General features: G+C 42.5%; 36 protein-coding genes and 1 pseudogene (2 of these 37 running past the window's edge). 19 read left to right on the forward strand and 18 right to left on the reverse strand.

Features of this window, described 5'->3' with window-relative positions:
• From N6B01_RS12170 to N6B01_RS12210, 9 genes are all read left to right on the forward strand, one after another.
• Positions 1 to 178: the 3' portion of a CAP domain-containing protein gene (locus N6B01_RS12170; protein WP_262078987.1), read on the forward strand. Its footprint begins 332 nt before the window's first position; only the last 178 of its 510 coding nucleotides appear in the window; its start codon lies off the left edge, out of view; its stop codon occupies positions 176 to 178.
• 446 nt (positions 179 to 624) lie between these two features.
• Entirely contained in the window at positions 625 to 1041 is a 417-nt protein-coding gene (locus N6B01_RS12175) for a hypothetical protein (protein ID WP_262078989.1), read from the forward strand.
• 212 nt (positions 1042 to 1253) lie between these two features.
• Positions 1254 to 2309, forward strand: coding sequence for a bifunctional transcriptional activator/DNA repair enzyme AdaA (locus N6B01_RS12180; protein ID WP_262078991.1), 1056 nt, complete (start codon positions 1254 to 1256; stop codon positions 2307 to 2309).
• A gap of 143 nt (positions 2310 to 2452) precedes the next feature.
• Positions 2453 to 2656 (forward strand): 50S ribosomal protein L35, encoded by a 204-nt coding sequence (rpmI, locus tag N6B01_RS12185; RefSeq protein WP_182418026.1) that lies wholly within the window; start codon positions 2453 to 2455, stop codon positions 2654 to 2656.
• A gap of 46 nt (positions 2657 to 2702) precedes the next feature.
• The gene (rplT, locus tag N6B01_RS12190) at positions 2703 to 3104 is read left to right on the forward strand and encodes a 50S ribosomal protein L20 (protein ID WP_182418027.1); all 402 of its coding nucleotides are present in this window, start codon (positions 2703 to 2705) and stop codon (positions 3102 to 3104) included.
• Positions 3105 to 3391: 287 nt separating this feature from the next.
• A complete protein-coding gene (locus N6B01_RS12195; RefSeq protein ID WP_262078993.1) occupies positions 3392 to 4213 on the forward strand; it encodes a BUD32 family EKC/KEOPS complex subunit in 822 nt (273 codons plus the stop codon).
• Entirely contained in the window at positions 4210 to 5292 is a 1083-nt protein-coding gene (gene pheS, locus N6B01_RS12200; RefSeq protein WP_262078994.1) for a phenylalanine--tRNA ligase subunit alpha, read from the forward strand. The genes N6B01_RS12195 and pheS overlap by 4 nt, the downstream gene beginning before the upstream one ends.
• A 57-nt stretch (positions 5293 to 5349) precedes the next feature.
• The gene (gene pheT, locus N6B01_RS12205) at positions 5350 to 7764 is read left to right on the forward strand and encodes a phenylalanine--tRNA ligase subunit beta (RefSeq protein WP_262078995.1); all 2415 of its coding nucleotides are present in this window, start codon (positions 5350 to 5352) and stop codon (positions 7762 to 7764) included.
• An 845-nt stretch (positions 7765 to 8609) separates the two neighbouring features.
• Positions 8610 to 8879: a hypothetical protein gene (locus tag N6B01_RS12210; RefSeq protein ID WP_182418031.1), complete on the forward strand. Its 270-nt coding sequence runs from the start codon at positions 8610 to 8612 to the stop codon at positions 8877 to 8879.
• Positions 8880 to 8983: 104 nt separating this feature from the next.
• Here the strand turns inward: N6B01_RS12210 and N6B01_RS12215 are convergent, their stop codons facing one another.
• Entirely contained in the window at positions 8984 to 9145 is a 162-nt protein-coding gene (locus tag N6B01_RS12215; protein ID WP_182418032.1) for a hypothetical protein, read from the reverse strand.
• A gap of 214 nt (positions 9146 to 9359) precedes the next feature.
• On the opposite strand from N6B01_RS12215, the gene N6B01_RS12220 reads away from it, so the two are divergent.
• Positions 9360 to 9623 (forward strand): hypothetical protein, encoded by a 264-nt coding sequence (locus N6B01_RS12220; protein ID WP_182418033.1) that lies wholly within the window; start codon positions 9360 to 9362, stop codon positions 9621 to 9623.
• A 74-nt stretch (positions 9624 to 9697) separates the two neighbouring features.
• On the opposite strand, the gene N6B01_RS12225 is transcribed toward N6B01_RS12220, so the two are convergent.
• Positions 9698 to 10525 (reverse strand): hypothetical protein, encoded by an 828-nt coding sequence (locus N6B01_RS12225; RefSeq protein WP_262078996.1) that lies wholly within the window; start codon positions 10523 to 10525, stop codon positions 9698 to 9700.
• A 362-nt stretch (positions 10526 to 10887) separates the two neighbouring features.
• Positions 10888 to 13584, reverse strand: a complete 2697-nt coding sequence (acnA, locus tag N6B01_RS12230; RefSeq protein WP_262078997.1) for an aconitate hydratase AcnA — start codon at positions 13582 to 13584, stop codon at positions 10888 to 10890.
• 422 nt (positions 13585 to 14006) lie between these two features.
• On the opposite strand from acnA, the gene ccmA reads away from it, so the two are divergent.
• The 5 genes from ccmA to N6B01_RS12255 all read left to right on the forward strand — a co-directional run bounded on the left by ccmA (position 14007) and on the right by N6B01_RS12255 (position 16905).
• Entirely contained in the window at positions 14007 to 14651 is a 645-nt protein-coding gene (ccmA, locus tag N6B01_RS12235; protein WP_262078998.1) for a heme ABC exporter ATP-binding protein CcmA, read from the forward strand.
• A complete protein-coding gene (gene ccmB / locus N6B01_RS12240; protein ID WP_262078999.1) occupies positions 14648 to 15313 on the forward strand; it encodes a heme exporter protein CcmB in 666 nt (221 codons plus the stop codon). Before ccmA ends, ccmB begins: the two co-directional genes overlap by 4 nt.
• Before the next feature lie 70 nt (positions 15314 to 15383).
• Positions 15384 to 16151: a heme ABC transporter permease gene (locus N6B01_RS12245; protein WP_410007213.1), complete on the forward strand. Its 768-nt coding sequence runs from the start codon at positions 15384 to 15386 to the stop codon at positions 16149 to 16151.
• A complete protein-coding gene (ccmD, locus tag N6B01_RS12250; RefSeq protein ID WP_262079000.1) occupies positions 16148 to 16336 on the forward strand; it encodes a heme exporter protein CcmD in 189 nt (62 codons plus the stop codon). Before N6B01_RS12245 ends, ccmD begins: the two co-directional genes overlap by 4 nt.
• Positions 16333 to 16905, forward strand: a complete 573-nt coding sequence (locus tag N6B01_RS12255) for a DsbE family thiol:disulfide interchange protein (RefSeq protein ID WP_262079001.1) — start codon at positions 16333 to 16335, stop codon at positions 16903 to 16905. The genes ccmD and N6B01_RS12255 overlap by 4 nt, the downstream gene beginning before the upstream one ends.
• A 48-nt stretch (positions 16906 to 16953) precedes the next feature.
• Here the strand turns inward: N6B01_RS12255 and N6B01_RS12260 are convergent, their stop codons facing one another.
• The 11 genes and pseudogenes from N6B01_RS12260 to mdcA all read right to left on the reverse strand — a co-directional run bounded on the left by N6B01_RS12260 (position 16954) and on the right by mdcA (position 46301).
• Positions 16954 to 17877, reverse strand: a complete 924-nt coding sequence (locus N6B01_RS12260) for a YihY/virulence factor BrkB family protein (RefSeq protein WP_262079002.1) — start codon at positions 17875 to 17877, stop codon at positions 16954 to 16956.
• A 131-nt stretch (positions 17878 to 18008) separates the two neighbouring features.
• A complete protein-coding gene (locus N6B01_RS12265) occupies positions 18009 to 19511 on the reverse strand; it encodes a tryptophan 7-halogenase (RefSeq protein WP_262079003.1) in 1503 nt (500 codons plus the stop codon).
• A 298-nt stretch (positions 19512 to 19809) separates the two neighbouring features.
• The gene (locus N6B01_RS12270) at positions 19810 to 37497 is read right to left on the reverse strand and encodes an Ig-like domain-containing protein (RefSeq protein ID WP_262079004.1); all 17688 of its coding nucleotides are present in this window, start codon (positions 37495 to 37497) and stop codon (positions 19810 to 19812) included.
• Between the two features lie 492 nt (positions 37498 to 37989).
• Positions 37990 to 39834 (reverse strand): autotransporter outer membrane beta-barrel domain-containing protein, encoded by a 1845-nt coding sequence (locus tag N6B01_RS12275; protein WP_262079005.1) that lies wholly within the window; start codon positions 39832 to 39834, stop codon positions 37990 to 37992.
• A gap of 341 nt (positions 39835 to 40175) precedes the next feature.
• Entirely contained in the window at positions 40176 to 41099 is a 924-nt protein-coding gene (locus N6B01_RS12280) for an ACP S-malonyltransferase (protein WP_262079006.1), read from the reverse strand.
• A 3-nt stretch (positions 41100 to 41102) separates the two neighbouring features.
• Positions 41103 to 41999, reverse strand: coding sequence for a triphosphoribosyl-dephospho-CoA synthase MdcB (mdcB, locus tag N6B01_RS12285; protein WP_262079008.1), 897 nt, complete (start codon positions 41997 to 41999; stop codon positions 41103 to 41105).
• Positions 41962 to 42633, reverse strand: a complete 672-nt coding sequence (gene mdcG, locus N6B01_RS12290) for a malonate decarboxylase holo-[acyl-carrier-protein] synthase (protein ID WP_262079009.1) — start codon at positions 42631 to 42633, stop codon at positions 41962 to 41964. Before mdcG ends, mdcB begins: the two co-directional genes overlap by 38 nt.
• The gene (locus N6B01_RS12295; RefSeq protein ID WP_410007267.1) at positions 42623 to 43306 is read right to left on the reverse strand and encodes a biotin-independent malonate decarboxylase subunit gamma; all 684 of its coding nucleotides are present in this window, start codon (positions 43304 to 43306) and stop codon (positions 42623 to 42625) included. The genes mdcG and N6B01_RS12295 overlap by 11 nt, the downstream gene beginning before the upstream one ends.
• Positions 43307 to 43444: 138 nt before the next feature.
• Positions 43445 to 44332 (reverse strand): annotated as a pseudogene (locus N6B01_RS12300) (biotin-independent malonate decarboxylase subunit beta); the annotation flags it as partial.
• Entirely contained in the window at positions 44329 to 44643 is a 315-nt protein-coding gene (gene mdcC / locus N6B01_RS12305; protein ID WP_262079010.1) for a malonate decarboxylase acyl carrier protein, read from the reverse strand. The gene mdcC and the pseudogene N6B01_RS12300, both read right to left, overlap by 4 nt.
• Before the next feature lie 11 nt (positions 44644 to 44654).
• Positions 44655 to 46301 (reverse strand): malonate decarboxylase subunit alpha, encoded by a 1647-nt coding sequence (gene mdcA / locus N6B01_RS12310; RefSeq protein WP_262079011.1) that lies wholly within the window; start codon positions 46299 to 46301, stop codon positions 44655 to 44657.
• A 206-nt stretch (positions 46302 to 46507) separates the two neighbouring features.
• Between mdcA and madL the strand changes: the two genes are divergently transcribed.
• Genes madL through N6B01_RS12325 form a run of 3 tightly spaced genes read left to right on the forward strand, consistent with a single transcriptional unit; the run spans position 46508 to position 48370 of the window.
• A complete protein-coding gene (madL, locus tag N6B01_RS12315) occupies positions 46508 to 46918 on the forward strand; it encodes a malonate transporter subunit MadL (RefSeq protein ID WP_182418057.1) in 411 nt (136 codons plus the stop codon).
• Positions 46911 to 47672 carry a malonate transporter subunit MadM gene (gene madM / locus N6B01_RS12320; RefSeq protein ID WP_262079012.1) on the forward strand — a complete coding sequence of 254 codons (762 nt, stop codon included), beginning with the start codon at positions 46911 to 46913 and terminating at the stop codon, positions 47670 to 47672. Before madL ends, madM begins: the two co-directional genes overlap by 8 nt.
• Positions 47673 to 47683: 11 nt before the next feature.
• Complete coding sequence (locus N6B01_RS12325; protein ID WP_262079013.1) at positions 47684 to 48370, forward strand: GntR family transcriptional regulator; 687 nt, start codon at positions 47684 to 47686, stop codon at positions 48368 to 48370.
• 39 nt (positions 48371 to 48409) lie between these two features.
• Here the strand turns inward: N6B01_RS12325 and N6B01_RS12330 are convergent, their stop codons facing one another.
• The 4 genes from N6B01_RS12330 to N6B01_RS12345 are packed head-to-tail and all read right to left on the reverse strand — an operon-like array spanning position 48410 to position 55105.
• On the reverse strand, positions 48410 to 50443 hold the full coding sequence (locus tag N6B01_RS12330) for a hypothetical protein (RefSeq protein ID WP_262079014.1): 2034 nt from the start codon (positions 50441 to 50443) through the stop codon (positions 48410 to 48412).
• On the reverse strand, positions 50440 to 51585 hold the full coding sequence (locus tag N6B01_RS12335; RefSeq protein ID WP_262079015.1) for a VWA domain-containing protein: 1146 nt from the start codon (positions 51583 to 51585) through the stop codon (positions 50440 to 50442). The genes N6B01_RS12330 and N6B01_RS12335 overlap by 4 nt, the downstream gene beginning before the upstream one ends.
• The gene (locus tag N6B01_RS12340) at positions 51582 to 54014 is read right to left on the reverse strand and encodes a DUF5682 family protein (RefSeq protein ID WP_262079017.1); all 2433 of its coding nucleotides are present in this window, start codon (positions 54012 to 54014) and stop codon (positions 51582 to 51584) included. The genes N6B01_RS12335 and N6B01_RS12340 overlap by 4 nt, the downstream gene beginning before the upstream one ends.
• Positions 54011 to 55105 carry an ATP-binding protein gene (locus N6B01_RS12345; RefSeq protein WP_262079019.1) on the reverse strand — a complete coding sequence of 365 codons (1095 nt, stop codon included), beginning with the start codon at positions 55103 to 55105 and terminating at the stop codon, positions 54011 to 54013. Before N6B01_RS12345 ends, N6B01_RS12340 begins: the two co-directional genes overlap by 4 nt.
• 181 nt (positions 55106 to 55286) lie before the next feature.
• Here N6B01_RS12345 and N6B01_RS12350 point away from each other — a divergent pair, with 181 nt between their 5' ends.
• Positions 55287 to 57671: the 5' portion of a DUF4132 domain-containing protein gene (locus N6B01_RS12350; RefSeq protein ID WP_262079021.1), read on the forward strand. The gene runs 1368 nt beyond the window's last position; only the first 2385 of its 3753 coding nucleotides appear in the window; the start codon lies at positions 55287 to 55289; its stop codon lies off the right edge, out of view.

Raw genomic sequence — 57671 nt, forward strand, 5'->3', positions numbered from 1 at the left:
GGCTGAAAATGTTGCGGCTGGCCAACCTGACCTTGCAACAGTTTTTAAAGCATGGATGAATTCCAAAGGCCACCGCAAAAATATGCTTGATCCAGAATTTAGCCATTATGGCCTTGCCTACGCCGTATCACCGCAAAAACCAAACTATCGCTATTGGGCTTTAGTGCTTGGTAGATAGGCAAGATTTATCGTAAATTGTGTTGATAGCTATTTTGGAAAAGAAAAAATGCGCTTTTAGCTTTTACAGCTTTCTTCAGAGTAGCACGTGATAGACCATATTGAACTTGCAAACCGCCCAAAGCTATCACCACAATATATCGGAATTGATTTACTTAGCGCAAGTTAACTTATTTAATGACCCAAATGAATTTAAAGATTTCGACATTTTGAAAAGCAATATTAAAATGTCGCTACCTTGCATTGAGAATGAAAATTAATATCGTATTATTTGGGCAATCAAATACCTAAAATACAGATTATATTTATTTCTTGAAAAATAGGTTTCTTTCGCATATATTTTCACTTAATGGAAATTATCCTTGGTGTTTGCTTGTTTTTTAACAAGCCTGATTTTTAACACATGCCTTCCAAAACAATTCAATCCATTTAAAGTGCGGATGTGTCATGTTTATAATCAAATATTTACAATATCACCAGGTTGACGAAGAATATGGCAAGGATAATGCTAAAATTGCAATAAATCTTCTTAAATGCCGATCGACCTCCGAAGTCATTAATGCATTTATCGCTTTGCTAAATGGTGAAAAATTTACCTATTTTGCAGAAGGTGGACAATCAAAATTCGGCACATATGGCTTGAAGGATGTATTTTCAGATTGGATAAGCGAACACGCGGAAAAAGGTAAAACATTAAAAATTCTTATTAATTCCTTTAAGTTAAGTGATAAAGCAAAACTTGATGGTGTGTTAGATTTTCTTGATGATGGCTTTTTTTCCGGCTTTTTATATTCTGATGTGGCTAAGGAAGATTTAAAGCTAAAAATGGAAAAAATGCGAGTTACCGTCTATATTATCCATTAATTCAACGCCTCAATTTTAATTTTTCTTTTGGGCATCGATATTCCAAACGGTGAAATTGTTTTACCACCCGTATATTACGGATAAACTTCGCTCCCCATAGGTTCAGGGTTTTTAAATATTTTATTGCAAAATTATGCCTATAAATGCAGTTGTAAAAATTGCTTGCCCGATAATCGGCGGACAAGGTTGAAAAAATACTTTATATTGATTTTATGAGCACAATTTTTTTAAATAATGATGATGAATTATATCAAGCCCTTTGCGCATCAAGCCATGCCTATGATGGGCATATATTTGTTTGCGTTAAAACAACCGGTATTTTTTGTCGCCTTTCTTGCAAGGCACGCAAGCCCTTACAAAAAAATGTATTTTTTGCCGACAATGCGGCAAGTTGTTTGGAGCAGGGTTTTCGCCCCTGCACGAAATGCAAACCTTTACAAAGCCTTTCTGAGAAAGACCCATGCTATTTAGACCTGATGCAAAGGCTTGAAAGCAACCCCGACCATATTTGGAGTGAAGAAGATATCAGCGCACTTGGCTATGAATTATCAACGGTGCGGCGGATTTTTAAGCGCACCATTGGCATGACATTTCTTGACCTTGCAAGGTTAAAGCGCGCAAGCAAAGCGGCCGCTCAATTAAGCGCTGGCGATTCAGTCATTAATACCCAACTAGAAACTGGCTACGAATCATCAAGCGGCTTTCGTGATGCGATTATTCGACTGATTGGTGAGCCGCCACAGGCACTTAAAAACCGTACCCTCCTTAAAGCAAAATGGATTGATACGCCGATTGGTCAAATGCTAGCAGTAGCGGATAATCAGTTTTTACATTTGCTTGAGTTTTTTGACCGCAAGGGGCTACCCAATGAACTTAAAAAACTACAATTATCGACGAAGTCAGCAATTGAGTTTGCCAATAACGAAATTTTAGATCGGTTGAGTGCGGAACTTGATGCTTATTTTAGCGGCCAATCCTGTATGTTTAAAACGCCACTAGCCCTTCATGGGTCGCCATTTACCGCCAATGTTTGGCGGGCGTTGCAAGAAATACCCAATGGCACTACTTGCTCTTACGCGGCTCTTGCCAAAGATATTGAGCGACCAACGGCAATGCGGGCAGTGGCAAGAGCCAATGGCCAGAATCAAATTGCCATCATTATTCCCTGCCACCGCGTTATTGGCTCAGATGGGTCTTTAACTGGCTATGCAGGTGGTTTATGGCGTAAAGATTGGCTATTAAACCATGAAAAGCGCTTCTTTTCGTGAACACTTACTTGCTATTTTACCCTCAATAGGCTATGGAGCAAGCGTTCAAGTTGTCCGGCAGGGCATGCCGTGGTAACTTTTGAGTAGCTTGGAATTGGCTCTGGTCAGCCTTTTCCTTTAATTTTTAACATATGGAGAGCAAAATGCCCAAGATGAAGACCAAATCTTCTGCCAAAAAGCGGTTTAAAATTACTGCAACTGGCAAGGTCAAGGCTGCTGCCGCTGGCAAGCGTCATGGCATGATCAAACGGTCCAATAAATTCATTCGTGACGCACGCGGCACTATGGTGCTTGCTGAGCCGGATGGCAAAAAGGTTGTAAATTTTTATCTTCCTAACGGACTGTAAGAAATTATCGCACTCTTATTGAGTGTTTTTTCAAGGATATCATGACATGGCACGTGTAAAACGCGGCGTAACGTCTCACGCCAAGCACAAAAAAGTTTTAAAGCAAGCTTCCGGTTTTTATGGCCGTCGCAAAAGCACCATTCGTACTGCGAAGGCTGCTGTTGACCGTTCAAAGCAATATGCTTATCGCGACCGTAAAAATCGTAAGCGTACATTCCGCGCATTGTGGATTCAGCGTATTAACGCTGCCGTTCGCGCTGAAGGTTTAAGCTATGGCCGCTTCATTGACGGTCTTAACAAGGCTGGTATTGAAGTTGACCGTAAGGTTCTTTCTGATCTTGCAATTCATGAACCTGCAGCATTTTCTGCTCTTGTTCAGTCTGCAAAGAAGGCTTTGGAATATCTTAAAGACACAACTCCAAATGCTTTTGAAGCTGCTGTGCAATAAGCCAGTGGTTCTAAAAGGATCTTGAGTGAAGATCAAGCCCGCACTGGCAAAACCGGTTGCGGGCTTTTCTTTTAACTTTTTAATCAAAAAAAGCTAAACACAAAAATATAAATTTTATCAAAAGGCTAGACTTATCGCATTGATAATGCAACAAAAGGGCCGATTTATTTTTTTGCTTTCAATGGAATTTAAGCATAGTGGAAACAAACATAGTTTTTGTTAAGCATTGCTATCCATTATTTACACCCGATACCTCGACATAAATAAAGGCACGAATAAGCGCTATCATGTTAGAATTTTCTTTTTCCGATCCCTATGCATGTAGTGAGGCTGACAAAGTTCTCATAGCGGCAAGTGTTGGAAAAAGAACAAGCTATGCCATGCGTGGTGATGAGCGGGTTTTTATCAAACGCCATGATGTTGGCGGACCCCGTCTTGGGCGCAAATTACACGGGTTTCTATCACCGATTTTACCAGCGCATTTTTTACGCGCCTCGCCGATTTTAAGCCCCGCCGATATGGCAAAACGCGAATTGCGCAAGATAGCTCTGTTTCAGAAACACCATATTGATGTACCAGAAGTTATTTGCAGCGATGGTAGTGCAATCATGATGGGTGACGTTGGCGAAAATATTCAAACTCGTTTAAAGCAATTACGTGAATTAAACACCCATCTTCACGATAGCCTATTGATCCAATGCTCAGCTGCATTAGGCGATGTTCATGCGGCAGGTCTTTGTCACGGCAGACCTCATCCGGTCGATATGTTTTTAGGCCAAGCTAAAATTGGCTTTTTTGATTTTGATGAAGAACCAGAAACAGTGATGAGCCTTGCGCAAGCACAAGCGCGCGATGCATGGTTATTGTTTTTCCAAATCGCCACGCAAGCGGTTGATCAGGAACGAACGCCCCATGCGGCATTTGGTGCATGGCGGCGTAAAATCTCGTTAGAAACTTTGGAAAGCTTGAAAGAGCTAGTTTTATTTTTTAAATTTTGCATCCTACCTTTAAAATTGGCCAAAAATATACGGCTTGGTGTTGATGGACAAAATATGTTAAATGCAATGGAATTTTTTATGCTGCACTTGGGACTTAAGGCAAAATCATGAGTGATATTGAACAAATTGAAAAAGAATTAACCGCTGCGATTGAAAATGCCAATGACGAACAGGCATTAGAAACAATCCGCATTGATGCTTTGGGTAAAAAAGGTGCTATTTCTGAAAAGATGAAAAGCCTTGGTACCATGTCTGCTGAAGAGCGCAAAGAGGTTGGGCCAATATTAAACGGGCTTAAAAACCGTATTACGGATCTTTTAAGCAATAAACGTGATGTGCTTAAAAAAGCGGCTATTGCAGAGCGTTTACGCAGTGAAACTGTTGACGTTACCTTGCCGGTGCGTCCATCACCTGCAGAACAAGGCCGCATCCACCCTATTTCGCAAGTCATTGATGAAATTACCGCAATTTTTGCAAATTTAGGTTTTGCTATTGCTGAAGGTCCAGATATCGAAACCGATTATTATAATTTTACCGCGCTAAACTTTCCTGAAGGTCACCCTGCGCGTGAAATGCATGATACGTTTTTCTTCAATCGTGATGAACAAGGCAACCGCAAATTATTGCGCACCCATACAAGCCCTGTGCAAATTCACACCATGGAAGTGCAACAACCGCCTATTCGCATTGTTATCCCTGGTAAAACCTATCGCATGGATTCAGATGCCACCCATTCACCAATGTTCCATCAGATTGAAGGCTTGGTGATTGATAAAACCTCCACCATTGCCAATATGGTTTGGGTTTTTGAAGAATTTATTAAAGCGTTTTTTGAAGTACCATCGGTTAAAATGCGTCTTCGCCCATCCTTCTTCCCATTCACCGAACCATCTATGGAAGTTGATATCCAATGTGACCGCTCTGGCGGCGAGATTAAATTTGGTGAAGGCAATGATTGGTTGGAGGTTTTGGGTTGCGGCATGGTTAACCCCAATGTCTTACGCAATTGCAATTTAGATCCTGATGAATATCAAGGCTTTGCTTGGGGTATCGGCATTGATCGCCTTGCCATGCTTAAATATGGCATGCCGGATCTACGTGCTTTCTTTGAAGCGGATGTTCGCTGGCTTAACCATTATGGTTTCCGCCCGCTTGACATTCCAAACTTGCTAAGCGGTCTTAGTCAATAAGCCTTGTTAAATATTGCGTGATTGCGGCGCCAAGCGCCATACCGAAAGGTTAAAAAAATGAAATTTACTCTATCTTGGCTTAAAGAACACCTTGATACGACAGCCAGCCTTAATGAAATTACTGAGCGTCTCACCTCTATCGGTCTTGAGGTTGAAGATGTTGATACGCGTGAAGCCTTTAATGCCTTTGTTATTGCCAAGGTTGTTAGCGCACAAAGACATCCTGATGCCGATAAATTGCAGGTTTTATCAGTCGATACTGGTGATGGTAAACCATTGCAAGTTGTTTGCGGTGCACCTAATGCGCGCGCCGGCCTCATTGGTGTTTTTGGTCGCCCCGGTGCTTATGTACCCGGCCTTGACGTAACACTTGCTGTTGGCAAAATTCGCGGCGTTGAAAGCTTTGGCATGATGTGCTCTGAGCGCGAATTATTGCTTTCCAACGAGCATAATGGCATTATTGATCTGCCAGAAGATGCACCAATTGGTAGCTCTTTTGCGAGCTATGCAGGTCTTGATGATCCAATCATTGATGTATCAATCACCCCCAACCGTCCTGATTGCACGGGCGTTCGCGGTATTGCCCGTGATTTGGCGGCAAGTGGGCTTGGCACTTTAAAGCCGCTCAATGTTCCAGACATTCAAGGCAGTTTTGAGCCATCGATTGATGTTAGCCTTGATTTTGCAGATCAAACACCACTTTGCCTAGGCTTTTCATGGGTTATGGTAAAGAATGTTAAAAACACCCAAAGCCCACAATGGATGCAAAAGCGCCTTACTGCCATTGGTTTACGGTCAATCAATGCCGCAGTCGATATGACCAATTATATCACTTTTGATCTTGGTCGCCCATTACATGTTTTTGATGCCGATAAGGTTAAGGGTAATTTGACGGTTCGCCGCGCAAAAGATGGCGAAACCATTATTGCCCTTGATGGCAAGACCTATAATCTTAACAATAAGATTTGTGTCATTGCTGATAGCGCCCAAGTTGAATCAATTGCCGGTGTCATGGGCGGCGAAGATAGCGGTGTTGATGAAAATACCACCAATATCATCATTGAATCAGCGCTTTGGGATCCGCGCAATATTGCAATGACTGGCCGTGAGCTTGGCATTGTTACCGATGCGCGTTATCGTTTTGAGCGCGGTGTTGACCCTGAATTTATGGTTGATGGCTTAAAAATTGCCACCAAATTGCTAACTGATATGGTTGGCGGTACACCAAGCACGCTCAAAACTACTGGCTATGAAGCAGCAGACCTAAAAGTTGTCACTATGCCATTTAGCGAAATCAAGCGTCTTACTAGCCTTGATGTGAGCAAAGAACAAGCTGCACAAATTTTAGAAAGTCTTGGCTTTAAGGTTGCCATCAACGGTGAGAGCGCTAATGTAACGGTACCAAGCTGGCGCCCTGATATTGATGGTAAGGCTGACTTGGTTGAAGAAGTGATGCGTATTTATGGCATTGATAAAATCGTGCCAACACCACTCGCAATGCCAGCAGGCGTTGGTGAAGCAATTTTGACAACGCTACAAATTCGCACCCGCCTTGCCCGCCGCTCGCTTGCTGCTCGCGGTATGATGGAAGCCGTCACTTATTCCTTTATTTCAGAAAAGGCAGCGACAGCTTTTGGCGGCGGCGATAAAGCGTTAAAGCTCGCAAACCCAATTGCTAGCGATATGTCGGATATGCGCCCATCGCTTTTGCCAGGTCTATTATTGGCAGCGCAGCGTAATGCTGATCGTGGCTTTAATGATCTTGCACTTTTTGAAGTCTCTGGCACTTATCAAGGTGATACAGCCGACAAGCAGCGCCGTGTTTCAGGTGGCATTCGCCGTGGTAGCGCGAAACTTGACGGCTCTGGCCGCTTTTGGTCGGGCAATGCTAAAAATGTTGATGTTTTTGATGCAAAAGCCGATGCTTTAGCTGTGCTTGATGCCTGCGGTCTTACGGCTGATAAGGTGCAAATTGAAAATGGCGGCCCAGCTTGGTATCACCCTGGCCGTTCCGGTACAATTAAATTGGGACCAAAAGTTATTCTTGGCTATTTTGGCGAATTTCATCCAGAAACACTAGAAACCCTTGATGTATCTGGTAGCCTATGTGGTTTTGAAGTATTTATTGATGCGGTGCCAGAACCACGTAAAAAACCAACAAAGACCAAGCCTGCCTTGCAATTATCACCTTTCCAAGCGGTGAGTCGTGACTTTGCTTTTGTAGTGGATAAGAATGTCACCGCCGCGGTTATTATCCGCGCTGCCCTTGGCGCCGATAAAAAGCTAATTAGTGGTGCCAAGGTCTTTGATATTTTTGAAGGCGCAAGCCTTGGCGAAGATAAAAAATCAGTAGCGATTGAAGTGGCAATCCAACCAGTGGAGCGCACATTAACCGACGCTGATTTTGAAAGTTTAGCGAAAAAGATCATCGATAATGTGGTGAAATCCACAGGCGGTAGTCTACGCGCTTAAGGCTTAAAATGGCTTGGAACATTGAACCCTGCTTTCAATATTCCAAGCCAAACATTTAAGAAGCAAGAATCATTTATTTAAATGAAATGGCGGCATAAATAAAAGCCACAATATTTTCATAAAACCAACCAATTATACGTTTAATAAAACTAATGCCGTTTTATTGAGGGGGTAGATTTATGACAATAGATAGTAAAAAATCCTTGAAAATAGATGTTAATCCGGCCAAAGACAAGAAACCTATTCAAGAAAAATATAATAGTTTCAAAAAAACAAAAATAGGTAAAACCATAACATTTACATTTTCTGGCATTTTACTGATAATTAGTTATATCCTCTTCATTGGTTTAACTATTCAATATATTGCATTTTTTTACGACATATTTAAGTGGTTATATAATTTAGTATTTTAATTACAATCACTTTTATTATTTATGTAACCATCATAATTACGGCGATAGCTAGCACGTTGAAGATAGAAGATGTTAGCTATTACAAACACGGATAATCAATCACCAATAATGGCGTGGCTCCAATAGATTGAGAACGATGAGCAAGCGTAGTTTTTGATAGCTTAGCGAAAGAATCTATAATAGAATATAATCAACCAGTTGTAGGCTTTTCATGTCGCATGCGCCAATTGCGTAGTTCAAAAAAGATAATAACAAAGCGAAAAATCAATAATTTTTGCGTATTACAACCATAAATTACCCCAATATACTGTTAATAAAGCAAGAAAAATCAATTTTAGATTTTTCTTTTAATATTGAATAAATATAGTCAACTTGCTTAAATACTAGGCATTAATTTTATATTACAAAACACTAAAATACAGAGGTTTTATTATGAAAAAAATTATTCTTGGTTTGGTTTTTGCTTTAACAAGCACAGCTGCATTTGCTGCTTGCACTCAAGAAGAATATACTGCCAAAGCAACTGAATTATCAACCAAATTTCAGCAAGTCATGATGAAAGATCCTTCCAGTGCACAAAAATGGCAAACACGTATGAGCGAAGTTGCGCAAGCTGAAGCAGCTAAAGGCAATGGCAATGACATTAATGCAGCATGCGATATGATGGATAATCTTATTAAAGAACTCGAATCTGCACTTTAATTTTAAATACTGACGCATTATGAAAAGCATATATTGTTTTCAATATATGCTTTTTGTGTTTTGAACCCTTAAACAAAATTGCATTTTAGTTATAGGGTCGCCAATTAGGATAACAACACTGCTATTGTAAGGAAATTGGTTTCCCTATCATCTGTGATGATTATTTGTTGCGCATCCTTTAACACCAACAACTTATCCATCATATCACTTTCAAGACCACAACCAAGACGAACAAAATAGCTTTTTGTTTCATCGCTATTACCCATCTCATCATTACTGTGAGCTTTACCTGATTTTCCTCTATTATCGCGTGATAGTGATAGTCACCGTTAAAACTATCAAATATCCTGCCCTAATCAATTATTGCCATTATTAACTCATCGCCTAATAGCCAGTTTTGCTTGTTACTTTAATATACACCATTTTCATGATGGGCATTTTAATATATATGACTGAAAATCAATCCATGAGGGGATTATAATGAAAAGAACTATTCTTTCTATCATCTTTGCAATGTCGACAACACTCGCTTTTGCAAATTGCACTGAAGATGAATTACGAGCAAAGAATATGGAGCTTAACCAAAAGGTAAATAAAGCTATCACGGACAATCCTGAAAATTCGCAAAAATGGTATGCCCGTATGGCAGAACTTAGCGAAAATTGGACGTCTGAAAATGATGATATTAATAAATTTTGCGATATGCTTGATAAGCTTATCAAAGAAGTTGACGCTGGATTATAAGAATTAGCTTGTCCATTACAGTGTTAAGAAGAGTATATTGGAAATATTATACTCTTTTCTTATTTGTTTTTTGGTTATACAAAATTACCTTTCCAATCAACCGGACGCCAATTAGGATTATCATACCAATCCTGTAAGGAAATGGGTTTCATCCTATCACCTGTTATGGCAATTCGCCTCGCATCTTTTAACGCCAACAACTCATCCATAATATCGTTCTCAAGACTACAACCAAGGCGAATAAGATAATTGCCCGCCTTATCGGCATTGCTCACCTCGATATTACTTTGAGCTTGGTCTTGCCTTGCCCTATTATCTTGCTCGATAGTGATGGTTACCTTTAAAAAGCTATCAAATATTTTACCCTTAATCGGATAGCGCCAAATCGACTTATAAAATTCAGAATCAATAATATTTTGGTGTGTTGCAGCTTGGCTTGCCAAAAAGGTGTTAGCGTAGCCTTGTTTTTGAAATTTTAGAGCGATATCGTCAGCCATAAGATTAGCATTGGCTAGGCTTACTGACTTTATCGGAATATCAATGGTATAGCCAGTAATATATCCTGCCTCTATGTTAACGATGAATGTTGCACTTAGCGGCAATTGAATAGGGGAACTATTATAAAGCCAAATATCATAGACACCCAAAAAATCGCTGCTAACGTCATTTTTTCCAAACAAAAAACCCGGCCATGAATCATCATGCAGCTCATTATTATGATTATGCAATGCATCAAAGGGATCGATATTATTATTTTTAAAAAAATCTTGAAAGGGTTGCAATAGTTGTAAACGGATTGTCTTTATGACCGTTGGCTTCTTAGAAAAAAATTTAACGACACCAAATCCAGCAAATGCAAGAAGCGGTAGCCCCAAGATTATTCGCCGTTTTACAAAAGCCATCTTAATCATAAAACCTTCGACAACTCGTTAAAATGTGATTGAAGATTATTTTTCATAAACTTACAAATATTAGGCATTATTGAAGGTAATTTGATATTGAACCTAGCCCAAAACAATTGGATGATTTTACCGTCAGCAATTAGAGCAATATTGTAAAAACCTCACTATAATTTTTATATACTAACCTTATAGCAGATTAAAAAACTCTGGGAAGAGTATTTTATTAAAATAAATAAATTCAATAATTTAGCTTAAACTAACAATATAATGTAAGAAAATAAAAAGGCATGTAATGTTTCCAATACATGCCTTCATTCAGTGCAACAGCATCAGACATTTAGTCCGCCTGACTATTTTCACCGTTATTTATTTTGCTTGGCCAAATTGCGCAGAACATATTGCAAGATACCGCCATTATGGAGGTAATCAAGCTCTTCTAGCGTATCAACACGGCAAAGAAGTCGTACTTCCTTAATGCTGCCATCACCGCAAGTAATGGTTGCCTTGGTCATCTGGCGTGGCTTGATTTCATTCAACCCCTCAATAGTGACAGTTTCCTCACCATTTAGCCCAAGAGTTTTCCAACTCGTACCTTCTTCAAAAACAAAAGGCACAATACCCATACCAACTAGGTTGGAACGGTGGATACGCTCAAATGATTGGGCAATAACCGCACGCACACCTAGAAGATTGGTGCCCTTAGCTGCCCAGTCGCGCGATGAACCATTACCATATTCAATACCGGCAAATACCACCAATGGAACGCCATCATGCTTATATTGCATGGCTGCATCATAGATGGATTCTTCTTCCTTAGATGGGTAATGAATAGTGTAACCACCTTCACGCCCGTTTTCACCAAGCATGAAATTGCGAATACGAATATTGGCAAAAGTACCGCGCATCATAACTTCATGGTTACCACGACGGGTACCATATTGGTTAAAATCTGCAGGCTTTACACCATGTTCCATAAGATAACGGCCAGCTGGCGAATCTGCCTTAATCGAGCCTGCAGGTGAAATATGGTCGGTGGTAATTTTGTCGCCAAAAAGACCAAGAATATGTGCCTTTTCAATGTCTTTTACTGCGGTTGGTACGCGTGGCATATTTTCAAAATAAGGCGGATTACGCACATAGGTTGAATTATCATCCCAAGCATAGGTTTTACCTTCTGGCACTTTTACTTGCTGCCAGTTAATATCACCCTTGAAAACATCGGCATATTTTTCCGAAAATAGCTTACGTGTAATATTTTCTTCAATAAATTCTTGGATCTCTTTCGATGATGGCCAAATGTCTTTAAGATAAACAGGTTGCCCATCAGAACCGGTACCAATTGGATCCTTGGTTAAATCTTTGCGCACGGTACCTGCAAGCGCGTGAGCGACAACAAGTGGTGGGCTTGCAAGATAGTTTGCCTGAACATCAGGTGATACGCGGCCTTCAAAGTTACGGTTACCGGAAAGAACGGCCGCCGCAATAAGCCCCTTATCATTGATGGTTTTTGAAATTGGCGCAGGCAATGGGCCTGAATTACCAATACAAGTGGTGCAACCAAAGCCAACAAGATTGAAACCAAGCGCATCAAGATCTTTTTGCAAGCCTGAACTCTTTAAATAGGCTTCAACCACTTGGCTACCTGGAGCAAGCGAGGTTTTTACCCAAGGCTTAGCTTTCAGCCCCTTGGCAACTGCATTACGAGCCAAAAGACCTGCAGCAATCAAAACGCTTGGATTTGATGTATTGGTGCAAGAAGTGATTGCGGCAATTACCACATCACCATGGCCAAGATCGAAATCTTCACCTTCAACTGGATAGCGATCCTGTTGACCTGTTGTTTTCTTATATTCATTTTCAAGCGCGATATCGTAATTAGCACCAACATCTTCAATTGGCATACGCCCTTCAGGACGCTTAGGGCCAGCCATTGATGAAACAACGGTGCTGATATCCAATTCAACCACATCGGTAAAGATTGGATCAGCCATGCCAGCTTCACGCCATAGCCCTTGCGCACGCGAATAGGCTTCAACAAGCTTGATGCGATGTTCGTCACGACCTGTCATGGTAAGATAACGTACGGTCTCGCTATCAATTGGGAAGAAGCCACAGGTTGCGCCATATTCAGGGCCCATATTAGCAATAGTCGCACGGTCAGCAAGGGTCAAATGATCAAGGCCGGGGCCAAAGAATTCAACAAATTTGCCTACAACGCCTTTTTTACGCAACATCTGGGTCACGGTCAAAACCAGATCGGTTGCGGTAATGCCTTCGCGAATTTTACCAGTAAGGCGGAAGCCAATAACTTCTGGCAACAGCATGGATACAGGCTGACCAAGCATACTTGCTTCAGCTTCAATACCGCCAACACCCCATCCAAGAACACCAAGACCATTGACCATGGTGGTGTGGGAATCGGTACCAACGCAAGTATCAGGATAAGCAACGGTTTCGCCGCTATCTTCACGGATCCAAACTGATTGAGCAAGATATTCCACATTCACCTGATGGCAAATACCCGTACCTGGGGGCACAACGCGGAAATTTTTAAAGGCTTGCTGGCCCCATTTCAAAAAGCGATAGCGTTCGCCATTGCGCTCATATTCAAGGTCCACATTGTGTTTAAATGCGAGCGGATTGCCGAAATCATCAACAATAACCGAATGGTCGATCACAAGATCAACCGGTACTAAAGGATTAATAGATTCAGGATCATCGCCAAGCTTAACCATCGCATCACGCATGGCAGCAAGATCAACCACTGCAGGGACACCAGTAAAATCCTGCATCAATACACGAGCTGGGCGATAGGCAATTTCCGCCCCTGCACTGCCCTTATCATTAAGCCATTTGGCAACGCTTTCGATGTCCTCTTTCTTGACCGAGCGACCATCTTCAAAACGCAAAAGATTTTCAAGAAGCACTTTCATGGAAAAAGGCAGTTTTGAAACCCCTTCAAGACCATTTTTTTCAGCTTCAATTAAACTATAGTAAACATATTCTTTGCCATCAACATCAAGTGTTTTGCGGCATTTAAAACTATCAACTTGCGACACGACTGTTCGTCCTTATGCTTGCGGGCCAGAGAACGAACCAACTCACTGCAGGTCAAGGCTACAAGCGAGGTGCGGGTGCAGTCATTTCCGCTGTCCGCCCCTTTCAACCAAGATTTTTAAAATATTGTTTTTAAAAATTAGATTGGGAGATCGGCCCAAAATCGTCAACCACGCCGACCGCTGGCATGACTGTTCTTCTTATAGAGGTTTTTTTGGAACTGTTCCAGAGTTAAATATTCAAAAACGAATGACTCAATAAAAATTCCTCCACCTCTATTGTTTGTAATAAGTATTTTAAAGTGATTTTAAAAGAGCAAAACTAGCCTTTTTCGGAAAATACCGTTAAACCAAGTCTTTAATTGTTTAAATTGGGCAAATTTTTTAAAACTCCAACCAAAAAACGCCCGGTGACAGAGGATAGAATGCAGCTTATTGGTGAAAATCTTAGTATTGAGCGGGGCGGCGAAATCTTGTTTTCTTCAGTCAATTTTTTGTTAGAAGAGAATCAACTACTGGTTATAACCGGTGCGAATGGCGCAGGAAAATCCACCCTATTGCGAATCATTGCCGGACTTTTATCACCTCTATGCGGGACAATAAAATTTTTTGATGGTGTTTCTCATTTTGAAGTGGCGCCTTTTGCCCATTACCTTGGGGAAAAAAATGCTATGAAGCCTCATTTAAGCGTTGCTGCCAACCTTAAATTTTGGGCGCGTTTTTACCAACCTTCACTCACAGCATCAGCCATACAGAGTTTGATCGAAAATGCCCTTGATAGGCTTAATCTTCGCCATGTGATCGACCTTCCCTTTGGAGTACTTTCTACCGGCCAACGCCGACGTATTGCCATTTGTCGGTTATTGCTTGATGATCGAGTTTTATGGATTATTGATGAGCCGACCAGCGGCCTTGATAGTGCGGCGAGTGATATATTTTCAGCTTTGATGCAAGAGCATCTCGATAATAAGGGTATGATTATCGCGGCAACCCATTTACCCCTTGGTATAGATACCGGCCATAATCTTGTTCTTGAACCGTTTACTGGTAATGATGAGGCCATGAAATGACCGCTCTATTTTGGCGAGATATCAAACTAAGCTTTGGTGCAGGTAATAGCATTATCATTTCACTGCTGTTTTTTTTGGCCGTAACAACCATTGTGCCTTTTGCCGTTGGTCCTGATCCAGAGGTATTGCGAAAAATTGGTGCTGGCATGGTATGGGTTGGTGCGCTTTTATCAATTTTATTAAGCCTTGAGCGAATGTTTCAAGCAGACGCCCAAGATGGTAGTCTTGACCTTATCATTATGGGGCAAGATTTTACCACCCTAGCGCTCATCGTCTTTAGCAAAGCCATTGCCCATTGGATTGGCACGGTATTACCGCTGATTATTGTTGCACCGCTTTTTGCCCTATTCCTTAATCTTGAACCTTATTCAATCTTGATTGTTGTTTTAACCCTTATTCTTGGCACACCAGCCATTACCTTCATTGGTGCAGTCGGGGCTGCCCTCGGCGTTAGCTTGCCGCGAGGAGGCATGCTTATTTCGGTGATTGTGTTACCACTAACCATGCCAATTATGATTTTTGGTGTTGGTGCAGCTAATAGCATTTTTTCGCCAACCGATAGTTTAATGGCACCCTTGATGTTTCTTAGCGCTTTTAGCCTGATATTTTGTCTCATTGGGTCAATTGCTGCAACATTTACCCTTAAATATTTGTCGGAATAGGCAAGTTATCATTGCAGTTATATTATTAAACACTTAAAATGATTCTATAAAACAGAATTGAAGTAAGCATATGGACATGACAAAGCAAAGCTGGTGGCAAAAACTTGGCACCCCTACCTATTTTATGGAGCTTTCAAAAAAGCTTTTACCTTGGTTTGCTATACTAAGCATCATTGGCTTAGTGATTGGGTTATACCTTGTTTTCACCGCTCCTGATGACTATCAGCAAGGCTCAACAGTTAAAATCATGTTTATCCATGTGCCTTTTGCTTGGCTTTCCATGCTTTGCTATACTGTCATGACCATCTCTGCCTTGGGCGCTCTTATCTGGCGACATCCTTTAGCCGATGTTAGCATCATTGCAGCCGCGCCGATTGGCGCGGTATTTACCGCCCTTTGTCTGCTAACCGGTTCGATTTGGGGGCGTCCAACTTGGGGCGCATGGTGGGTATGGGATGCAAGGTTAACCTCTGTGTTGGTGTTGTTTTTGATTTACCTTGGCATCATTGCTTTATCTCATGCTTTTGATGATTTTAGCAAATCTGCCCGCGCCAGTGCCATTTTAACCTTGGTTGGCTTTATCAATATTCCCTTGATTAAATTTTCAGTTGATTGGTGGAATACCCTTCATCAACCGGCGTCGCTTTTACGCAGTGGTGGCTCGGCAATTGAATCATCGCTGCTTTGGCCGCTTTTAGTGATGGCCTTTGCTTTATCATTTCTATTTGCTACCTTACATCTTATGGCGATGCGCAATGAGGTCTTAAATCGCCGCCTGATTAATTTACAAAAAAAAGCAGCCCGCCAAAATCGCTCAAGCAAAGGGGAAGCTGCATGAACCATTTAGCCTTTATACTTGCCGCCTATGGCGCTGCAACTTTTGGCATTATTGCCCTTACAATCGCAATTATTTGGCGCGGTCGTATTTTAAGTCGCAAAATAGCTCTCTTAGAAGCTGTTGACCCAAGGCGGCAAAAAAACAAAAAGCCTCTTTCAGCAAGCCTACAAGATGATCAACCATGAGTGATAATCAACGCCCTAAGCGCCGCCTTGCTCTGTTTATTCCGCTTGCTGCTTTTATGCTTTTTGCGACCATCGCCCTTATCCGCATTACTTCAAACAATCCTGATACCGCCAATTCATTGCCCAATGCTTTGGCAGGACAAGAAGCACCACAAACGCAATTGCCAATATTGGCTTTACGCGAACCAACTAGCGAGATATTTGACCCGGCACAATTTAAGGGCCGTGTTACCTTAGTAAATTTTTGGGGTTCATGGTGCCCCCCCTGCCGCGAAGAGCACCCACAACTTTTAACCCTTGCCCAGGATTCTCGCTTTGACCTTGTTGGGATTAATTTTAAAGACAATCAAGAAAATGCCACTCGGTTTCTTGGCGCCTTTGGCAATCCGTTTAAAATAATTGGCTTTGACTCACGCGGCCGCGTCGCTATTGAATGGGGGGTTTATGGCCCGCCTGAAACTTTTATTTTAAACCGTGATGGTAAAATAGTTTTTAAGCATATTGGCCCAATCATGCCAGATAATTTAGCCAAAACCTTGATGCCTGAAATTGAAAAGGCGTTACAATAACAGCGCCTATCAATCCATCACCGATTGCTATTTAACGAATATTAAAGATCAAGTTTCCTCGGCATTATTGGCATTTGCCATATGGGTTGCCTTTATCACCTGTCCTGGTTGCTGAGGGCGGTTGCGATAAAACATGATGGCAGCATTAATCTCGGCGCCAAGAATAGAAATTGAGGCGATGATATAGAGGAAAATAATTGCCACCATGATCGAGGCAAGACCTGCATAGGTTGAAACATAATTAGCAAAGGTTGCAAGATATTGCGCAAAAAGCATCGATGCCACCAACCATGTAATAATGGTAAAGGCAATACCCGGCAAAATATCCACCAATTTGCGTTTTCCAGCAGGTAGCCATTTATGGGCGGTAACTAAGGTCACCAATAGAATAATAATAGCAATGAAATATCGCCAAAAGCGGATTGTACCGACATAAGGCGCAAGTGCTGGTACTTCGCGTTGTGCAATGGCGATTACGAGAGGTGCAAGAACTAGCAAAAAGCTGATAGCCATAAGCCCTATCGTGCCAATAATCACAAAGACAAGACTTTGTAAGCGGCAAAATATAATGGTACGATTATCTTTTACACGGTAAGCACGATCAAGCGCTGTGCGTAAAGCTTCGACGCCATTAGAGGCAAAATAGGCCGCACCGATCGCCGAAAGGGTCAATAATCCGCCGCGCTGAACCGTTAAAACATTGGTAATTTCCTTGCCAATTGGCTGTTTCAACGCATCAGGCATCATTTCCAAAATATAGGTAACGCTCGTCGCTGCATAGGCTTGCGCACCCAAAAAGCTCGCTAAGGCGGTGGCAAAAATCAAAAAGGGAAAAAACGCCATGAGGCTTGAAAGTGCGACATAACTAGCGAAAGCAGAACCCTGTTCAGTAAAATAATGCCCAATGGCATTAAAAAGTATTTGCCAGCAATATTTAAACCAACCAACGCGTTCTTCGTCTTTTTCTGCCATATTGCAACCTCAAAAGATATTTACCTTGATGCATTACACCAATTTTGTCCGGCAACCTTAAACTATTTTTAGCAAAATGGCTAAAAACTCGTAAAAAATTTTTGTTAATTTTGAAATCACTTCGCTGAATGTCAATTATTTTTACCATTTTGCAAACGGCTAAGATAAGGTTGGATATGTTGCTTGATAAAATCTTCAGGCAAAGTTTCCAATTCTGCACGGGCAGCATGGGGATTGATAATCCCAAGAGGCGCCGCTACCAGCAACCAATTGATAATATGGAAAATCGGCAACCAGCTATTGCTTGTATAAGCTTCAATATCAATCACCCGTGGGACACGCTGCGCACAACAAGCCGAAAATTCTTGGTATTGCGGTGAGCGTGGCAAATATTGGACATCACGCCAATAGGCTGTATCATCACGCGGTGTATCATAATGTAAGCGTAAAAAATCGCAAATTTCATTCCAACTTTGATTATTAGCAATATTAAATCCATCGATAATATTTTGGCCAATAACGCCGCGACAATTATTAATGATGCGCTCAATATTGCGCAAAGTTTCTAAGCTTTGACCAATGGAAGCTGCCTCTAAAGGCTCAACGAAGCCGGCAGCAGCCCCAAGAGCAGTAAGATTATTGCACCATATGCGTTCAAAATTACCTTGATTAAAATTTAAAACACCTTCGAATGTAACGGAATTGCCAAATAAAGCTTCTATTTCATCGGCTGCATGGTCCGCACTGCTATGGCGGCTTGAAAAAACATAGCCGGCACCAACGTGCTGTCTTAACGGCGATTGCCAAATCCAACCCGATTTCATTGCGCGTGCTGTTGTAAAGAATTGCGGATTTTTACTTTTTTGCCGAAGGGAAAAGGTCACAGCTTTATCATTGATCAACTGGTCGCTAAAGGAGCGCCAATTTTGGCCATAGGTGGTACCAATACCTAACCTTTTCATGCCCGATGCATCAACGACGAAATCAGTTGGCAAAACAGCTTCATCGGTTTTAATCGCTACAACATTGCCGTTTTCTGACAATAATAATTGTCGAACGTCAATCGCGCTTTGTTTAATATTTCTGTTGAGCGCTTTGCTTTTTAAAAAATTTTTAAATTTATAACGATCAAAATGAAAGGAAAGCGCCAATCCAGTATTGGCAGTTTGCAACTCAGCAGCGGCATCATATTGTGAAGCATTTTGTTGGATTAATTTAAATCCAGGGAAAAAATCGTGCAGATTCTGCAAGCTTGCAATGCGCGAAATCAATAAAGGATTGGTTCCAAAAGCTTCTAGCGTCAATTCCGGTACATTGGCATCTTTTTTAGGGAATAAATGATAATATGCTTCATTTTCACCATTTGAACGCCAATTTTCAAATTTTGTCCCAATTTTAAAGGTAGCATCAACTGTGCTGTAAAACTCGTCCATCTGAATTTGGTTTCGCTGCAATGTGGATAAAAGGTTGACCAAACCTCCCTCGCACATATCTGCAATTGGTTGTGTGTCGTCGTCAAAAACAGTGATCTCAACCAAAGGCCCAAATAGCCGGCGAAATGTTAAAGCGGCAAGCCATGCAGCAATATCACCACCAATAACTGCTACTTTTTTGATAGAACGCAAGTCCAACACAATATTGGCCTTTCTTCAAAATTTATCGAAAATTTGAATAATTAAAAACAATCGCCTGCCTTTAGGTGCCGCATCGCGAGTTCTTGAACAGTACACCTTTAAACAACCAATAAATGATAGATCAAATAGAATGCGAATAATGATTAGGCACGCAACCATTATAGCTAGGGCAAGATCATTTTTTGCAAATGGTCTTTAATAAAAAATAATCGCAAACATAAAAAAGGCAGAACCCTTAATATATTTGCGATTAAAAAATAAAAAGGTCGGAGCACATACCCCGACCCTATTGGTTTGGTTAGACAACGATCTGGCCATTGGCAAGCAAGGTTGCAAGATCAGTAGTTGTATTGTTAAGTGTCAACAATGCTGTTGATTGGAACGCGCCACCCGTGCCGTCACGATCAACGTATAGGACAGCATTACCACCATCTTGTACGACACGAAGATAATCACCAATATTGTCACCAACATCGATTTTAGCAGTGCCATTTGCGTCAAAATGAGCTGGGCCATCAGCATCGCGAACATAACCAATCAAGATATTTGCAAGGTCAATACGATCAGCATTGGCATTAGTTTCATAATTGCCAAGGGTGAACTGATTGACAGTATCCTGCCCGTTACCAGCAGTTGCATCAGCATTATCAATATTTTCATAAAGCAAGGTGGTATGACCCGTACCAGTCAATGTAAAGGTATCATTACCACCACGGCCATTGAGAACATTGTTACCATTACCATCGGTAATTGTATCATTGCCGCTAGAGCCATAGATTGCTTCAATGTTGACGAGACGAGTGGCAAAGCCAGTTGCAACGGTTTGATAGTCTGTTGTATTCGCAAGGCTTACATTTATACCTTGAGAACCAACCGCGGCAAAGTCTGCAATATCCAAACCACTATTTTCATTCCAAGTGCGTTCGCCATCACCGACGTTCCAACCGCCACCGCCATTATAGAAACGGGTACCCGCACCAATAAAGAAGGTATCATTGTAACCAGTACCAACAATACCAACATTGGAGCTATAATCAGTTGTATTGTTAACTGCTCCATCAGCTTCAGCTGTTAGAACATAACCATTATAAGGCTCTGTTGCTTTAAGGTTAGTCCAGCTCGAATTTACATTTTCAACTGGATTGGTACTGCTAGCAAAAGCTTGACCACCAAAGTCTTGTGAAATACCATTTTTATTGAAGCGCATCACTGCGGTATAGGTTTCATTAGGCTCGAGACCGTAGAAGTGAACAATTGCTGAGCTATCATTCCAACCCGTACCATATTGCGGATTAATAATTTGACTTGATACACGCACACCAGCGGAGTTGTATAGCTCAACTGTGTTACCGTAGAAAGTATTCGAACCATCTGGACGCACAATACGCAAATGCATGGCCGTCCCGTAAGCGGGCGTATTCGGATTAGTGATAACAATCGATGCTTCAGTGGTATTAGCACGTGATATGATCAAATCTTGATCACCATCCCAATCATAATCCATTGCAGCCGCACTTGCACCATTAACCGCAGCATCAAGTGCTGTTGACGTCATGATGGAACCACCAGCCGTTGCAACACCCATATCCTTGATATTTTTAATATCCCAGACAACTTGGCCACTATCATCAAGCGTACCAGTATTATGGTAATAAAGCGATGTACCGATAGAATATTTGGCTTCAGGAACCTCAACAAGGTCCATTTTACCATCACCATCCCAGTCAATTGCAAGGGTTGATTTACCCATAATACCATCAGCAATGCGTTGCGGATCCTTAAGATTACCGGTACCATCATTATAGAAGATCATACTATCGGTACCAGTTGTATTAGCTACATTGGCAACACCAGCATTTTTAGATTGGCCAATGAATAGATCCATATAACCATCGCCGTTAAAGTCACCCCAAGTCATGGAAATAGTACGTTCAAATGAATCTCCAGCTGGGTTTTCACCACTCGTATTAAAAATCGACTGCCAACTTTGGCTAATTGTCCAATTGGTTCCATTTGATGATGAAGTGCCATTGTTGCGCAGAACCGACATGGTATAAGAATTTTGACTAGTTTTATTACCATGAACGACTACATCAACAGAGCCACTATTGTCTAAATCTACTGCCGACATTTCATGATCAACAATAAAGTAACGCAATTCAGTCGCTAATGTAGATCCCCAGCCCGTTACACCATAACCGTAAACATCCCATTGGCCACTGGTCATATTACCATTGCCTTGGTCCGCTTTATTTTTAAAGAACGTAGCACTATCGGTACCTGAGTCACCAATGACGACATCAAGCCAGCCATCACCATCAAAATCAAGCGAAATTGTACTACCAAAGTGGGTAGCAGTCCCAGTGTTTACCAAAGTTGCCAAAAAGCTGCCATCAGCTTGGCCGACAAACATAGTAGCATTATTACCACCAATATAACTTTGATCAGTTAGGAACATATCCATATAACCATCACGGTTATAATCACCATAAGTGTAAGAACTAAATAACTTTTGAGTACGATAAGCTCCCTGATTAATAGCGTTATCAACTGTATTACCACCAGCAGCAGCAATAATATTATCCCAATTCAATGCCGTAGGATCTTTAAAATTACGGAAATCCTTACCATCGGAAGAATATTCGGCCATATCGGTCATCATCATCCAGCCGCCATTATTGCCAAGCCGCAAGGACATGGAATAAGTAGCGTATTTGCCATCTGCACCAACATTTGGTGCCATATTGCTATCGGTTGTATCAATAGCAATTTCAAAAGCATCTGATAGTGAGCCGTTCACACCGGATCGGCTTTGCACTGCAGCATAATAGGTGTAAAATGTTCCATCCGACAGTGCTGTTGGCTGCGTAAAGCTCCAAGTCAAGCCTGTCACCGTGGCATAGCCAACAAAAACGCTACCGCGGTAAATTGCAATCGCCGCACCTTCATCAAGTGCTTTGGTCAAAGTACCATGTAAGGTTGGTGTCGTATCATCGGTATAACTACCTGATGGTAAACTATCATAAACTTGTGGTGCCTGATCATCGCTAAAATGAGTAATTTTAGTGGTAGCTTCAGGAACCTTATTATCAATAACAACCTGTTGGCTGCTTTCAGTCCCCAAATTACCGGCTGCGTCGATAACACGGGTTTTAAATGTGTAAGTACCATCAGCAAGTAAGGTATCTGTATTATCCAACGTCCAACTATCAGTAGATGCTGCATAGGTAGCATCGCGCCAAGTTGTGCCATTATCTAACGAAATTTGTACGCGTTCATTATCGGATAATGTACCAGTAACCTTGGCAGTAATTATCAAGGTACCATCGCGTGTGACATAATCATTGGTACCATTACCAGTATCTTCAGTGATAGAAGTAATATTCGACAATGCCGTTGGAGCAGCTGTATCGAAAATAATACCAAATTGATTAGAGGTCGCACCTTCATTGCCAGCAGTATCAGTTACAACCGCTTGGAAAGTATATTGGCCATCTTTGAACGCTTGTGCCGCAGTTACCTGATATTCCCAAGTTCCAGCTGATACGACAGCCACACCTAAAACAGTTGTTACACCATTTGCATCAGTTACTTTAATGACAACACGTTCACCATCGGCAACACCAGCAATCGTTCCTTTAAGCAACGGTTCGGTATCATCGGTATAGCTATTATTGGCCGTAACTTCGCCTTGAATCAAACCAACATCATCAGTAAAGCCAGTAATTGAAACAGAAACACCGTCAATTGGTGCAGTCTTATCAATAGTTACAGTTTGTGAGCCACCAGTAGTGATGTTACCAGCTGCGTCAACAACACGGCTTTCAATTGTATGGTCACCTTCTGACAAGGCATTGGCCTGATTGTCATAGCTCCAAGTTTTATCTGTTGCATTATAAACAGCATCAACCCAAGTACCGCCATCAATACGGATTTGAACCTTTTCACCCGCATTTAATGTTTCAGATACGCTACCGTGAATGATGAGTGTATCATCACTGGTGATATAATCGCTATCGCTAAAGCCTGTATCATCGGTAATACCGGTGATTGAAGATGTAGCGGTTGGCGCGGTTAAATCAAGATTAAGATCAAAGCCAGTTGACGTTTTACCCTCATTGCCTGCCTTATCAGTGACAACAGCTTCAAAAGTGTACTTGCCTTCGGTCACAAATTTCTGTGCTTCTGTAACTTGGTATTCCCAAGTTCCATTGGTCACAGTTGCATTGCCAAGAATGATCTTTGTGCCATCAGGACCGGTCACCTTGATAACAACTTCATCACCTGTCTTAATACCTGTTACAGTACCTTTCAACAATGGTGTTGTATCATCAGTTGATGTGCCAGATGTGGTCATATCACCTTGGATCAAGCCAACATCATCAAAGAAACCAGAAATGGCAACTTCATAGCCTTCAACTGGGCCAGTCTTATCAATAGTTACAGTTTGTGAGCCACCTGTGGTGATGTTACCAGCTGCATCAACAACGCGGCTTTCAATCTTATGGTCACCTTCTGACAAGGCATTGGCCTGATTGTCATAGCTCCAAGTTTTATCTGTTGCATTATAAACAGCATCAACCCAAGTACCGCCATCAATACGGATTTGAACCTTTTCACCCGCATTTAATGTTTCAGATACGCTACCGTGAATGATGAGTGTATCATCACTGGTGATATAATCGCTATCGCTAAAGCCTGTATCATCGGTAATACCGGTGATTGAAGATGTAGCGGTTGGCGCGGTTAAATCAAGATTAAGATCAAAGCCAGTTGACGTTTTACCCTCATTGCCTGCCTTATCAGTGACAACAGCTTCAAAAGTGTACTTGCCTTCGGTCACAAATTTCTGTGCTTCTGTAACTTGGTATTCCCAAGTTCCATTGGTCACAGTTGCATTGCCAAGAATGATCTTTGTGCCATCAGGACCGGTCACCTTGATAACAACTTCATCACCTGTCTTAATACCTGTTACAGTACCTTTCAACAATGGTGTTGTATCATCAGTTGATGTGCCAGATGTGGTCATATCACCTTGGATCAAGCCAACATCATCAAAGAAACCAGAAATGGCAACTTCATAGCCTTCAACTGGGCCAGTCTTATCAATAGTTACAGTTTGTGAGCCACCTGTGGTGATGTTACCAGCTGCATCAACAACGCGGCTTTCAATCTTATGGTCACCTTCTGACAAGGCATTGGCCTGATTGTCATAGCTCCAAGTTTTATCTGTTGCATTATAAACAGCATCAACCCAAGTACCGCCATCAATACGGATTTGAACCTTTTCACCCGCATTTAATGTTTCAGATACGCTACCGTGAATGATGAGTGTATCATCACTGGTGATATAATCGCTATCGCTAAAGCCTGTATCATCGGTAATACCGGTGATTGAAGATGTAGCGGTTGGCGCGGTTAAATCAAGATTAAGATCAAAGCCAGTTGACGTTTTACCCTCATTGCCTGCCTTATCAGTGACAACAGCTTCAAAAGTGTACTTGCCTTCGGTCACAAATTTCTGTGCTTCTGTAACTTGGTATTCCCAAGTTCCATTGGTCACAGTTGCATTGCCAAGAATGATCTTTGTGCCATCAGGACCGGTCACCTTGATAACAACTTCATCACCTGTCTTAATACCTGTTACAGTACCTTTCAACAATGGTGTTGTATCATCAGTTGATGTGCCAGATGTGGTCATATCACCTTGGATCAAGCCAACATCATCAAAGAAACCAGAAATGGCAACTTCATAGCCTTCAACTGGGCCAGTCTTATCAATAGTTACAGTTTGTGAGCCACCTGTAGTGATGTTACCAGCAGCATCAACAACGCGGCTTTCAATCTTATGGTCACCTTCTGACAAGGCATTGGCCTGATTGTCATAGCTCCAAGTTTTATCTGTTGCATTATAAACAGCATCAACCCAAGTACCGCCATCAATACGGATTTGAACCTTTTCACCCGCATTTAAGGTTTCAGACACGCTACCATGAATGATGAGTGTATCATCACTGGTGATATAATCGCTATCGCTAAAGCCTGTATCATCGGTAATACCGGTGATTGAAGATGTAGCGGTTGGCGCGGTTAAATCAAGATTAAGATCAAAGCCAGTTGAGGTTTTACCCTCATTGCCTGCAATATTGGTAACGACGGCTTCAAAACTATATTGACCCTCAGATGTAAATGCTTGCGCATCAGTTACCTGATATTCCCAAGTTCCCTCAGTAACGGTCGCAACACCGAGAATAATTTTTGAACCATCCGGTAATGTTACCTTGATGACGACCCGATCACCATCTTGAAGACCGGTAACGGTACCTTTCAACAATGGGGTAGTATCGTCGGTTGATGTGCCAGATGTGGTCATATCACCTTGGATCAAGCCAACATCGTCGAAGAAACCCGTAATGGCAACTTCATAGCCCGTAATTGGTAAAGACGTATCAATAGTTATCACTTGAGTTGATGGAGTTGATGGGTTACCTGCTGCATCACGGACAACGGTCTCAATTGTATAACGACCATCAGTTAAGGCGTGGTCTGCATCATTATGATTAACACTATAAGTGCCATCAGCATTTTTGGTAGCTTGGATCCATTGGCCAGCTGTGCCGCCCTCTGGTTTGATGCGCATCCAAACAGTGTCACCCGTTTCCAATGTACCAGTTACCTTAATTGTATAGATCAAGGTTGTATCATTGGTAATAAAGTCGGCTGTATCAAAACCTGTATCATCACTGATCGATTGAAGGGCAGCGGTTGCTGATGGACCTGTTGTATCAACAATAACATCAAACTGCGCACCATCACTAACATTACCAGCCGCATCGGTTGATGTAACGGTAAGATTATGTGTGCCTTCAGCAAGCTCATCAGTTGTAACCGACCATTTGCCATCACTATCAACGGTGGTTGTACCAACAACTGTACCATCCTTATCCTTGATAGTGATGGTTGAACCAACTTCACCTGTACCACTAAAGGTTGGTGTTGTATCATCGGTTGATGAACCAGACGTAATTGGCCCTTGAATAAAGCCAACATCATCGAGAACTTCATTGATAACTGGAGCTGATGGCGCGGTTGCATCAATCTCAAGTGTGAAGCTTACTGTGCCTTTAACACCAGCAGCATTTACGGCTTCAGCACTAAAGCTATATTTACCATCGCTAAGATCAACTGATGGCGTCAAGCTCCATGCACCCGTGCTATCGGCAGTTGTTGTACCAACAACAACTGTTGTACCTGCTGCATTAACATAGCTAACCGTAACGGTTGCATTGGCGCTTGCGCTACCAACCATAACAGGTGTGCGGTCATCTGAGATACCACCACTCTTAACATTGCCTTGGATTGTGCCAACATTATCTTCAAAGTGGCTAAAGCTCACAACAACATTGCTGGTATCAACGGTAATATTAAAGGCAGGACTTGCAGCACTTTCATTACCAGCCTTATCGGTAACTGTTACTGTAATCGAATGGCTACCATCGCTAAGACCTGGTGCTGGCGGTGTAAAGCTCCATGAGCCATCGGCGCCAACGCTGGTTGTACCAAGAACGGTATCACCATCCTTAATGGTTACTGTGCCACCAGCTTCTGAACTACCAGCATTACCAGAAAGAACAGGCTGTTTGTCATCAGTAGTATCATTGGCAGATAACGCACCAGTAACATCACCAACATTATCAGTAATGGTTGGTTGGCTAGGTGTTGCAGGCGCAGTCGTATCAAGAACAACTGGGAAGCCACCGGTCATATTACTTAATTGACCGGCAGAGTCATTAGCCTGTGCCTTGATCGTATAAGTACCATCACCCTTACTAAAGGCAGGAGTAATCTCAATAGTCCAGCTACCATTGGCATTTACAGTAGTTGTACCACCAACAAAGCTTACGCCATCTGGACCTTCAACATGAATGGTAATGGTTGAGCCAGCTTCACCGGTACCTTTAACAACAGGTGTTGTATCATCGGTAACGCCGTTCTTTTGAAGGGCTCCTTGGACCGAACCTTCATTATCGCTAACGCTGGTAATGGCAGGATCAGCTGGTGCATCACCAACAAGCGTGAAGTTCCAATCCGTTGTCGCTGGACCTTCATTGCCAGCCTTATCAACAGGACGGGCGGAGAAGATATAATCACCAGGCGTTAATGGTGGATTTGGATCAAAGCTCCAAGAACCATCAGCATTAACACTGGTTGAGCCAATAAGCTTAACAACGCCACTTGCATCCTTATTATAGATATTAATGCTTGAGGCATCATTAGCATCAACAGAACCTGCAGCACCACTATAGGTTGGCGTGCGATCATCCGTTGGATCACCACGATTGATCGTTCCTTGAACAGGACCAAAATCATCAACCAAATCCATCTTAGATGTATCAATCGCTGCTGGTGCAGTCGTATCAACATTAAGATCAAAGAGACCAGATTTGGAACCTTCATTGCCAGCCTTATCGGTGACAATAGCTTCAAACTTGTAATCACCTTCACTAAGAGCTTGTGCATCAGTTACCTGATAGCTCCAAGTGCCACCAGTAACAGTGGCTGTACCAAGAACCTTGGTAACACCATCAGAGCCAGTTACTTTGATGACGACCCGATCACCATCTTGAAGACCGGTTACAGTACCCTTCAATAGTGGTGTAGTATCATCGGTTGATGTGCCAGATGTGGTTATATCACCAGTAATTGCACCAACATCATCAAAATAGCCGCTAATCGTAACCGTGCCGCCAGTTGGGCCTTGAGTATCGATTTCGATATTTTGAGTTGATGGAGTTGATGGGTTACCTGCTGCATCACGGACAACGGTTTCAATTGTATAGCGACCATCAGTTAAGGCGTGGGCTGCATCATTATGATTAACACTATAAGTGCCATCATCATTTTTGGTAGCTTGGATCCATTGGCCAGCTGTGCCGCCCTCTGGTTTGATGCGCATCCAAACAGTGTCACCCGTTTCCAATGTACCAGTTACCTTAATTGTATAGATCAAGGTTGTATCATTGGTAATAAAGTCGGCTGTATCAAAACCTGTATCATCACTAATTGATTGAAGGGCAGCGGTTGCTGATGGACCTGTTGTATCAACAATAACATCAAACTGCGCACCAGCACTAACATTACCAGCCGCATCGGTTGATGTAACGGTAAGATTATGTGTGCCTTCAGCAAGCTCATCAGTTGTAACCGACCAATTGCCATTACTGTCAACGGTGGTTGTACCAACAACTGTACCATCCTTATCCTTGATAGTGATGGTTGAACCAACTTCACCTGTACCACTAAAGGTTGGTGTTGTATCATCGGTTGATGAACCAGACGTAATTGGCCCTTGAATAAAGCCAACATCATCGAGAACTTCATTGATAACTGGAGCTGATGGTGCGGTTGCATCAATCTCAAGTGTGAAGCTAACACTGCCTTTAACACCAGCAGCATTTACGGCTTCAGCACTAAAGCTATATTTACCATCCGCCAAATCAACTGATGGCGTCAAGCTCCATGCACCCGTGCTATCGGCAGTTGTTGTACCAACAACAACCTTTGTACCTGCTGCATTAACATAGCTAACCGTAACTGTTGCATTGGCGCTTGCGCTACCAACCATAACAGGTGTGCGGTCATCTGAGATACCACCACTCTTAACATTGCCTTGGATTGTGCCAACATTATCTTCAAAGTGGCTAAAGCTCACAACAACATTGCTGGTATCAACGGTAATATTAAAGGCAGGACTTGCAGCACTTTCATTACCAGCCTTATCGGTAACTGTTACTGTAATCGAATGGCTACCATCGCTAAGACCTGGTGCTGGCGGTGTAAAGCTCCATGAGCCATCGGCGCCAACGCTGGTTGTACCAAGAACGGTATCACCATCCTTAATGGTTACTGTGCCACCAGCTTCTGAACTACCAGCATTACCAGAAAGAACAGGCTGTTTGTCATCAGTAGTATCATTGGCAGATAACGCACCAGTAACATCACCAACATTATCAGTAATGGTTGGTTGGCTAGGTGTTGCAGGCGCAGTCGTATCAAGAACAACTGGGAAGCCACCGGTCATATTACTTAATTGACCGGCAGAGTCATTAGCCTGTGCCTTGATCGTATAAGTACCATCACCCTTACTAAAGGCAGGAGTAATCTCAATAGTCCAGCTACCATTGGCATTTACAGTAGTTGTACCACCAACAAAGCTTACGCCATCTGGACCTTCAACATGAATGGTAATGGTTGAGCCAGCTTCACCGGTACCTTTAACAACAGGTGTTGTATCATCGGTAACGCCGTTCTTTTGAAGGGCTCCTTGGACCGAACCTTCATTATCGCTAACGCTGGTAATGGCAGGATCAGCTGGTGCATCACCAACAAGCGTGAAGTTCCAATCCGTTGTCGCTGGACCTTCATTGCCAGCCTTATCAACAGGACGGGCGGAGAAGATATAATCACCAGGCGTTAATGGCGGATTTGGATCAAAGCTCCAAGAACCATCCGCATTAACACTGGTTGAACCAATAAGCTTAACAACGCCACTTGCATCCTTATTATAGATATTAATGCTTGAGGCATCATTGGCATCAACAGAACCTGCAGCACCACTATAGGTTGGCGTGCGATCATCCGTTGGATCACCACGATTGATCGTTCCTTGAACAGGACCAAAATCATCAACCAAATCCATCTTAGATGTATCAATCGCTGCTGGTGCAGTCGTATCAACATTAAGATCAAAGAGACCAGATTTGGAACCTTCATTGCCAGCCTTATCGGTGACAATAGCTTCAAACTTGTAATCACCTTCACTAAGAGCTTGTGCATCAGTTACCTGATAGCTCCAAGTGCCACCAGTAACAGTGGCTGTACCAAGAACCTTGGTAACACCATCAGAGCCAGTTACTTTGATGACGACCCGATCACCATCTTGAAGACCGGTTACAGTACCCTTCAATAGTGGTGTAGTATCATCGGTTGATGTGCCAGATGTGGTTATATCACCAGTAATTGCACCAACATCATCAAAATAGCCGCTAATCGTAACCGTGCCGCCAGTTGGGCCTTGAGTATCGATTTCGATATTTTGAGTTGATGGAGTTGATGGGTTACCTGCTGCATCACGGACAACGGTTTCAATTGTATAGCGACCATCAGTTAAGGCGTGGGCTGCATCATTATGATTAACACTATAAGTGCCATCATCATTTTTGGTAGCTTGGATCCATTGGCCAGCTGTGCCGCCCTCTGGTTTGATGCGCATCCAAACAGTGTCACCCGTTTCCAATGTACCAGTTACCTTAATTGTATAGATCAAGGTTGTATCATTGGTAATAAAGTCGGCTGTATCAAAACCTGTATCATCACTAATTGATTGAAGGGCAGCGGTTGCTGATGGACCTGTTGTATCAACAATAACATCAAACTGCGCACCAGCACTAACATTACCAGCCGCATCGGTTGATGTAACGGTAAGATTATGTGTGCCTTCAGCAAGCTCATCAGTTGTAACCGACCAATTGCCATTACTGTCAACGGTGGTTGTACCAACAACTGTACCATCCTTATCCTTGATAGTGATGGTTGAACCAACTTCACCTGTACCACTAAAGGTTGGTGTTGTATCATCGGTTGATGAACCAGACGTAATTGGCCCTTGAATAAAGCCAACATCATCGAGAACTTCATTGATAACTGGAGCTGATGGTGCGGTTGCATCAATCTCAAGTGTGAAGCTAACACTGCCTTTAACACCAGCAGCATTTACGGCTTCAGCACTAAAGCTATATTTACCATCCGCCAAATCAACTGATGGCGTCAAGCTCCATGCACCCGTGCTATCGGCAGTTGTTGTACCAACAACAACCTTTGTACCTGCTGCATTAACATAGCTAACCGTAACTGTTGCATTGGCGCTTGCGCTACCAACCATAACAGGTGTGCGGTCATCTGAGATACCACCACTCTTAACATTGCCTTGGATTGTGCCAACATTATCTTCAAAGTGGCTAAAGCTCACAACAACATTGCTGGTATCAACGGTAATATTAAAGGCAGGACTTGCAGCACTTTCATTACCAGCCTTATCGGTAACTGTTACTGTAATCGAATGGCTACCATCGCTAAGACCTGGTGCTGGCGGTGTAAAGCTCCATGAGCCATCGGCGCCAACGCTGGTTGTACCAAGAACGGTATCACCATCCTTAATGGTTACTGTGCCACCAGCTTCTGAACTACCAGCATTACCAGAAAGAACAGGCTGTTTGTCATCAGTAGTATCATTGGCAGATAACGCACCAGTAACATCACCAACATTATCAGTAATGGTTGGTTGGCTAGGTGTTGCAGGCGCAGTCGTATCAAGAACAACTGGGAAGCCACCGGTCATATTACTTAATTGACCGGCAGAGTCATTAGCCTGTGCCTTGATCGTATAAGTACCATCACCCTTACTAAAGGCAGGAGTAATCTCAATAGTCCAGCTACCATTGGCATTTACAGTAGTTGTACCACCAACAAAGCTTACGCCATCTGGACCTTCAACATGAATGGTAATGGTTGAGCCAGCTTCACCGGTACCTTTAACAACAGGTGTTGTATCATCGGTAACGCCGTTCTTTTGAAGGGCTCCTTGGACCGAACCTTCATTATCGCTAACGCTGGTAATGGCAGGATCAGCTGGTGCATCACCAACAAGCGTGAAGTTCCAATCCGTCGTCGCTGGACCTTCATTGCCAGCCTTATCAACAGGACGGGCGGAGAAGATATAATCACCAGGCGTTAATGGTGGATTTGGATCAAAGCTCCAAGAACCATCAGCATTAACACTGGTTGAACCAATAAGCTTAACAACGCCACTTGCATCCTTATTATAGATATTAATGCTTGAGGCATCATTGGCATCAACAGAACCTGCAGCACCACTATAGGTTGGCGTGCGATCATCCGTTGGATCACCACGATTGATCGTTCCTTGAACAGGACCAAAATCATCAACCAAATCCATCTTAGATGTATCAATCGCTGCCGGTGCAGTCGTATCAACATTAAGATCAAAGAGACCAGATTTGGAACCTTCATTACCAGCCTTATCGGTGACAATAGCTTCAAACTTATAATCACCCTCACTAAGAGCTTGCGCATCAGTTACCTGATAGCTCCAAGTGCCACCGGTAACTGTGGCTGTACCAAGAACCTTGGCAACACCATCAGAGCCAGTTACTTTGATGACGACCCGATCACCATCTTGAAGACCGGTTACAGTACCCTTCAATAGTGGGGTTGTATCGTCGGTTGATGTGCCAGATGTGGTTATATCACCAGTAATTGCACCAACATCATCAAAATAGCCGCTAATCGTAACCGTGCCGCCAGTTGGGCCTTGAGTATCGATTTCGATATTTTGAGTTGATGGAGTTGATGGGTTACCTGCCGCATCACGGACAACGGTCTCAATTGTATAACGACCATCAGTTAAGGCGTGGTCTGCATCATTATGATTAACACTATAAGTGCCATCAGCATTTTTGGTAGCTTGGATCCATTGGCCAGCTGTGCCGCCCTCTGGTTTGATGCGCATCCAAACAGTGTCACCCGTTTCCAATGTACCAGTTACCTTAATTGTATAGATCAAGGTTGTATCATTGGTAATAAAGTCGGCTGTATCAAAACCTGTATCATCACTGATCGATTGAAGGGCAGCGGTTGCTGATGGACCTGTTGTATCAACAATAACATCAAACTGCGCACCATCACTAACATTACCAGCCGCATCGGTTGATGTAACGGTAAGATTATGTGTGCCTTCAGCAAGCTCATCAGTTGTAACCGACCATTTGCCATCACTATCAACGGTGGTTGTACCAACAACTGTACCATCCTTATCCTTGATAGTGATGGTTGAACCAACTTCACCTGTACCACTAAAGGTTGGTGTTGTATCATCGGTCGATGAACCAGACGTAATTGGCCCTTGAATAAAGCCAACATCATCGAGAACTTCATTGATAACTGGAGCTGATGGTGCGGTTGCATCAATCTCAAGTGTGAAGCTTACTGTGCCTTTAACACCAGCAGCATTTACGGCTTCCGCACTAAAGCTATATTTACCATCCGCCAAATCAACTGATGGCGTCAAGCTCCATGCACCCGTGCTATCGGCAGTTGTTGTACCAACAACAACCTTCGTACCTGCTGCATTAACATAGCTAACCGTAACTGTTGCATTGGCGCTTGCGCTACCAACCATAACAGGTGTGCGATCATCTGAGATACCACCACTCTTAACATTACCTTGGATTGTACCAACATTATCTTCAAAGTGGCTAAAGCTCACAACAACATTGCTGGTATCAACGGTAATATTAAAGGCAGGACTTGCAGCACTTTCATTACCAGCCTTATCGGTAACTGTTACTGTAATTGAATGGCTACCATCGCTAAGACCTGGTGCTGGCGGTGTAAAGCTCCATGAGCCATCGGCGCCAACGCTGGTTGTACCAAGAACGGTATCACCATCCTTAATGGTTACTGTGCCACCAGCTTCTGAACTACCAGCATTACCAGAAAGAACAGGCTGTTTGTCGTCAGTAGTATCATTGGCAGATAACGCACCAGTAACATCACCAACATTATCAGTAATGGTTGGTTGGCTAGGTGTTGCAGGCGCAGTCGTATCAAGAACAACTGGGAAGCCACCGGTCATATTACTTAATTGACCGGCAGAGTCATTAGCCTGTGCCTTGATCGTATAAGTACCATCACCCTTACTAAAGGCAGGAGTAATCTCAATAGTCCAGCTACCATTGGCATTTACAGTGGTTGTACCACCAACAAAGCTTACGCCATCTGGACCTTCAACATGAATGGTAATGGTTGAGCCAGCTTCGCCGGTACCTTTAACAACAGGTGTTGTATCATCGGTAACGCCGTTCTTTTGAAGGGCTCCTTGGACCGAACCTTCATTATCGCTAACGCTGGTAATGGCAGGATCAGCTGGTGCATCACCAACAAGCGTGAAGTTCCAATCCGTCGTCGCTGGACCTTCATTGCCAGCCTTATCAACAGGACGGGCGGAGAAGATATAATCACCAGGCGTTAATGGTGGATTTGGATCAAAGCTCCAAGAACCATCAGCATTAACACTGGTTGAACCAATAAGCTTAACAACGCCACTTGCATCCTTATTATAGATATTAATGCTTGAGGCATCATTGGCATCAACAGAACCTGCAGCACCACTATAGGTTGGCGTGCGATCATCCGTTGGATCACCACGATTGATCGTTCCTTGAACAGGACCAAAATCATCAACCAAATCCATCTTAGATGTATCAATCGGATTTGGAATGACTGTATCGACATTAAAATCAAGTGAGCCGCTTGGGGTACTTGTATTACCGGCAGAGTCAGTTGCAGTTACTGTAATTGAATGATTGCCATCGCTTAGGGGATTTTCAGGTTTTAACGTCCACTTACCATCGCTATCAGCAGTAGTTGTGCCAATTACCGTATCACCATCTTTAATTGTGATGGTTGAACCTGGCTCGCCTGTCCCTTTAAACTCAGGTTTCGTTTCATTGGTGCTACTACCAGCAGTAATAGCACCAATGACTGGCTCCGTATTATCGGTCGCAGTTGGCGTTGATGGTGTTGCTGGTGGCGTTGTATCAACGGTAAAATCAATGGGCGCGCTTGGGCTGCTAACATTACCAGCTGTATCGGTTTCAGTAACTGTAACAGAATGACTACCTTCAGTTAAAGGCGCATCAGGCTTAACCGACCAATTACCATCGGTTCCAACCGTTGTCGTTCCAATAACCGTATCACCATCTTTAATGGTAATGGTAGAACCTGGCTCGCCAGTACCTGAGAATTCTGGCTGAGTATCATTTGTGCTGCTACCAGCGGTAACAGGGCCGGTCACAGGCTCTTGATTATCAGTAACACTTGGAGCAGATGGTGTTGCTGGTGGCGTTGTATCAACAGTAAAATCAATCGGCGCACTTGGGCTGCTAGCATTACCAGCCGTATCAGTTTCAGTAACTGTAACAGAATGACTACCTTCAGTTAAAGGTGCATCAGGCTTAACTGACCAATTGCCATCGGTTCCAACCGTTGTCGTTCCAATAACCGTATCACCATCTTTAATGGTAATGGTAGAACCTGGCTCACCAGTACCTGAGAATTCTGGCTGAGTTTCATTGGTGCTGCTGCCAGGCGCGATAGGCCCAACAACAGGCTCGGTATTATCGGTTGCAGTTGGAGCAGATGGCGTTGCTGGTGGCGTTGTATCAACAGTAAAATCAATCGGCGCGCTTGGGCTGCTAGCATTACCAGCTGTATCAGTTTCAGTAACTGTAACAGAATGACTACCTTCAGTTAACGGTGCATCAGGCTTAACTGACCAATTGCCATCAGTACCGACCGTTGTCGTCCCGATAACTGTATCACCATCTTTAATGGTAATAGTTGAGCCAGGCTCACCTGTACCTGAGAATTCTGGCTGAGTTTCATTGGTGCTGCTGCCAGGCAAAATTGGACCAACATATGGCTCGGTATTATCGGTTGCCGTTGGAACAGATGGTGTTGCGGGTGCAGTCGTATCGACAGTAAAATCAATCGGCGCGCTTGGGCTGCTAGCATTACCAGCCGTATCAGTTTCAGTAACTGTAACAGAATGACTACCTTCAGTTAAAGGTGCATCAGGCTTAACTGACCAATTGCCATCAGTACCGACCGTTGTCGTCCCGATAATAGTATCACCATCTTTAATGGTAATAGTTGAGCCAGGCTCACCTGTACCTGAGAATTCTGGCTGAGTTTCATTGGTGCTGCTGCCAGGCAAAATTGGACCAACATATGGCTCGGTATTATCGGTTGCAGTTGGAACAGATGGCGTTGTTGGCGCAGTCGTATCAACAGTAAAATCAATCGGGGCGCTTGGGCTGCTAGCATTACCAGCCGTATCGGTTTCAGTAACCGTAATCGAATGATTACCTTCAGGAAGCGCAGCATCAGGCTTAACTGACCAATTGCCATCAGTACCGACCGTTGTCGTCCCGATAACAGTATCGCCATCTTTAATGGTAATAGTTGAACCAGGCTCACCAGTACCTGAGAATTCTGGCTGAGTTTCATTGGTACTACTTCCAGGTAGAATAGGCCCAACATGCGGTTCGGTATTATCCATAACCAAAGGTGTAGTTGGCGTTGACGGCGCTAAAGTATCCACTGAAAAAACGAAGGGATCGCTATGTGCACTTTCATTACCAGCACCGTCAGAGGCCGTATAAGTAATTGAATGAGCACCATCGGCAAGATCCACCTCAGGCTCCCAACTCCAATGACCATCACTTGCAGCCACTGTCGAACCAATAAGCTGCCCATTATCATAAAATTTGATAACAGTTCCAGGCATTGCAGTACCGGAAAAAGTCGGACGAGGATCATTCGTACTGGTTCCGGCAACTATTGGACCAACAATAGACTCAACCTTATCATAAACATTATCAAGAGATGGGATACTAGGCGGCGCCGTATCAACAACAGGCGGTGTATAGTTATAATCAGAACTACTTGAAAAAGCTATCGCAGCAGCAATACCGCCCGCACCAAGCAAACCAATCAATATGCTTGTAGCATCAACATCATTTAAATTATGATAGATAACATCTGGATCATTAATACCATCTTGACCAGACAAAGCCTTACTAAAATCAACTAGCAGAAGCGTTCCACCGTCACTCAATAGTAAATTATTAAAGTCTAACCCATTTACAAAAAAATTCTTAATAACAAGCTTTTGACCATCTTTAAACTCGATAACCAAATCACCGCCTTCGCGCGCATAATTTGCTATATCACCCTTTGGCGCATCAATATAAAAATTACTAGCACTTTCTGGCGCATCTACAACACCCGATTTGCTTGTGACTTTTAAATTGGCATGACCATTCAAATTAGACTTACTAACCACTATTCGATCCCCGCATACTTAATGTAATACTAATATAAAAATATGCTGTTATAGTACAGGCAGATACAAATATATGTCAATAAACTAAATCAATTAATTGATAATATTTTATATAATACAGATAAGAAAATACCAATATAGATGATAAATATCAAGGATATCTGGCTTAAAAAGCGCCAATTATATTATAAATTAGAAAATTATAATATAACAAAACCAACTGATTTTAATGATTTCTATTTTCTCCAAAAATTGTATTGAAAAATAGAGAAGTATAAGGATTACAAAGACTATTGCATTGCCTATTACTCCCCCCTTTAAGCCACCTTAACCACAAAAGATGAAAGCCATCTTGCGCCAAACTTGTCAAAGATCCTCACAATAAAGTCAAACAATCATTGACTGATAGAACTTTTGTAAAGATAAAAGACATAAAAAAACTGGCTCCTTTCAATCACATGAAAAGAGCCAGTCCTTAAATATTTGTAAATATTAAACGATTGTTACATTAACACCTGCTTGGATGTGAAGGCTTTCATCACCATGAGCATAGACACTATAAACAACACCAGCACCATCCGTATAGCTGCCGTCAGTAAGCGACCAGCTATTATCAAGCTTAACAACATCGCTACCGTCACCCTTAATATTAAGACTTTTATCATCAAAGCCATTATCAAAAAGCGAACCATTAAAACTTAATGTATTTTTACCATTACCAGTAAGGTCAAGCGCTGTAACTGCAGAGCTAAAATCATCACTAAACAGATTTCCAGCATTAATATTGCGACCATAACCGCTAATATCAACTTCAAGACCAAGCTGATTATTGTGATTTTCGTTAAATTCATTAATCAAAGCGCCAAGCCAATCAAGACTTGCAAAGCCAAATGATTTTACAGAGTCAACGCGCAATACATCAAGATTGCTATTTGCCATACCATCTGTATGGAACATGTCGGTTAGCCATGTTTGATAATAAGTATTAAAGCCAGCAACAGTAAGCGAGTTAAGCTCTAATGTGTCATAACCCTCGCCAGCATTAATTTGCAATGCACCTTGCTGAATAAAGCCATTAAGCGAAATTCGGTCATTGCCATCGCCCGTATCAATAAGGTTATAGCCTGTTCCAGATGCTAACACCTTGCCATAAATCTCAACAACATCATTGCCTTCACCAGCGAAAACTTCGTTTTTGCCGCCATTTTGCGCTTCAAGACCGCGACTAAACACAATCTTATCGTCACCCTCGCCGGCATCAATGTGATTGGTTCCAGCAGCAATCACTTTATTTGTAAATAGCAGTGTATCGTTACCTGCGCCTGAACTAATACTATTAATACCGTTTTCATGGCTAACCATACCGCGAGCAAAGGTCAAGAAATCATCACCAGCGCTCGTTGTAATTTCATTAAGATGATAGCTTTCAACAAGACCTGAAATGGTTAGAACAGTTTTGCCGCCATTTACTGTAAAGATATTTGAGCCAGTATTGCTAGCAGTAAAGTTACCAACTATGGTTACTACATGATCGCCAGCACCGATAACAAACTGATTAAAGCCACTTGCATAAACGCCATTAGTTACCGTTAAAACCGTATTACCATCACCAAAAGTTAATGAATTTTCACCGCCAACGCGCGATTCAATGCCGCGGGCAATAGTAACTACGTGGTCACCTGCAGCTGCGGTAATTCTGTTCGTTCCACTGGCAAGAAGACGGCCACCGATAGATAAAACCGTTTTTCCAGCACCAAAAGAGAAAGAATTTACGCCATTTGAAGCGGCATCAATACTGCCCCAAACACTTGCGATATGGGTACCCTCACCCATTGAAAACAGATTTGCAGCTTCACTCGCTGCTGTAACACTACCCGTAATTTTAAGCGTTTTTGTTCCATCACCAAGCGCAACCCGATTTTGGTTACTTGATTGTACATTGCCTAAAATAGAAATAACATCCGTGCCATCACCCAAACTAATGGTGTTGCTACCAAGATTATTGGTTTTCATACCCCAAAAAAAGGTTAAACCATGATTGCCATCGCCAAATACAATGCTATTTTCAGCCCCTGCTGTAGCATCCAAACCACCCCATACATTAAGGAGCTTATTGCCATCGCCACCGGTAATCGAATTTGAGCCACTCCCCTTTAACCGACCACCAACAAAAATGCTATCATTGCCATTGCCAACATCAATACTGGTTGATGCGCCTGCAGAACTTTCAACATTTGACCAAACCTTGATAATATCATTATTATCACTGCCGCTAATCTCCTTTACACCTGCAGTAGATGTAAAATTCCAACTAGACCAGAAATTTCCTAAAGCCATTTAAATGCCCCACATGGTTAAAAATATTAAGAAAGAGAATGCTATGCTAGCTAAGTTAAATATATAACTATACATGGTAAAATATTGCGTATAGTCACAAATATAAATTAAAGCATTGCTATATTTATTACAGCATCAAATATTATTCAACAATAATCTAACTGTACATATATTTTTATTGATATTTTTAATTACATATTATATTAGTTATATATTATATATTTTTTTCTTTTAAAAAAAGAATTAAACAATAATTTATCTATATTAAAGCTTATAAAAATACTAAAAATCTTATATTAATTTTACTTAAAAGCTAAAATAACGCATTCCCCACCTTAAACTTATTCCTGCCTTTTTAACCACATTTCGATTCCATCAATCGTTTGAAAATCACCAACTGCATAAGCAGACATTGCAGGATAATAACTTTTAATCATATTTGCCAATGCGTTACCCGGACCAAGATCAAGGATAGACGTTACCCCTTGCTCACTCAATGCCTGTAAAACTGCTTGCCAATCAAGCCGTTGAGCAATTTCCTCGGCAAGTTTTTTTAAACCATCTTGCACTTTAAAAATACGGCCACCATCAAGACCACTAAAAAGCAAACGATTATCATCCATTGCATTAAATGGCTTTGCTGCTATAAAATCATAAAAGGGTTGAACCGCATTTGCAAGAAATGGCGTATGCGAGGGAATAAACACATCTAGAACATCACAGCGCGTTGCCCCTATATTGCGCAATTCTTCGCATAGTGTTTCAATATCATTTTCATTGCCAGCAAGTATAAAAAAATTATCTGGATTATGAATAGCAATGACACAATTAGCTTGATGCAAAGGCGTTTGTAATTGTGCTTCACTTAGCCCCATAACAAAAGCTAGCCGCGCCTTTATTGAATGAGCGCTATCCATCAAGGTTGCCCGTTTTAATGTGATAGCCAATGCTTCTGTTGGCTGCCAAATATTGGCAATAGCAAAAGCTGCAACCTCGCCAACACTATAACCAGCCACGCATATGCGTTCTGGTAAATGATCCTTAATTAAATTATAATGGCATAGGGCAGTAAGTACAGAAAAGAATTGGTTATAGTAATTACTTGACCGTGTTTGCGGATCACTTTCACGTAAAAACTTTAACGGATCATGGCCTAATAAAACGCCGGCAGCATGAAGCAAATCACTATTTTTCGAACTATTTGCACCCAAATCTAAGGATTGCGGCGTTAAACGTCCTTGCCCGCCGCATAATAAAGCAAACATTTTCTATCCATCCCCCAAGCATTCTAAAAACACGGTAGCAGCCAGCATATCGGCAACGCCACCCGGCGACAAATTGCGTTTAATGAAGTTATCATGTATTTCCGCGGCCTTTTTTTGCCAATCAATCTGTGTAATAGAACCATCTTCGATAAATTTTTGCGCAGTGTGCTGCGCAAAAGTCATACCTTCGATACCTCCGCGATGCAGTAAATTGGTGTCGCAGATTTTGGCTAACAATCGCATCGTGACATGAATCCGTTGTGCTTCTTCCACCTTTGTCCACTTGCGCGCCTCATGTAATGCCGGCAAACCAATTTCATATAGGGATGGATAGCCCCTTGCTGCCTCTTCACGCGCACCACCTGCGCCATATAAGCGCAATACTTTGGTGCCATGACTTGTCAAACTAATTGGCCCATGTGAAATATCATGCCCCCACTGATTGGCGATAATAGTACCTAGCTTTATAGGCAGCGGAAAATTTTGCGTTTTAAACCCATAGGCTGCGCATAGTAAACCAAGAGCAAAAATTGCGCCACGATGGGCATTTATACCATTGGTTACCTGTATCATTGCCTGTTCGGCAGCTATACCGATGCAACGTAGCTCATTCATTTGTGCGCTTTTTGTACCAGCAATAAATAAATCTTTAAAAAATGGTCGAATAGCACCAGCGCTCTTTGCCAATATTGCATAATCCATATCCGCATGCGCGCCATTATCTATATGACTTACAAGGCCGGGCTTTGGATAAGTCTGCAATTCCTTGATGAGGGCGTCATATGCTTTATTGGCAATGGCATCACCTTGTTGCCCAATATCATTAAAAACCAGACTGTTTTTTAACTGACCAAATTGTTTGTTAAACTGACCAGACTGTTTGTTTAACTGATAAGTCATCTTCATTCTCCCCCACCCATGTTGCAAAAGGCATCAGCACCACACCAGTATTGGTTTTTACGATTATATCATCCTTATATTGACGTAATATTTCTTGATAATGAACACCGCCCTTTGGTCTAATCAGCTCCACATCAATACGCATCAATGCAGTTTTATTGATGCTTTCAATGCTATTACATAGATTTAAAACATAATCTTGCCTTGGTAAGACAGCTAAGCACAAATCAAGATCGGAAGTTTTACTGATATAATGCATATTTGTTAACGCTTGCCAGCATAGACTACCAAACACTCTAAAATTTGCGTCAATTTGTATCATCGCCTTAATCAGGTTTTGCCAATCATAAGGTGCATAACGCGCTAACTCACTTAGCAAAGGTGGCGGAGTTGTTTTGCTTATGTAATGTTTATGACTTATGAGCGATATTCTTGCCTTGCCCATAGTTGGAGGTAAAGGCAAACCAAGCAACAGATCATCATTATTTTTCAGCATTGGTTGTTGCGTAACAATGAGGGGGAAGTTTTTTGCCTCCCACTCTTTCAACACATCAAAGTGATATTGCTCATATAAAGCTTGCCAACCTGTCGCATCAAGCCAAACAAGGTCATGACGATGAAGATCACCCATCATAATTTGCAAGTTTTATAACAGCATTTGACAAAGGCAATGTCTTTAATCGCCCCCCTCTTTCCAAGCCCAACTGCGCCCTTTTATCATGAGGGCGCTGCCCCTCAAGACTTTGATAAAGGCTAAGGAGTTTTTGCGCCTTTATATCGACATTGCCGTCATTTGGCCAAATCTCATCTATTCCGCCAGTCTTATAAAGGTTTAGAAGCCCTGGAGCAAAAACCGGCGTTGCCTTGGCCATTTCGGTCAGTTGATCAATCGATAATTTAGTAACCCGCGCCATTGACGGCAAATCCATCACGGCTGGATAAGCATCAGGCAAGGCAATAAGTGATTGGGTGGCAAGAGCGCTGGCAATAAAAGCACCTGCCGCACTATGGCCGTATAAAACACCAATCGTTACATGCCCATTAAGCGAAGCAAAAATCAATGCTTTGGCCAATTGCGATAAATATTGATTAAGACCCAATAATTCATCACGTTTGCTCATATTTTGGCTAGCAGAATCCACCAACACCAAAATTGCCTGCTTGGGATGATTTTCAACGATATTGATAATATGCCGCGATAAAATATTGGCATCATCAATGGCAATTGGTGCACTATTAGCAATGCCAATAATATGACAAGGCGTGCCATTTAAACTTGCTTGCCCGATAATATGATTATTACTCACCGTTACCGTAAATTGGTCTACAAACAAAGATGATAATAATTGATTTAACCCATCAGGCAATGGCTGGGTTGGCGTTGCAGTAGTTGTTGCGACATTTTTTGATGCATCACTGCAATAAGCTTGTTTTACGCCGCTTAAGAGTTGTAAAAATTGATCATCAGAAAGCGATGGAACTTCTTGCGCGTTGCTAATACCCAATTTTGTCCAAATATCGATTGCATCTTTAGCATCACCAAAATTATTAAGCCGGCTTTCAAGCTTTTCTTGCTGTTGCTTTAAAGCGGCAAATCCAAATTGCTCATCTTGATCTAAAGCAGTTATTGCAGCGTGCCTAAAGGCTAATATGTCATCGGCAACAAAATAGTCCGCATCTTGCATTAGGCTGCGATGTTTACCGCCCATTGTGCGCCACACAAGCGCACGATCGCGCGAGTCAAACTCCTCTACCCCCTTATTGGTTTCAATAACTTCTGGGCCGCTTACACTCATGCGCCCATATTCGGACATAACAATTTTACTGGCGCAAGCACTGATAAGACCAGCGCCCCCATAGCAACCAAAACGCCCGCCAATTAAAACCACAACCTTGATGCCACTAAGCCGCGCCTCAACAACTGCCCGCATAATTTCAGCAATCGCAATTTCGCCAGCATTGGCTTCTTGCAATCGCACGCCGCCGCTATCAAGCAAAAGCACAAGATCATGGTTTTCATGCTGTGCCGCCTTTATCAGCCCTAGCAATTTTGCACCATGAACCTCGCCAATTGCACCACCCATAAAACGCCCCTCTTGCGCGGCAATGAATATCGGCTTTTGCTCAAGCATGGCACGGCCAATAACAATACCATCATCAAATTGTTCTGGTAGATTGAACAATTTAAGATGTGGGCTAACAACGCGTTGTTCTGGGCCGATAAATTCTTGAAAACTATGCTTATCAACCAGATAATCTATTCTTTGTCGCGCACTTGCTTCATAATAGCTTATAGATTCATTTTTATTGGAAAGTTGAGCTGAATTCGTCATTCGACTTCCTCCATTAAACGCAAGGCTTGTGCAAGACGCAGCGACACCGTATCAGGTCGCGCCCCACCATCATTAATCGAGATGCGCAAACCACCAACCGCATACTGCTCGACAAAATCCCCCATCACCGCTTGCCATATTGGCTCAAAGCCATGCGAAGCTGTTTCCACATCAATAATGCAACGGGTTTTATCATCAATGCGCTCCACCAAAGCCTCAAGATTACCCGAGGCAACAACGCCGATAATAACTTGCTTTCTTTGGGGTTGCGCTGCTCTATTGGTTAAAAACTCAAATTTCATGTTTTCCATGATTGCTCCCCTCACCAATTACGAAAACGGCTAGGAGGATTGTAAAGCCCCCCTGATTGCACCATAATATCCTTGATGGAACGCGCGGCCAAATAACGCCGATCAGCATCAAGCGGATCAATGCCCAAATCAATGGGGCGCTGAATAACACCGCGCGCCCTTAAAGTTTCCACCATTTTTTTATCACGCTGACGACCAATATCCGTATAGCCGGCAACACCGCGAATGGCTTGCTCGCGCTCAGTTGCATTGCGGCAAAGCAATAGATTGGCAATGCCTTCTTCGGTTACAATATGGCTAACATCGTCATTATAAACCATAATTGGCGCAAGATCGAGGCCAAGCTTTTCGGCCAAAACTTCGGCATCCAACTTCTCGACAAAAAGCGGCACATTATTAGCACCAAAGGTTTCACCAAGTTGCACGACAAGCTTTCGACCACGGCGTAAATTCGCAGGAATGTCTGGTTGTGCTTCTTCCCCTGCCTTTAACCAAGCAGGGCTACTATGACGGCGACCATGGGGATCTGACCCCATATTGGGCGCACCACCAAACCCCGCCACACGATCAGTAGTAATGGTGGAGCTATGGCCATTAAGATCAATTTGCAAGGTTGAGCCAATAAACATATCACAAGCATAAAGGCCTGCGGTTTGGCAAAAAGCTCGGTTAGAGCGCAGTGAGCCATCAGGCCCCGTAAAGAAAACATCCGAACGCGCCCGAATATAGTCCTCCATACCAACTTCAGATCCAAAACAGTGGATCTGCTCCACCCATCCCGCTTCAATGGCTGGAATTAGGGTTGGATGCGGATTTAAGGCAAAATGCGTGCAGGATTTGCCTTTTAGCCCCAGCTTTTCGCCATAAGTGGGCAATAATAACTCAATAGCTGCCGTACTAAAACCAATACCGTGATTAAGTCGCTTGACCTCATAGGGAAGATAGATGCCTTTTAGCGCCATCATCGCAATCAAGATTTGCGTTTCAGTTATTGCACCGGGGTCACGAGTAAATAATGGCTCAACATAAAACGGCTTTTGCGTATCAACCACAAAATGCACAAGATCACCTGGAATATCAACACGGGGAACCTTATCAACAATTTCGCCCACTTGCGCAATAACCAAACCGCTTTTATAGGCGGTTGCCTCGACAACTGTTGGGGTATCTTCTGTATTGGGGCCAGTGTAAAGATTACCATATTTATCCGCGCTTACGGCGGCAATTAATGCAACATTAGGTGTTAAATCAATGAAGTAACGGGCGAATAATTCAAGATATGTATGCACTGCGCCAAGTTCAATTTTGCCGCCAAACAGCATGCGGGCGATACGCGCCGATTGCGGCCCCGAATAAGAATAATCAAGCCGTTTGGCAATGCCTTTTTCAAAAACATCCAAATGCTCTGGTAAAACAATGCCCGATTGCACCATATGCAAATTGTTAAGCTGGTCAGCATCTTGCGCAGCTAGCGCTTTAGCTAATATATCCGCTTGTTTTTGATTATCCCCCTCAAGGCAAACACGGTCGCCAGAGCGGATCACCGCCGCCAATAATTTTTCAATATTTGTCCGCTCGACAATTTTACCTTTAGCAAAGGCGCTCCCCGACGCAATTCTTTGCTCCAATGCTTGTTTTTGGCAGTTCCAGTTTCTCATCGAGTCCTCCCGCATACAAATATAAAGATAATCTATCTCAATGTATTTATATTGTCCATAATATTTTTTTGTGTATACTATAAACCATATTTATCCAGTGGGAGGATACATAAATGAGGAAAAAATCTAAAACGCAATACATTTTTCATTCATATGGGGAAGCTGTCCTTTGGGGGAAACTGCAATTGGCAGCATGGGAGGGGTAAATGACTATATCAGGTGTCGCACTTCTGGCGATTTGCACCCTATTGGGTGGTTTTTTAGGAGATTTATTGGGTAAAATTCTTGGCGTGCATGCCAATGTTGGCGGTGTTGGTATAGCGATGATGCTATTAATCGCTATGCGTTTATGGCTCAAAAATAAAAATATTTTAAGTCGCGGCGTTATTTTTGGCGTTGAGTTTTGGGGTAGTCTTTATATCCCGATCGTGGTCGCCATGGCAGCCAGCCAAAATGTTGTTGCAGCGGTTGAAGGTGGGCCACTCGTTGTTATTGCTGCAGTGAGCGCTGTTGCTGTTTGTTTTGCTTCAGTTGCAATTATCGGCAAAATGAGTGGCACAGTGGAAACCATGGACGAGATTGAAGCACGCGAAAAAGCGGAGGGCAAAAATGGTTGAGATGATTATGAGCGTTTTGCAACATAATGCGCTAATTACTGCTTTTGCCTTTATCGGTATTGTCATGTGGATTTCAGCCATGCTGTCCAAATATCTAACCTTTGGGCGCGTACATGGGTCAGCGATTGCCATTATCATCGGCCTTGCCCTTGCCTTTTGGGGAGGCATCGCGACCGGCGGTCAAAAGGGGCTTGCCGATGTGGTTGGCTTAACCGGCATTGGCTTAATGGGCGGCGCTATGTTGCGCGATTTTGCAATTGTTGCCACCGCTTTTGAGGTGGATGTTGAACAAGCAAAAAAGGCAGGTCTTATTGGCTTTGTTGCATTATTACTTGGCACATTTTTTCCCTTCATCGTGGGAGTAATCGTTGCTTTTGCCTTTGGCTACACCGACCCGATTGCCTTAACAACAATTGGCGCCGGGGCAGTTACCTACATTGTTGGCCCAGTAACAGGTGCGGCAATTGGTGCCGATTCTGCCGTTATGGCGATATCAATTGCGACTGGCGTTTTAAAAGCAATTTTGGTAATGATTGGTACGCCCTTTGTTGCCAAGATGATTGGTCTTAACAATCCACGTTCAGCCATGGTTTTTGGTGGGCTCATGGGGACGGTCAGCGGGGTTAGTGGTGGTTTGGCTGCAACGGATAGGCGTTTGGCGCCTTATGGCGCCCTAACCGCAACATTTCATACCGGTCTTGGTTGCCTTTTGGGGCCGTCAATATTATTTCTTGCAGTAAAAATGATCTTTTAAAGAAGTTGAATATGAGTGAAAAATTTGGTGGCGATGAACAAACGGTTTTATTATCCGAACGCATTAGAAATGCTTTAAGCGATGAAATCACCGATGGCACCCTGCCACCAGGCTCTGATTTGGACGAGCAGCAACTTGCAATAAAATATGGCGTTTCGCGCACCCCCGTGCGCGAAGCTTTACGTCATTTGGAGGCCAATGGCCTTGCTGAAAAACGCGGCCGGCGCGGTCTTATTGTTACACCGCTAACTGCTGAGCGCATTATGGACATGTTTGAAGCAACGGCTGAAATTGAAGCGATCTGCGTTCGCCTTGCCACTTATAGAATGACACCGCTTGAGCGGTGTACCTTAATGGAACTTCATGAACAATCACACGACATGGTCATTAACAATCAAATCGATGATTATGACCGCATGAACCGTAAGTTTCATGAAAAAATCTATCATGCCACCCATAATCGTTTTTTAGAAGAACAGGCCATTGCCATTCGCTCCAAATTGAGTGCTTTTCGCCGCCTGCAATTGCGCGAAAACAATCGTATTAGTAGATCTCGCCAAGAACATGATATGGTTATGCAAGCCATATCGCAAGGCGATGGTGAAAAAGCTGCTCTTTACATGCGCGCCCATATGTTAAATGCCGCCACCGCACTTGCCCATTATATTGAACAGCGCATCAATAAAGAGGCAACTTAAATTTTTACGTTTTTATCTCAGCTCTATTTATCAAACCAACTATTTTAGCGGCTGTAAATAGGGCAAGGAGCGCAATTTTTGCATTGCTTGGTTAAGTGCATAAATAAGCGTCAATAGCGGATATGCAAGCTTTGCAAATTCACTATCAGCAAAATCTTGTTCAGCAATAATGGTCGCCATACTGGCAAATTTGCTGAACCCCGCCTGTTGAAGGATAGAGCCAGCCTTTTGCAAATTATCCTTATATCTCTGGTTTGCAAAACCAATTTCAGCAATCGATTGAATTTGGTCCAAAGCATCAGCAAGAACAAAATTTGCGCGATCACTTTGTTGAAAGTCAAAGCGCTTATTTTGAATAGCGTTTAAAAATCGATGCCAACTCCAATTTTTATTGGCAGTTTTGCCATCTAGCCCTAAATTTTCAATCATATTTTTGCAAACAACCGCAATTGGCCGCAAGGCAAAGCGCCCTTGCTCAACAACAACATTAGCGACAATCGCATCAACTTTATTGCCTGAATGTAATTCAACCGCAATAATGCGCGCTTCCTTATCACTATTATGATCCAATGTTAGCGCCAACCATTGGCCATTACTATCCATAATTGGCCAGATCACTTGTTGACGTAAATCATCAAAATAATATTCAAAATTATTGCTTGGCACTAGCAAAACGGGTTGTATTGTCGGGGCAATATTATAAAGTCCTTGCATAAAAGCCTGTTGTAAATCATCAGCCAAAACCTGCCAATCGCTATAGGCACAAGCAAGCTCGGTATAGGTGCCAGTAAAAAGCTTGACATCTTTTGCTATAACACCTTGCGACATTGATAAACGCCCTTGGGGGGATGCCAAAGCGCCGGTTAAAGTCAACTGGCTGCGGCTCAAATCCCTTGGTGATTTGCCAAATAAATGCCCAGTATAATAAGCACTATCAGGTATAAAGGAAGGATCGACACCCGATGGACGCGCCAAAGCACCACTATACCATTGTTGGTTTTGCGGCGCATAAAAAATTGTACTAACGCCGCGTGCGCCAGTGGTTGTGCGCCAAATTTCAGCCCCCATACCCACTAAGTCAATATCACCAATTGGCAGATAATCTTGCCGATAAACACCTGCAAGTTTTATGAAATTTTCATCATCTATATTGGTTTTTCTTAAAATACGCACCAACATGGCAATATGAGCAATAAATGGTAAATATTGCTCAATTTCAAATGATAAAGCGCGTTTTCTGCGCTCGCGAATACGATTTGCTAAAATGCGCAAAAGCGCCGATAATCTTGGTAAAGCATCCGCTCGTGATGATACAGAAAGCGCAAAGATACGCTCCTCTAAAGCTTTGGGTGCAATATTTAACCCTGTGCGCAAGGCATCCAATAAGGCTTCATCAACACTATCAAGAAAGCCGCTATCGGGTGCTTGCTTTTTAATGATTACCGCGTTCTCTTCGCTGACATCATCATTAATGTGCCATTTTCTACGGGCAATCAATAAGGCAGCAATATGAAATGTTTTGCGCTTAGCAGGCGATATTTTCGAGACCATCCCCTCTAGCCCCTGCCCCAAAAGATAGCAAATTTCCTCATCCATGATGAAAATACGAACGCTATTTTTTTCCTCTTTGACGATTGCCCCCTTAGCCGCAATATCATGAGCTGCCTGCCATCCAGCTTTGCCGGCAAAACGCTGCAGAATAGCTGATGAAAACTCGCAAATCTCGTCACGAGCGCTTTGGCTTTGCTCCAAAATTTGATCCTTGATTTGATCCTTGGTTTTAAGGCCTTCTTCAATCGGCAATGCGCGTAAAAATAATGTTGCTGCAAGCTTATGGCGGCAGACAGACGCGGCAGGGCAACTGCATTTTGCCTTAAGAGGGCCGGCTAAACCCATTGCAACGCTTTCCCCATCCGCCTTAACTGTTGCATTATCACCGTCACAATCGATAAATGTAACCTTGCCGCCCTCAATATCGCGGGTAGCACGACGCACCAAACCCTTATTCGCTAAAAGTTCAAGCGCACTTTCGTCAAAGGCTACTAAAGCTTGATGGAGAGCGAGCGATATCATGAGGATATAACTCCCCCTAGCCAATCTGCCAACCTATCTGGTGTAAGTGCCGCCACCTCCATACCAGCCTTTGCCAAGCGTTGTGCCATGCTTATATCATAATCAACAATACCATCATCATTAAGGGCTGCAACGCCAAGCATTGTTACTTGCGCACTAGCAAGACGGCGAATAGCTGCCAATAATTTAGCGGGTGAACCACCTTCACAAAAATCGCTAATTAACACAAAAATGGTTTGGCGTGGTTGCTCGACCAATTGCTCACAATAATTCACCGCCATGCCAATATCGGTACCACCACCAAGTTGCACCGACATAAGCACCGAAACAGGATCAGCAAGTTGATCGCTCATATCAACAATGCGCGTATCAAACAGCACCAACTTTGTTTTAACCGATGAAAGACCACCTAAAATAGAAGCCATGATAGCCGCATAAATAATAGAGCTAGTCATTGATCCCGATTGGTCAACACATAAAATAATAGTCTTGGAGAAATAGGATCTTGATCGCGAATGAAAGCGCAACTTATCAGCAATAATGCGGCGATTAACAATATCAAAATTTTTAAGATTATCGCGAATGGTTGCCCGCCAATCAAAATCCTGCATACGCCGCAAATGGCCACGCCGAAAACGATTACGCCGCCCTGATGCAGCGCGCTCTAAGCGTAGTTTTAAGCGCTTTTTTATATCTTCGATAATTTTTTTGGCAATATCGCGAATAGTCGCTTGAATAGCGGGATTGGCTCTATCCTTATAAAGCATCAAGCTACGCAAAAGATCTGTATTCGGAGTTAACGTTTTTAAAGTTTTAGGATCGCTCAATAATTCGGTCATGCCAAGATTTTGCAAAGCATGCCCTTCAACCACTTCACATACTGATTGTGGAAAAATCCCTCGCAATTGTTCCAGCCAATCAATCGGCTTAATACCACTTGAATCGCGACCTCCTAATGGGCTTTTTTTCGCATTTTCTTGGCGCAATCCTCTTTGTTTTAATTCGCGTGAATAAAGATAATCAAAAGCTTGGTCGCGCTCAATGTCGACACCTCCAAGCTTACAATCACTGCCTAGTCCCGTTTCACTATAGCGACCAAGCACAAGGCGCCAACGGCGTAAACCTTCAACCGAATTGGTCATATAAGCTGCTCCTCTTGCATTTGCGCCAATACATCTTGCTCAAGAGCCAATCGTTGTAATACCGTGTTTTCATCAAGGCTAGAATGAAGCAATAAAAAATCTTCCTGATGATAATATTTACCAATATTTTTACCAAGCCGATCCAATTCATCTGGATCCAAGCGGCTAAAGGCCAAGCGCAAAAAGGGTAATATTTCAAGGAAACTATCGTCATCAAAACTCGTCAGCAGCATATCTGCCTTTTCCATCAATTGCGATACACGCCATAATAATTCACGCGAAATCGTAATCACCCCATGAAGCCAACCAACGCGCTCTTCACTCGTGCTATAAGCTGCCTGTATTTCCCCTGCAAAACGCTCAACCAATTGTTCATCACTTATTTGGCCATTAAGACAAGCAAGGGCGGCAATAGCACCACGTATGGCGGGCGGCGCATCGGTATTAGTGAGTAAATTTGCAATTCTTTCCTGAAATATTTCCCCATCAAGCTTTGTTGCTTCCCGTTCACTTAAAATAAGCAATTCCCGTAAATTCGCTAATGCATCAACAAGAGCCATGCTTTGTTCGTTGTCAGCATGAATAATATTGGGTAGTAAAAACATGGCGCGGCGGTAGCAAATGGTAATTAAATCACGCACCACTTGCTCATCATCCAAAGCCAGCCATTTACGCGCTTGCCATAAGGCGAGCACCGATTTTAACCCATCAACAACACTTACAAGATTAGCATCTGCAATAATTTCTTGTTCAATAAGCGGTAATATTTGCTTTGCAGCCCCTGATAGACCAGCTTCGCAAGCATTAATAAAAAGCCTAACAGCGCTTGCCGTCTCCCCACCATGCCCATTTTCTTTCAAGGCAGTAATATTGTGAAATAATTGCAACAATAGCGATTTTTGTAATGTGTCACTTTCACTTGCAAGCTCGATTAAACGCGCCTCGGTCAAGGGTGACCATTGAATGGTCCAGTTTTCAAATAAACGATCTGTTGCATAACCATTGCTAAAATCTGGTCCAGCGGTGCGACTAGCAAATTGCACATTTAAAAACTTCATTCCATGTAAAAAGCGGCTAATAGCGCGATGTTTTGGTTTGCGATAAATATCAAGAGTACGATTGCGTGCCTCCCCATCATCAATCTTAATACCTAACGCACGCGCTTTAGCAAAAAAATCGCGTAAAAGCGGTGGCACAGCTGCTTTTGACGATATTGCACCAATGGTAGAACCCGTTAAAAACGAATAAAATTCGGCTAAGATTCCACTGCCTTCGCCACCTTCATGCCCTTTTAGTAAAGCGGTGCGTAAAGCATCTATAATATCACTGCGCATTGGCCCTTTATGGCCACGCAACTGCGCCAAGCCATTGGCCATTTCCAACGCATTTACTAAAGCTGGAAATGCGATACGCTCATGGCGCATATCTTTGCGCAAATGCGCAATAAATTCGATTACAATTTTTTCTGCAATAATCTCAAAAACGTTACTTGGCTTTGTTTCATCTTCAACAATGCAATTTTGTTGTTGCCAAAGCCGATCATAATACCAAGGAAAAGGCAATCCACTCATATAGCCCGTAAGGGCATTTAACTGACGAAAGCCATAGCGGATCAAATATGATTCCTCTAGCGTTTCCACGATCTTTGCTTGTTGTGGCGCACGCACCAAATCCAGTAAAATAGGTGCATGGAAACCACCAACAATAACTACGATGGGACCAGTTTTTTTAGCGCTCTCGCGGGCAATAATTGCCGCCATTTGCGCTTCACGCTCCAAAGTGCCATCACGTTGCAAAAGTTCATCATTAGTAGATTGACGCATATGATCACAATAAACACCAATCCCTGAAAATAGACCGCGCCAATCGCTTTCACCAAGCTGTGTTTCAAACATTTGGTCCCATAATTCATCACCATCGCGGCAACCAATTTTTTGACAAAGTGCCTTGGTATAATCACTACTATCAAAATAGTCCTTGCTTAAGGGAAAGAACTTATCGGCAATATGGCTTTGTTTTTCTTCGTCACTTTCATTATCGCTAATGTCATCATTATCATTATCGTCAGATGTATCATTTTGAAATCGGGAAAAAATGGGGAGATCAATAAAATGCGTCTCGACCTTGTTTTGGTGTGCCCATAATAAGCCAATATATTCAGGGCTATGGCTACAAATTGGATAATAGCTGCTACCTAACGCATTTTTAGAGGGAAAAGTAACAATGGCGACTGGCGGAACAGTGCCATCATCAATGATCTGATCTATAAGGCGATCATAATGATTAGGGCCTTCAATCAGCACCGTTTTAGGCTTGATTTCGTCAAGCAATAAACGCACAGCAAAAGCACATGCCGGACTATGATGGCGTACCGGCACAATGGTAATCTGCAACCTTTCATCATAAAGAAAAGACGGATGTTTTGTCATGTGAGTTTTAAGGCTCGTGCTGCGCTGTAAAATTCCCTCCAAGGGCCTTTTTTACCGGCGCGATCTTTAACTATATAATCAATATAGGCTTTAAATCTTTTGCCATCCTCCGGCTCATCTTTTAAAATAACCCCTTGTATTTGGTGGGCGATATGGGCGCCCGATACACTGCCATTATCCAAAAAGGCCGCTTCCAGCACGGCAGCCTGCATAACATTTACCGCTTCTGCCGTTGACATAACCGCATCAGGTTTAGTGAGCGCTATCCCCTCACGCGTGCGGCCAGTGCGCAAATCCTGAAAAGTTTCAACCAAAATATCTATTGTTGCATCTATATTGCTAACCTCAATGCCAAGCGGTGCTAATCGCGCATCAAGCTGTTGGCGCACCAAGGCGCGCTCTTGCTCGCCATCACTGATTGGATGAACAATTTCAAAATTAAAACGTCTTTTTAAAGCGCTCGACATTTCATTTACGCCGCGGTCACGTAAATTGGCCGTTGCAATAATATTAAACCCAGGCGCTGCACGCAAAGCATCATTTGAACCAAGTTCAGGTATTGCTAAAGATTTTTCGGACATGATAGAAATCAGCGCATCTTGCACTTCGGGCGGGCAACGGGTAATTTCTTCAAAGCGGACGATGCGCCCTTCTTTCATAGCTGAAAAAATCGGGGAAGCAACCAGCGCTCGTTCACTTGGCCCTTCAGCAAGCAGCAAAGCATAATTCCATGAATAGCGAATATGATCTTCACTGGTACCAGCAGAACCTTGCACAATAAGCCCTGAATGACCGCTAATGGCGGCGGCTAATAATTCTGATAGTAGCGATTTTGCCGTGCCCGGCTCTCCTGCCAACATCAGCCCTTGCGCACTCATCAAGGAAACAATAGCACGATCAATTAAACTATCTTCGCCATAAATCTTACGGGAAATGCCCTTTTTTTCATCACCAACAATGAAACACCGAACAAAACGCGGCGACAACAGCCAACCTTTCGGCTTTGGTAAATCATCAAGGCTTTTTAATCTTTGCAATTCATCCGCATAGATTTCTTCAGCAGGTTGCCGCAAACTGGCCTTTTTTTCCATAGACTATGACCTTTATATTATAAATATAAGAATACACTAATATTATTTTAGAAAAATTATAATTCTTGTGAATTAAAACATATACTAAAAACTATAATTTACATTGATTTGTAGTCTTGCCGCCTCATTGAAAATAGATATTATACTTTGCAAGGATCACGTCAATTAAAAAGGGGTAGCTATGAACAGCTTAAAGCTAGGCAGCAATTTGACTGTTGAAGATACGCCACCCAAAGTTTCATTGGATCGCTACCGGATTACCTCTGGATTAAATAGTATGCGCATGGGAGATTTAACTTTAGCACCAGCCTTATGTGATTACATAGAAACTGGCAAAAATGAAGCAATCTTGCTCCAAGCTCGAGGTAAGGCTACAACAACCTATTGCAACCTACATAATGGCAAAATACTATATGCATTAAATTATAAATGGCAACCATTAGCTTTTATACGCTTAGGCAAAGTTTTAGCTTCATTATCGCCAATAACAAGTACAAATTATAAGATGCGCGGCACTAGCATATCACCAGATTGGTGGCGTTATAGCGTATATTACTTGCAAAATTTAGATCATAGCTCAATTGCGGCTGCCTCTGATGAATTATATGCATTAATTCAAAAACCCGGAAAACTTTTGTTAGAATTGGCTGATATTGGCGGCTTAGGCGTTGAAGATATTTTTGACGTATTTATTCACAACTATAATGGTTATCGCAATGAAGTAATCCTAAAAGACTTTTACGGCATTGAAGATTGGTTCATAGAAAATAGACAAACGATCATCTCTCTCGCCAAGAAACTTCCAAGCAATAATATGATTGAATTTTGCGATTCTCTTTACAAATTGAATCTCGTCGAACCTTTTACTGATTTCCTAATTGAAGAAACAATGAGTAAAAGCAAAACTGTTCGCCAAAAAGCATTACTCTCACTAAACCATGCTGATAAAATCATATTAAAAGAACGCATATTGCAGCTTTTTCCAACACAGCCGAGTGCGAACCAAATTTTATTAGTAAATGCAGTGATCGTACTTTTTAACGAGCAAGCAAAATCAATATTGGAAATATGGAAAAACGATAAAAATCCACCCAAACTTAAAAAAACAATTGAAGAGCAGTTAAACTTCCAAAACGCCACTGCGCACTCAGCTCAACAAGATTTTTCAAATAGTGGCGGTTCCTATCTTGCTTTAGATGGCAGTATCGTCACTATTCCTGCTTATGACAAGGCAAAGGAACAAGTCCATTTCGCTATTAATCCTATTGATGAAAGCTATTTTTTACCGGTTTTTGATGCACTTGCAAATTATAATCACCATTTTGATGAATCCTTGGCAAGACGAAATCCAAACGATAAATGGCATTGGACTAAAAACGCAAAAAAACTTGACAAACAGCAGGTCAATAAAGAGCTGCACGCTATTTTATCGGGAAGTTTAGATAAAGCCTTATCGAGCCATAACTTATTTGACACCCATCAAAAGCGCAATTTTGATACCTCAGGCTTGAAAGAATTTGCGCAATGTAAAGACCTTTCGCTTTACCAACTCATGCTATTGTTAAATATGGAACATTATGTTGATCATTTATCGAATTTAAGCACTTTTGGGGAAAATATTTTTGGTCCTGTTATTTTAAAAAAAATGCGTGAAATTGGCGATTGGCGAGTTTTAAACCATATTTGTATTAAACAACAAAGACGCCCAATTTTGGAGCACCTTTTAACTGCAATGGAATGTTATGATTTGCCCCTTATTCCATTTATAAAGGCTGAAGATCTTTGGACGCTTGTTGCCGAAAATCTTGATCTTCTTGACCAAGCCTTTAATATTGCTCCTCCAATTGATAATGTCAGCTATCGTTTTGATATTGCATTTTATCTACTAACACTATTACCCAAAGTTCCAATGCGTTATGCGACAGCCCTCATACTGATGGTGACTGGTAACAGCTTGAATGGCAATAGGATAACTCAGCAAGAAAGACAGCAAGCTCGTACGTTATTAGCAGCCTCACCACAGCTTGATCCTGCTATTTCAGGGCTTTTAGAAAATGAACAAAAAGAAATACGCATTAAAGCAGCCGATTGGCTAAAAAGCCGTAAAGCCGTTTCGCAAATTCCTGCTTTGCAAGCAGCACTTAAAAAAGAAAAAAATGATGCAGTACGCGGAGCACTTCTTTCTGCACTTCAACATTTAGGTGATGATATTTCCAGCCACTTTGTAGCAGAAAAATTACTAAGCGAGGCACAAAAGAGATTGGAAAAGGCCAAGGGAAAAGAACTTGATTGGTTTCCCTTTTCCCAATTACCGCAGGTTACTTGGAACAACGGCAATGCCGTTGACCCTCTGATTATCCGTTGGCTATTAATCCTTGCCGCAAAGTTAAAGCAACCGCAAGGCAATCCGATGATAACCTTGTGGCTTGATCAATTTACAAAAGAAGGCGCCCATACCCTTGGGGCTTTCATTGTGGAAGCGTGGATTGCCTATGACACGCCAATGACAACCAATGAAGAAGCGACAAGTTTTGCTATAGCTCATATTGATCAGCGCTTACAAACC

The sequence above is a fragment of the Bartonella sp. HY406 genome, assembly GCF_025449315.1.
Classification (GTDB): domain Bacteria; phylum Pseudomonadota; class Alphaproteobacteria; order Rhizobiales; family Rhizobiaceae; genus HY038.

Excerpts from the sequence above, each read along its gene's own strand:
- N6B01_RS12175 (WP_262078989.1), top strand. The coding sequence starts at position 625 with ATGTTTATAATCAAATATTTACAATATCACCAGGTTGACGAAGAATAT.
- N6B01_RS12180 (WP_262078991.1), top strand. The coding sequence starts at position 1,254 with ATGAGCACAATTTTTTTAAATAATGATGATGAATTATATCAAGCCCTT.
- rpmI (WP_182418026.1), top strand. The coding sequence starts at position 2,453 with ATGCCCAAGATGAAGACCAAATCTTCTGCCAAAAAGCGGTTTAAAATT.
- rplT (WP_182418027.1), top strand. The coding sequence starts at position 2,703 with ATGGCACGTGTAAAACGCGGCGTAACGTCTCACGCCAAGCACAAAAAA.
- N6B01_RS12195 (WP_262078993.1), top strand. The coding sequence starts at position 3,392 with ATGTTAGAATTTTCTTTTTCCGATCCCTATGCATGTAGTGAGGCTGAC.
- pheS (WP_262078994.1), top strand. The coding sequence starts at position 4,210 with ATGAGTGATATTGAACAAATTGAAAAAGAATTAACCGCTGCGATTGAA.
- pheT (WP_262078995.1), top strand. The coding sequence starts at position 5,350 with ATGAAATTTACTCTATCTTGGCTTAAAGAACACCTTGATACGACAGCC.
- N6B01_RS12210 (WP_182418031.1), top strand. The coding sequence starts at position 8,610 with ATGAAAAAAATTATTCTTGGTTTGGTTTTTGCTTTAACAAGCACAGCT.
- N6B01_RS12215 (WP_182418032.1), bottom strand. The coding sequence starts at position 9,145 with ATGGGTAATAGCGATGAAACAAAAAGCTATTTTGTTCGTCTTGGTTGT.
- N6B01_RS12220 (WP_182418033.1), top strand. The coding sequence starts at position 9,360 with ATGAAAAGAACTATTCTTTCTATCATCTTTGCAATGTCGACAACACTC.
- N6B01_RS12225 (WP_262078996.1), bottom strand. The coding sequence starts at position 10,525 with ATGGCTTTTGTAAAACGGCGAATAATCTTGGGGCTACCGCTTCTTGCA.
- ccmA (WP_262078998.1), top strand. The coding sequence starts at position 14,007 with ATGCAGCTTATTGGTGAAAATCTTAGTATTGAGCGGGGCGGCGAAATC.
- ccmB (WP_262078999.1), top strand. The coding sequence starts at position 14,648 with ATGACCGCTCTATTTTGGCGAGATATCAAACTAAGCTTTGGTGCAGGT.
- N6B01_RS12245 (WP_410007213.1), top strand. The coding sequence starts at position 15,384 with ATGGACATGACAAAGCAAAGCTGGTGGCAAAAACTTGGCACCCCTACC.
- ccmD (WP_262079000.1), top strand. The coding sequence starts at position 16,148 with ATGAACCATTTAGCCTTTATACTTGCCGCCTATGGCGCTGCAACTTTT.
- N6B01_RS12255 (WP_262079001.1), top strand. The coding sequence starts at position 16,333 with ATGAGTGATAATCAACGCCCTAAGCGCCGCCTTGCTCTGTTTATTCCG.
- N6B01_RS12260 (WP_262079002.1), bottom strand. The coding sequence starts at position 17,877 with ATGGCAGAAAAAGACGAAGAACGCGTTGGTTGGTTTAAATATTGCTGG.
- N6B01_RS12275 (WP_262079005.1), bottom strand. The coding sequence starts at position 39,834 with ATGGCTTTAGGAAATTTCTGGTCTAGTTGGAATTTTACATCTACTGCA.
- N6B01_RS12280 (WP_262079006.1), bottom strand. The coding sequence starts at position 41,099 with ATGTTTGCTTTATTATGCGGCGGGCAAGGACGTTTAACGCCGCAATCC.
- mdcB (WP_262079008.1), bottom strand. The coding sequence starts at position 41,999 with ATGACTTATCAGTTAAACAAACAGTCTGGTCAGTTTAACAAACAATTT.
- mdcG (WP_262079009.1), bottom strand. The coding sequence starts at position 42,633 with ATGATGGGTGATCTTCATCGTCATGACCTTGTTTGGCTTGATGCGACA.
- mdcC (WP_262079010.1), bottom strand. The coding sequence starts at position 44,643 with ATGGAAAACATGAAATTTGAGTTTTTAACCAATAGAGCAGCGCAACCC.
- mdcA (WP_262079011.1), bottom strand. The coding sequence starts at position 46,301 with ATGAGAAACTGGAACTGCCAAAAACAAGCATTGGAGCAAAGAATTGCG.
- madL (WP_182418057.1), top strand. The coding sequence starts at position 46,508 with ATGACTATATCAGGTGTCGCACTTCTGGCGATTTGCACCCTATTGGGT.
- madM (WP_262079012.1), top strand. The coding sequence starts at position 46,911 with ATGGTTGAGATGATTATGAGCGTTTTGCAACATAATGCGCTAATTACT.
- N6B01_RS12325 (WP_262079013.1), top strand. The coding sequence starts at position 47,684 with ATGAGTGAAAAATTTGGTGGCGATGAACAAACGGTTTTATTATCCGAA.
- N6B01_RS12330 (WP_262079014.1), bottom strand. The coding sequence starts at position 50,443 with ATGATATCGCTCGCTCTCCATCAAGCTTTAGTAGCCTTTGACGAAAGT.
- N6B01_RS12335 (WP_262079015.1), bottom strand. The coding sequence starts at position 51,585 with ATGACCAATTCGGTTGAAGGTTTACGCCGTTGGCGCCTTGTGCTTGGT.
- N6B01_RS12340 (WP_262079017.1), bottom strand. The coding sequence starts at position 54,014 with ATGACAAAACATCCGTCTTTTCTTTATGATGAAAGGTTGCAGATTACC.
- N6B01_RS12345 (WP_262079019.1), bottom strand. The coding sequence starts at position 55,105 with ATGGAAAAAAAGGCCAGTTTGCGGCAACCTGCTGAAGAAATCTATGCG.